Origin of the sequence: Thermosporothrix hazakensis (genome assembly GCF_003253565.1) — a bacterium.
Lineage (GTDB): Bacteria > Chloroflexota > Ktedonobacteria > Ktedonobacterales > Ktedonobacteraceae > Thermosporothrix > Thermosporothrix hazakensis.
Genome location: NZ_QKUF01000004.1, coordinates 229,730 through 287,400, shown reverse-complemented (window position 1 = coordinate 287,400; position 57,671 = coordinate 229,730). Strand labels below are relative to the sequence as shown.

The window sequence follows — 57,671 nt, the reverse complement described above, 5'->3', positions numbered from 1 at the left end:
CTGGCGAATCGTTTTTCGCGCATCGAGATTGAGATTCCGGGACCGGGCGAAACCCTGGTGCTGACGCCGACACGCGTCGAGCTGCCTCCTCTGATTGAGCCACCAGTGCTTTCAGAGAAGAGCGACGTGGTTCCTCTGCCCGTGACGGTGGACCTCCCTGATCCAACAGTTCGGGATCTGTGGGAACGAGCGCGGACGCAAGGCCCACAGCGGCCCTGGACCGTCGTTGAGCTCGGGAAAGCCTATTACGGTGCGTCCTATATGCCGACCTTGCGTTCACGTGTTGAAGTGGCGCTGAAGGGAGCAGCACCGTATTTCAAGCTGCGGACGATGGGGGCACAGATGATTTATCTGCCGCGTCCACAGGAGGAGGTGGAGGAGTTGCACCCGCTAACCATGCTCACACCAGGGGAACTGGTGATTGTGCAGGGAGGCAAAGGAACGCCTCATCTGGGCCTTGTTCTGGCTGGGCCGAGCAATGGACAAGTGGCGCTGGTATCAGATCAGTGGAAAGCCGGTGAGAAGCCGCTACAGATGGTACAATTGGTGCCGGGCATCGAGCGAAAGCAGTGGTTGGTGCTGGAACACAGTGAGATCAAGCAGCAGCTCCAGCAGTGGCACAAAGCGATTGAGCAGGCGTGGGTGGATCTCTTCGTGCTCTGGACGAGACAGCAGGGGCAACCGTTGACGTATGAGCAGCTCTGCCAGCAGACGGCAGATGAGACAGAGCGGCTGGCCTATGGGATCGAGTTGCTGGCGAAAGGGGCACAGCTCTTCAAACGACAAGGGGGACGCTGGTACCCGATTGGGGAAGAGGTGGTGCGAAAGAATGTGGGCTTTGTCCAGCACCTGGAGTTGTTGCAAGCCGGAGCGGGAGCTGCGGTCTGGCTCAATGGGGAGCGCTGGACACTGACAGGGCGGAGCAACTGGAAACTCTTCGAGATTCGCAATCATGACGGAGAGGTGCGTCATGTTCGTGCCAATCTCCTCTCATTGTATCCTTCGGTTGAGGCTTCCTGATTTCTGCCTGGAAGCCTCGTCAGACCGGGGTGAAGCTTGAAGAGAAATGCGTGCTCTCCGGGCGCACAATCTCCTGTTTATTGAGGGAAAGCGCCTCTACTATTCATATGATACGGAGGGGGCACGAAGTATGGAGAGTATGGAGAGTGAGGAGAGTATAAGAGTACAGATAGTATGGAGGATATGAAGTGTCTGGATAATGAGGAGTAAATAGGTGATAGAAAAGCAAAAAGGGTGGGGAGAGTATGAACACTATGGAGAGTACGAGAGTATAGAGAGCAAGGAGGCTTGCATCAGGATAGTAAAGAACTGAAGATAGTAAAGAACTGAAGATAGTAAAGAACTGAGGATAGCATTGTCTCACGCGGCTGGCAGGTTGCGAGAGTTGGCAAGGCAGAAGAGACACTTGTTCCACAGATACATGTTTCACAAATACGGGGAATGTGTTAGTTATCAATCAAAAGGGAGAGAGCTGAAGTGGTCGGGGAGAGAAAATGCGTCTGCTAGCTTATCGCTGCCTGTCTGTCTGGCTTTTAGAATAGAGTTTTTTGGCGCGTACGCGCCATTTTGGACACTCTTTCTTGGCTCTATCCTGCCAGGGGTTGACCTTATTCGTATCCTCTTCTCATTTCACGCAGGTCACGGTTCTGGTCCTTGCAAGAGAACATCACGAGAACGTCTTTAACAAGAGAACGTCACGAAAACGTCTTTAAATAGAGGCGCGCAAGTTGTCATAAAAGAGTGTTGCTTGCGGCCTCCTGTGCCTCCTATGCTTTTTTTGTGAGGGTGGGTCAGGTAGAGGGTAGCTCTGTCCCTTTTAGAATAGTCTGGGTGATAAGGTGTGCCATTTCTTCCGCTGAAATTTTGGCTTCTTCCTGGCTCCATTGGACTGCCGGGCCGAAAATAGCCCAACTGATGATTCGCGCTCTTGTTTCCAGAGGCGCATAGATGCGTTCTGAATGTGCAGCTTTGAGCCAGGCTCCAAGCAGTGATGTGAGTTCCTCATGAGCTGTACGTTCTAGCAGCGGAAGGAGGACAGTGGATGTCTGATATTCATGCTGGTATTTCTGCTCAAAGGTTTGGAGAACGGTCAGCGCTACCAAATGGAGCGATTGATAGTCCCATTGAGGAATAGCTGGAAACGTATCTGTTAGTACCTGACGAAATTGCTCACGTGTAACGGCTTCGACCAGCATATACTTATCGGGAAAATGAAGGTAGAAGGTGCCTCGATTGACATTCGCTCGTTCTGCAATCTCCTGAATGGTTGTCGCAAGAAAACATCTTTCTGCATCCCGTATGGTTTTTGAAGTAAGTTTCTCTCGCACAATTTCCAGGTAAGCATGCTGTAATGTCTGGCGTGTTCGTTGGACACGGCGATCATGATGGCTTTTCTGGCTGACCATACTTTTTACTCCTGTAGGTGTTTCTCAACAATTCCATTGCTATGTTCAATATTCAACAGAAGCACGGGTTTTGCTTATTGTCTGGCGCTCCATTGGACTCTACTATTATAAGCAGCAGATTTTCAAACCTGCAAAGAATGCATCTGTTTCTAGCTCTGGAAAAGGAGAATAAGGAAATGTTGTCAGGTACATCGGATATTGCGAAGCGCTATACCACCGCTCTGGAAGCCATCAATGAGATTGCCTGTACCTACTTTTTTGCTGGTAGATTTAAGGATGCGGTACAGACACTTCGTCTATCCCTGGAATTGACGGAGGCTCAGGAAGTAATGCCTCAGAGCCGCCTCATACTTTTGTTACTGTATGGTAAGGTCTTGCTTGTTGAGCACCTGATTCGGAGGAACAATCCTGAATTGATGTTTTCGGTTATCCAACAGGCGAAGGCGCTGGCCGAAGAGATACAGGTTCCTGAATACATTGCCGATGCTGTGAGCTTACTTGGAGAGGCATGTTGCAATGCGACAACCATGAGTATCCTGGAGAGCGGTAATATGCCATTCGGACGGCAGGACAAATATCATGATGCGCTTGCATATCAGCAAGAAGCATTAAAGCTCCGAGAAACACTGCACGATAGCAAGGGATGTAGCGAATCACATTTTCTTCTCGGATTGATTTATCAGTTCTGGCAACAGAATGAGCTAGCACGAGAGCATTTTGTGACAGCAATCCAGATAGCTGAGGACAACGGACTTGTTTTAGAACAGGCTGAACCGAATCGTCATCTGATGTTTGATGCCAGACTCCAGGGTGATCTGGACCAAGCCTTGCTATATGGGGAACGTGCGCTGTTCTTTCGCGAGACAGGTGGTTTCAAACCTTATCAACCATTAGATCATTTAGCTCTCAGAGACGTCTACAGGCAAAAAGGTGATGCTGAGAAGGCACAGTTCCATGAGCGGCAGGCAATGATTCTCGCTGAAGAAATGGGTGTTGCCGAGCATATGACATTTGTTTCTGCTTCGTCCGAACGTCTGTAACCGCGAAGGAGAAGCCGGATCTAAAAAGGGAGAAGGTTTCAGGAGATATACCGAAGGCTTCTCCTTTTTTAGCGGCGCTGCCCTGATAGTTCGTTGTATCTCCTGCCGTGAAGAAAGGAAAAAAGTTTTAAATGCAACTACTCTGGTATATGAAAGGAACAAGAAAATTAATATTATTTTAACGGCTTCTCCTGCTTTATCTGTTATACTGTTTCTATCTTTGGGAAAAGAGGGTATACAAAGCCTTCTGCATAACAGCTTGAGGCCGCTTGGATTTCTTCTGAGCGGCCTTTTTCTGCTCTACACTGTTGTTTTTAGCTCCCATTGCTATTCAGTGCGTATAGCATGTCTGCTTTTGTGAAAGGGAATTGTTCGCTGAGAGGATACTGCCAGAGAATGAAGGCACATACATGTTCTAATTGTGCTGGCTCATAAACTGGCCTATCTGTTTGCTGTACAACAGCCAGAAAAGCCAGTGCAAACGTGTAAAGTGCTCGGAGTGGCGTTACTTCATCAGAGGACAATTGTTGGAGAATGGTAATGGTGATTTGTTCCGCATTCTGTAACTGAGTGAACGTTTCCTGCTGTTTGTTTTGTTCGTTCATATTCTCACTATCCTTCCATCATAAACCTCCCTGCTTCGCTGTTCCTCTTCTGCTAACACGTTTGGGGGACCGTTCTCGGGACACTGAAATGTAATAGTAGCGAAGGCCAACGTTCTCTTTTTCGGAGAATACAGGCCGTTTTTCTGGCAAAAGAAAAAGAGAAGAAGCCAGAGGGCTCTTCTCTTCTCAAAGGGGAACAGTCTATTTTACGGCAACTTTTGCAGCAAGCCTTCGGCTCGGTCTGCTATTTCCTGAAGCAGAAAATGAATCTCCTCGGAAATGGTGCTTCCCTGTTCCACGCGTTTGAGAATGCGCTGCTCTATGGTTTTGAGCTGTCGACTGATAGTACGTAATCTGCTTTGATCCAGCTGATCTTCACTTTTATTTCGCGATTCTGCAACAATAGAGATCTCACTACCAGAAGAAGAGTGAGAGGCATAAGCTCTACTTTCGATAGAGGCATGTTCAGTAAGGTCCTCTTCTTCTATATCTTCGAACTCTGGCTCTGAAGAGAGGTTATGCAGGGTATATACTTCGGATGTAGCGGTTTGGGTCGCAGATTCGGTTGACACCACTGTTTTCAATTGCTTTTCCTGTTTCAGTGTCTCAATGTAGGCGCGAACCTGAGAACCGCTAATGTCGCCAGCAAGTAAGCTCGCAATGACCTGAGCTCGAATCTCTTTGTCCTCGACCTTCCGCAGCTCCCGTGCTGCTCGTACGGTATCATGGCGGGCCTCGACAAGTGACTGAATATCTGGATCATCTTCTGTGAGTGCAACCAGATCGCGTAATGTGCCGCGCGAGATCTGATAGGCTGCGGCTGCTTCTTCCTGTGTCATGCCAGATTCGAGAAGCCCTTTAAGCAGGTAGCCTTCCTCAAGCGGAGTGAGGTCTTCTCGATAGCGGTTTTCACCAATCAATAGCCAGCGCATATCCCAATCGCTGAGATCCTTCAACAGGATCGGGTACCCTGTAAAGGTACCGACATGTTTTGCCGCTTCTATGCGCCTGTGGCCGTATGCGATCTGGATGCGTTCCGGGTTTGTGGGATTCCGACGACCGATCAACAGCGTGGTAATACCGTGTGCTCGCATATCGTTGCGCAGCTCTTCAAGCTTGTCTTCATCCATTTTCCGCCTTTTTTGAAAGGGGTTAGGGTCTATGAGCTCGAAGGGGATCAGAGGAACAGCGCTGACATCTGTAATGGATGCAGCTTCTTGCTGAATTTTTTCCAGCTTCTCTTTTTCTGCGGAGGAAATAGCAAAGTCTTCTGTGCGTTTTTTCCTTCCAACCTCTCGCCCTGCCAAAAAACTTGGAGCTTTATGTCTTGCCATGTTTACCTACTCCTTTCCAACCTTCTTCTCACGGCGTTCTTTTTTCAATTGCTCGTCTTCATCGATTTTGCGTACGATCTCGGCAACATCTTCCCGCGCTGGACCTCCGATAATTTCCAGCATCTCGTGAAGGAGTCTCCAATAAGATCGGGCTATTGTGCTATCAGGCTTATTAAGCACGATGAGAGAGCGCATACTTAAAGCGGAGGCTACCTGCGCGCTTTGTTTAATTTCCGTATTGAAGACGCGTACTCCCTGTTCCCACTGCCGGATATCCTGGGACATTTCCTGATGAACGTTCCAGTTGCTATGTACCTTATTGAGTTGAATGCCAGCGATCTGGAGATTCTCATTTGCCCGCTCCTGCGCTTGCTCAATGACACCGAGAAGACCGAGCATGCCTTCCATTGGTAGTGTTTCTGGGGTCAGCGGAATACAGACATAATCGGCGGCATTTAATGCGTTTTTGGTCAGGACGCCAATTGAGGGAGGACAATCGATGAAAACATAGTCATAAGCAGGCAGAAGGGGCGCTAATGCATGACGCAGTTGCTCACCCCAATACTCGTGCTTTCCTTTCAGGGTATAATCTGCATCTGATGCCTCAGCAGTAATCGGAATAATATCAGGCCCGCGGCGCGCTTTTTCGATGCGCTCCTGCAAGAGCTCCTGGGCTCTCTTTTCGATTTGGGTCTGAAGCTCCTGGAAGCTAGAGAGAGTATATTTTTCTGCACTGGTTTCCCGTATAGCTTTATCTAGCTGCTCCTGATCTTCAATAGTGTTGGTGAGCGTTTCCAGGGCTTCCCATTGCTCTATGGATACTTGCCCTTGAGTGATCTCCTGAATCGCCTGAACCCGCTGTTCCAGGGATGGAGTGCGAGGATCAAAGATCTGCGCTTCCCCTTCTGCATCGTAGTATGTAGGAAGCACGATTTTCTCAATGGGACGCTTTTCTCGCAACTCCTTTGAGGAATACTTCAGAAGAATGTCATAGATTCCCTCATCAAGCGAATCCCGTAGATATCCCCACACCATACCGAGATGGCCTTGTGGGTCGCAATCTACGCCCACAACTTCGTAGCCTAGCATTGATAGCATCGCAAGGAGGGTAGCGGTAAAAACGGTTTTTCCCACTCCCCCTTTTTCGTTGGCTTCCGCAATGATGATGGCTTTTTTGTCTGCTGTTCTAATCTGCTTCATGGACCTAAGAAGAATAAGAGGATTAAAGAACGGATCTTCTCTTATTCGGACTCCTTTCTCTTCATGTTTTCAACCTCTTCGCTGCTCATCGCTTTGGAAGAGATGTCACCGAAGGTTACCGCATGGGATGATGACAATGTTGAAGTCCCGGCTCTGATTGATGTATGTGAGGCAGCTCTTTCACCCAAGCAGCCTGGTGTCGACCTTATTTTAAGGGTAAGACGCTTCCCGCTGAAATGCTTCTGGACTATTACAATGGTGTGCACCGTCTGGGCTTTTGTTGATCCTCTTCTCGTGGGTTCTCTATAAGTATCAAGGGAGATAACCACAATGTCAAGAGGGGCAATGATGATTTAGGACATGCCAGTCCTTATTTTGAGTATGTCGCGCGTCATTTTCTTCCTACTGCTCTCCAAAAAAAGCGCGCAAATCGTAAGGTACTTGTGGTGGTAACATACTCTCTGTGGGACATTGTTTGCGGAGAATACAGCGTCTATCTCCTTCGAGTTTGGCGCGTACGCGCCAAAGTATTACGCTTATAAATAGATATTAGAAGTATGAATGTATAAAATATGTGACTTACACAGGTAAATTCAAGGTGAATCTGGTTGGGACCGGTCTCCATTTCACGCATGTCGTCAGGCCATACCTCTTACAATTCCTTGATTTTTTGACGGTTGTCTCTTTTTTTGAGCTGATTCTTCGTTCCCTGAAGGGAGATAGATGCGTGGGGAATAGGGTGAGGAGCTTATGACAGATAACGGAGAGATGATAAGTAGGGAAGAGAAATTGATAAGAAGATGATAAGTAAGTAATGGTGAGATGACGGAGAGACAGCGATATGCTGTATGATGTCCACTTGTCAGAAAGCGCTTGCTGGTTGAACGTTTGGGATACTTGTGATATTAAGCACTATCATCTATTGGGAATGTTTGATAGCCAGGGGGTGGTTTCGAAGAGGGTGGTTAAACAAGACGAGCCATATCTTGATAGACATTGGTTTAGTATAGAGAGTATTCAAACAAGCAGAGCAAGTGCTTGATAGCCAGGGGGTTGGTACCAGGGGCGGAGAAGGTAAGCGAAAAAATGGCGCGTACGCGCCATTTCTGTAACTCTCTGGATAGCTGCTATCTATAGCTAGTATCTATATCTGCTGCTTTATGTAGCGATGTTGACAAATGGGTCGGGGCATCTCTGAAAACCCTAATAGGCTGATCCTCACGGATAGAGATATTTGGTCTCCGAGATCCGTGCCCGGGGATTCTGTTTGAACCAATCTGGATCAGGGTAGCCATAAAACACGTTCTTTTCGGGCGGCCACTTCCAGATGTCATAAAGCCGCTTGATAGCGGGAAGAGAACGAAAGTAGTTCCAGTGCCTGCTAATTTGCTCATCAATAGGAGCTAGCTGTTGATCAAGTAAATCATAGAGATCGTCATCCTTGTAAGATGTGATACCCCGATTTCCCCGGATCGTGCGGTAGCGGCTACTGAAATCGACAAGCTGTAGCTCGGTGATACTGAGCTGAACACTCCCTAACCCCATAGGTTTTCCATAACCAAGCTTGTGACGCATATCCGGCTGCAACTGAATCGCATATAGAAGCGCCGCGAATTCGTCCGCTGTCAAATTGGCAAAGTCAATCCGGGCACCGAAATCTGTACCCGTATCTAGTGGTTCAATATACCGATTACGATATCGTGTCTCTTGTGACTTCCCTGATTTGGATAAGACGGGAATCAGGCGATTCTCTGTCAGCAGTTCCTGATTATGGAAGTAAAACTTTCTGCCTGCGATGTAGCGTTCCTGTTCATCCAGGTAGAACGCTTTATGCCGCGGCTTCGGTACGTCCAGCACAATGGTGTAGATGGGATCATGGAACTCAGGTATGTCGTCATATGCCAGAGCATCCCCAATATTGACTTTACCCATAAACACAGCCGATTCTCTCTTCTTGCTATGCATCATCCCGAAGAGACGACATGCAATGCAGAGCGATCTGTTGTGATTGCATGCCTCAAAGCCAGCAGGAAGTGTATTACGGTTGTGTTCCCGGGGGGGACTGAACTTCGTCATACAACCATTACAGACTGTTTCAACAACTGTCCGTAGCAAGCCTTTGATTGATGTGCCCGGGATAATATATTCATCCCACTTGTTCTGTATATGCTGTTGGGGCTCTCGTGGGTCTTGAGATGCTTGATGGGGAATGGATGTGCCAATAAAAATTGGCGTTTCAGCCTTGATATAAAGATAGAGATAACCTGTATACAGCTTCGTCCCCAGGCGCTTATCTGGCACAAGCACATTGTGCCAGACAGGTGTACAGCGCATGGGAGGATGCTTGATATCAAGAGGCACAAAATCAAATGGATTCATTGTCTGACACGCTCCTGACCTTTATCTCTGCTTCTGGAATGGTACGAGGCTCCGAAAGCGATAGGCATAATTGTGACCGGTAGCGGGGTCTACATACTCGCATACAACCAGTTGCATGCGTTCCGCCTCTTTCGTCGCAGGCAATTGCGGATAGCGCAGCAGGCGGGGAATACGAATTTCAGCAAAATCTCCCGGGTGCGCGTTGATTCGCTTTTGCTGCTCATCAATGAGCCTTTTCCCGAGGAGAATATAGGTTCTGTTATAAGCCACTGGTAATGTTCGTTGAGAGGGGTCCTGCAATGCCGGTTTGTATGCTCTATCGCCTGTATAGACACACCGAACTCTATCGTCTTGCTGCTCCCACCGAATCTCTCCCTGAGCATGGAAAATGCGACCCGAGGTATAGGAAGAGAAGTCGAAATCAGGGTCGAAAATGGCAAAGTAGAGCATATCCTGTCTCTCTTCAGGCGTAATGACTTGGTGCGGGTGAGTTTCCATGAGCATCAGCACTGTCTCATCAGGTGGAAGCGGACAGCCCTGAAGGAAGGTGTTGAGAGCTTCCTTCTGGACTGTTCCGGCAAGCAAGATTTCCGTTCCCTCTACTTCCGACGTTGTTTGCATTATCTCTGACTCCTTTGTGCGGATGCTCCCTCTTCTGTAGGGAATGACCATTCCTGCATGCGAGCGATAAAGGCTTCAATGCACTGCTCTTTAAGGCTCCTGAGCGCCTTGTCTTTGAAAACGCGATTGTTGCGCACCCCGTGTTTCTCATGGGGTACTGGCACTTCCAGACGAAGCAGATCATTCTTCTCTGCTCCATAGATAGCCGCCTGCTCATTAAGCCAGTGTCCCAGACCCCATAGTTCATTATCGGGCTCTGATGCTGTGCTTCTCCGAATGGTAGAGAGGACTACCCCTCCCGGATGAAGCTTGTCTGGCTTGTTATAGATGCTGGCTTTGATTTTGCCCTGGCCGCGAGAGCGCCCGGAGCCGATGCGGATAAGTTGATCTTCCAGGTCCTGAATGATCACGAAGAGCATACCCAGTTGCCAGATCTCGAAATTTCGGAGGTGGATATCAGAGAGGAAAATCTGTCCATATGCAACCACGTCCATATCAAACTTCGCGTTCCCACTGACGCCGCCGGTCAGCCTGTCTATGGCAATGCTGTCACGGCGTTCAATCTCTGTCTCCAGCCCTGTGTTCTCTTCGCTTAGATAGGCATCGCCAATTGCAATCCGACTGCTGAAGGCTGTTGAGCCAAAAAGGCGACAGGTAGGGCATGAACGCGCATATACTTCGTGTGACGGCTGCTTATCATCGAGCCGACTACCGCAGGAGATGCGGTAGAGTTGCTCACCATTTTTACCCTGGTTCTCTGTTTTCTGATCACCTGGTCGTGAAAGAGGGTTACAGGCAACCTGCGGATGAATGCTATTCGCGACCTTTTCGATATGGCTGCGAAAAATACCCTTGAGCGAACTTCCCGGGATATACACTTCTTTTTTCCCGTGACGATATGTGATAACTGGAGACATATCTGCGCCGATCACCGTGGCATAGCCTGTTTTAATCAGTAGTGGTCCTTCGGTCTTAATTTCCAGCCGCAGGCGTGCTTCATTGACGAGTGCTTTTAACATCTGCTCATTCCCCCTTCTCGCTTGTGAGTTTAAACAATGACTTGATATGTGCTGCAAGGAAGGCATCCGCATCCGCAACCTGTGTAAGCCCTTCGTCTCGGTGCAGGAGGTAGTGCTGTAAACGACGCATTTTTTCTTTCTGGTCAGCAATATCTAGTTCGAGATAGCGAATCTCAAGGTTTTCAAGGATACAGGCTCCCAGACCACGTGAGCGCAGGCCACCAATGCCGCCAAAGCCGCTGGTAAATTCACCCAGGCCAATGCTGATCAGTTGAAGATCCTGGAATGTGGCGTTCTCTATCACGATTTCAAGCTTGAAAGAGGTGGTAGCCGGAACGACTTCAAAATCATACTTTGCGTTCCTTTTCGCGGTGTCACGATCACGCTCGATCGCGACACCATCACGAATCTGGGGAGGGCCGCTCCAATCATCTTCGGCCAGGTAAAGGTCATTGATGATAATGCGGGCAGCAGCGAAGGGAGAACCGAAAAGCTGGCAGGTGTGGCAGAGATCCTTGCGCTTTTGCTGCATATAGGCTTCCTGATCCCTTCGATTCTTGTCCCGTCGCTCGTTGCGGATATGATTTTGTTGCGCTGTGGGGCAGGTTTCCCCTTCGACGTCGTCAACGGGGAGCCCGCAGGTATGCAATCCGAGCTCTGCTGGCAGAGAGGCGACCAGCTTTTCGGTTGTACTGCGCAACGCGCCTTTGAAGCTGGAACCCGGGATGAATGGCAGGCCGTCCGGTGTCAGAACAACAGGGCTGTCTGAGTTGCTAAGCGTCTCTCTTCCCCCGCCAATATGCAGGCCTGTGCGCATGGTGAGTTGCCCACGAAAAACATAACGATTGCGTAATTGAAAGGCCTGTTGCTGATTGTTTTGCTGCGTCATCTGCGCTTGCCTCCACGTTGGTACATACTCTGTTGGGTCTCTTCTTGCTTCTTCTTGCACTCTATCTGGTACGCCATATAGCCGTTTTCTGCCAGCAGGTGCTGAATGAATTCCTGCGCTATCAGCTTTTTCAACTCTTCTTGCTCTTCCGGAGATAGTTTCCCTTCAGGTGCAATGCTTGATATGGTGTCTACCGTGAGCCGCTGAAGTTTGATTTGCAGCTTTCTGTAAAATCCGGGAACATGAGCCTCCTGCTTCTTCCAGGTCGTGCGGGCTTGCTGATGTTGTAAAAATTTCAGAAGCTCGCTATAGGGGTTGCCAAGCGCGATATTGAGCAGGCCGTTCATTTGCGAACCTGAGAGACTGTTTGCTTCACCAATGCTATGCATAAAGTTGACAGCGTCTCTGTACAGAACATCATCGCTCAGGAGATAGAGACGCTCTAGCAGCTTCTCTGTGATCATGCGCTGTTCTTTCTTCCTAAATCGCTGATAGAATACTCATACTGAATGACCATCTGTCTCACAAACTGCCGAATGAGATGGAGGCGGATCTGTTGCCTGTCGCGTCTATCCTGTTCAGTATTGCCTGTGATGCCGACCTCACGACAGATTTCATCAATAGGCCCGGTCAGTCCATCCTCAAGGAATGCCTTCAGCTTTTCGCCGTATTGTAGCTCTGTAACCCAACCGCTTTGCTTACGGGCAATCTGTTTCTTGATGTAATCCAGCACATCTGTTGATTTTCGGGTTGTTTCTGCGATATTTTCGAGCCCTTTCATTTGTGAGCGATGTCGTTCGCGATTTGCCTGCGAGGTTTGTCCGCTCTGAAGAAAAGCCGAGGCAGCAAGCGTTCCCAGTTCTTTTGACTTTTCATAGAGCTTTTCTGCCTGTATATTGACATGCAGAATAATCTTCATCCGTTTGTTCACGTGTGCCTCCTCTAAACACTAGCAATCAGCCTCTAGATGAAATGGATCGGAGATGCAAACGCGTCCGAAGCCCTCGTTACGGCGTTTCCCGATACCCGTTTGTTCCAGTGTCGCAAGTGCCTGTATCAGCTCTTCATCCAGCGGTGCAGAGCTGGCAAACAGGAATACTGATCCCATCTCGATTGCATATTCGGTGGTGCGTGGCGTTCCCCAGACCTCATACCAGCCGGTGATGCGCTGTACGCCTGTGCTTTGATAGATACACTGAAACTGATGTGCAGGGAGTCCAGTTCGTTCGGCCAGCGCCCGGGGAGTGATTGTTTTCAGATAGCACAAAAATGGATCGCAGAGTATGGCCGGTGAATGCAGCGTGATCGCGAAATAAAAAGGCGCTCTTTGCTGTATGCCCGCCTCCTGTGTGCGTTTCTGAACGGCCTCATTAAAGAGGGTCAGTTTCCGCTTAAATGGCTCTGGCTCCCAGGTTGGTGCTTCTTCAGCCTGAATAGAAACCGCACCCAGACCCCGCGTACGCCCGGTTCCGAGCCGAATAACGTCTTCGGTGCTTGCTTCATTAAGAAACTGCTTGAAGCTGCGTTCAAGCTCAGCAGGAAGCCATAGCTCTCCCCAGAACTGCATAGTTTCGTCAATCACTTCGCGGTTGTATAAGACGCCTTCCTGCGCTGTTCCCCATTCACGATTGATGCCGGTATGGGTTTGGAGCCGCGTCTTGACCTCTGCCTGCTTCCGCTGTCCAGCCTGGTTCCGTCGATAGAAGCCGCTGAAGTGATCCATCGGGTGATTACATCCTTTGCCTGTCTTTTCGTTGATATATGGACAGGTGACATGGCTTCTCAATGGGGTGAGCAGCTCCCGAATGCTGGATGCTTCATTGTTCAACATGGCGAAAATGCCCCAATCCAGCAGGCTATCACGGACGCCATGATATTCTTCATCCTTTTCCTCATCCTCAAGCAGAGGGAAGCCGGAAAAGCGTTTGCAGCTTTGTGCGGTTTTCGGCACCGGCATAATCGGCGATTGGTATTTTTGGAAACGAGGGTGCTGGAAGCTGGCCGGATAAAGATACGGGAATGAAATCCTCTCCTGAAGGAAAAGGGCCGCAAATTCTTCCTCTTGCTCCGGTCGCAACATGCGATGACTGGCCGCAAGCGCTCCTGACAGCGTCATCCCTGGAACATAATGCGTCGTTTTGACTCCCTGGGGAGCGTGGTCAGAGCGAATTGCCAGCGGCGAGAGTGCTGTAACCCGAAGATGGAGCCGCTTCATTAGTGCCCTCCTGCCCCTGGATACGTTTGCAGCACATCGAGATTTTCAAGCCATGCTTCCCAGGCTTCTCGATAGTACGAGCACTTTTCCAGGATCACCCTGTTTATTTCACAGCAGCATTGTCCTTTTCCCACCGATTTATTGGCTCCCAGTTGATCGAGAAGCCGCAGACCGGCCAGCAGGAGCAGTAGCGAATAGGTCGGAGTTGGCTGCCCGGGCTGTGCCAGTTGCTCTACAGGCGTGCAGTTGAGCAGACCCTTGATCTTTCCTTCAAAGGTGAGACTGCGGTTCCCAAACTCACTGGTATAGAGGGCCTCGTTCACGGCAGTTCGTGTAATGCGGTTTATTCTCACCTGGGTTAAGATGCTTCTTTGCATACCTCGTCGTACCTGTTTCTTGATTTCATCTACCTCGCTAATGGCCTGCATATCGTCTGTATCGGCGAGAATGGCGTTTGCAAAGTGCAATGTCCCGGGATAGAGGGGCGTGCCAAATATCCGACCGACAGGTGTGGGAGGGCTGCCGAACTGCTCCAATGCTGCATAGGCGTTATGGGGACTGGCAAGCGGGATATCTGGCAGGTAGAGGCGGCTGAGCTTCTCGCAGCATTCCCGAAGCGCGCCTTTCAATGTGGAGGCAGGCACATACAGATCTCCCTTCCCATTGCGGCTGATCGTACGGTCGATCAGGCTCCCGGAGATACCTGTTCCGAGATGAAATGGGGCAGTGAAGCGAAGGGTATATTCGATGCAAATGAGCATTACCTGATAGTCCCTTTCTAGAAGGCGACAAAGTCATACAATTCGATGAAATCAAGCAGCGGCGTCTGATAAATGGAATGCTTGTCTTTATTTGAGCGCCTGATACTGAACCAGGGAAAGGAAATCTCAACCTGCTTGCGAGGCAATTTGTACAACTCATTGATTTTCTGAACCATGGTCATGATAAAGGTGCGCTCGTGTTCCTGCCAGTTGCGCATGGTCGCCAGCGTTTCAAGCACTGTTATGGTATTGTTCAGTCTTAGAATGGCCTCTCGGAGCTGATGCAGCTTGGTACGACCTAACCTTAGTTTGTTACCCGCTTCCAGCCGTTTGAGCAGCCAGTCCAGCTCGTCGAGCGTGTAGGGACGAAGGGTGGCCTGAAACTTCGTGATGATAGCTTCTTTTGATGAGATCCATTGTTTTTGAGTGCGCTGAAGCTCCTGGTTTCGGCTTTTTTCGTCCATGCTGATATTGCCTGTCACGACCACGAAATTGACCAGTGATGGAGCAATCCTGTAAAGCGCTCCGGCTTTCTTCGCGGCTTTGAGCGTTGCATCAGAGAGCTCGCGCTGCAAGCTGAAGGGGTATTTGATCGGTGCAAGCACAACGCTAACCGAGAGCGTACACTGAAGCGCTTCATTGTCAGGATAGTGCTCTACCAGCTTTGTAGAGAATGTCTTTGCAAGTGTGAACGCGATCTGCATGGCTTTTTCGGCTGGAACGAGGATGATGACATCATCGCCACCCACAAGCAAGACATCGAACGGAAGCTGATTTCGATTCAGAGGCAGATGTACGCTGATCGCATGTCCCAGTGCGGCAAATAGAGCGTCATCGATTGTCTGCGCGAAATCCTGGTACTCTTGAAGCGTTCGCAGCGTTTTGAGCCTTTCACCTATCTGATTACCATCGGCATAGATCAGGCCGATATATTCCTTGTTTTTGGAGAAATCCTGGAACGAATCGAACTTCTTTGGGCGCTGAAGGGTGCGTCCCTGGAGATCGCCTGGCTGGAGATGTTCGAGAATGCGTTCCCACAGTGGCTGATACTCCGAGAAATCGCGAGCCGAATGATGCCTTTTCTGCGTGTTCTCAAGCTGTTTCTTGACGTCCTGATCTTCCTGATGCTTGCCCGTGCAGATCTGGCAGTATCGCCCTTCATCGTCCTCATCATCGGGTTCAGCGAGGACATTCTGTGCATACTCCATGCCACACGAGTCGCAGGTGCTGAAAAAGGGGTGAGAAGGGTAGGCAATCGTATGCAATGTGTCCTCTTGCTGCATCGTGTCCATATGCAGGCTTTCCTTTGCCATGCGTTGCCGGAAACGAAGCAGTTCAAGAAGGTCAGCAATAGCTGTATCCCCGAGATATGCTGTATTCATGATGTCAATGCGAGGATCGTAGTCGGGAAGAGGCTGAATGGCGTAGGTAATGGATGCACCGCCTCTGGTCTCCCGCTGGTAGCATCTCTGGACCTCTTTGCCTAGCGCCTCCGCGGAGCGAGCGTCAACCAGAAAGAGGGCCGAGCCACCATTTGCGTAGATCGTTCGGGCTCCATATTTCTGTGCGATGTGCACCGTCTCCTTGCGGTTCAGCCTGTCCAGAATGGAACTTGCACCGCGAATCTCCTTTAATTTGTTGGTGTTGAAGACGTAGCGTTTGATGTGATCTGTATCGAATGCTATTAGCGCCTGGGTCACCACTTCCTCCCTTTCGCTTGTATGAGGCTCGATGTAATCGTGTTTTTCTAAGTGTAATAGCATTCGTGCAGGAAATGTACCGGAAAGATTACTGAACCCTACAGTGTGAATTCTAGTGTCTTTTGCGAAGAGCTAGAATATGCTTTCTAGTGTTCAGCGAAGTAATCAGCGAATTCTTTCTGCAAAAAGAAATAAGTCAAGCGCTTGCTTGCGGGTAGGTTCCAGACATTTCGACACTCGTCATAGATCCTGGTGGTATGGAAGCTGACGGTTGACTCGGTGATGCAGAGTTTTTGAGCCACCTCGGCAGGAGACAGACCCTGCGCATACGCTCGTAGCACATCACGAGCGCGCTCAGAGAGATTGTCGACGACCTGCTTGCAACGCCAATGCGCTTCTCGTATTTGCTGTATTTGCTGGGTCATGATGGTGCCGGACGATGAAAGATGAGACATGGTGGCAAGCAACGATTGAGAGGCCCGCGTAAATGGCACTTCGATCAGGCGGCGACCATCGTCCGGTGTGCTATGCATCGAGCCTTCTTTGTCTGCTTGCTCTTTGATATGCTCGGGCGTGTAGAGGTGCAAAAGCTTGTCATGAGCATCGAAGTACAGAAGGGCAGTTGAGAACGCGAGGAAGCTCATCAGGCGTCGTCCGCCGGAAATTGAGAAATAGATGATGCGCTGTTGTTGCTTCAGAGAGCGAATGAGTTCGCCAATGGTATCAAGTGCGCCGTTGACCGTTTGATCATCGACCATATCATCGATCAGAGTGTTGTAATGAGCAAGAACCTGTTGTCGAAAATGGATTGTTCGGGTCTGTCCTTCAAAAGTGTAGTGATCACCGACAAATTCGGCATTGAGGCGTTTCAGCGACTGCCGAATTCGGGGAGAAGCCGCCGGGTGGACAACAATCACTTCGTAGATTGGAATACCCTGCCTCAGCAGCAGATCCAACGTGCAGGTGACAATCTGGGGATTCCCTCCCAATGTTGCTACCAGGGTGTGCTTGTAGGGTGTGGTTCCTTTTATCACTGTTTTCTTGCCTCCTTGATCTAATTGTACGATATCATTTTTCAGGAGTAAAGAATATGTTTGACCCTGAATACACAAACAATAACATAATTACTACATGGTCCCTTCCTGCAATCTTGATCGGTGGGCCTCCGAAGGCCGGTAAGTCCGTATTGACCTACAATCTGACACAGGAATTGCGCCGTCTGGATATTCAGCATTATGTCCTTCGTGCAAATCCAGATATTGAGGGCGATTGGTTCTATAACAACACGGACATCAGTACGGTAAACCAGATCGTCGGAGAGGTCAGAGAATATCAGCGCTGGACTGATCCTTTTAGAGATGGCGTCTGTCGCGATATCAGGCGCCGTCACCTGCCTTTGATTGTCGATCTTGGCGGTAGACCCCGGGTTGAAGACAATTGTATTTTTAGCGCCTGCACCCATGCTATCTTGCTCTTGAAAGAAGGAGACGAGCAGGAAACGCAGAAATGGCATGATTTTGTTGCTCTCAATGGCCTGCCGCTGCTGGCAGTACTCTATTCTCAACGAGAGGGAACAGCATCATATACCGAGCAGGATTCCATCATTGCCGGGACGATCACAGGACTGGAGCCGTATGCGAAGCTGTATAACGCGACATTCGATGCCGTACGTGACCGTGTAATACAGCTTTTTAATACGTTTAGTCTTGAAGAGCTGGAAGAGCACCACATGCGTAATGCTCCTTTTGAATATGTGATCAATCCGAAAATCCGGCTCCGTGAGCTGGACAGATATGCTTGTAGTTGGACAACCAATTTGCTCCCCTTGCTGCTTGAACAGGTCCCGAAAGAGGCGGCAATTGCGGTCTATGATCGGGCGACGAACTGGGTGTATGCCGCTCTGGCGCTGCATGCAGGGACTGAGCCATTTGCACAGTTCGATGCATGTATTGGCTGGATCACGCCGCCGGTGTTGCGTGCCGGGGAACTCCAAAAAAAGGATGTCCTTTCAATAGCGACCCATACGACTGTAGATGGTATCTTCCACATCAAAATTCACCCATATCACAACTATCTCGATTATCGGAGAACTGACGAACTCGCTTTCCCAGTGCCACCACCCGAACATGGCATCGTCATCAGTGGGGAGCTTCCGCTCTGGCTCTACACGGCCCTGGCGCGTTTCTATGCTCAATGGGACGTTCCCTGGATTGCGCTTGAGGATGCAAACATTGGGAGATACGTTGTTATTGCCTCTCGGACGGCCTCGCATCCAATCGGAAAAACGCTGCCCAGATTTGCATAATCTACATCTCTATGAGAGTATAATATGTTAGAGTTTGTGTATGTCTCGTGAAGGGTGCTTACGGGCGAAATATACCGTGAAGCGGCTTAATAGAGCTCGTCAGGGCTGCCTTTCCCGAGGCTATGAAAGCAGCCTGGAAGATGCTGAGTAGGTTTTTGCCGCTTGAAAGATGAATGCTTATGCTGCCTGGATGCTAGCCGGAGCCGTTGCATACAATCTTTACTGATGATGACGTCACTGCTTGTTTGGCTGATTGCTTTTCAACTGATCTAGGACACGCTTGTCCTTTTCCCCTCTGAAATATAGCGCTGCATCCGCTTTGCAGACAGTTCGAGAGAGTCTGAGTTTTCTCTGAGCAGCCCTGATTTTCCCCTGTTGTTCATCAAGCATACACGGAGGCGAGGTAGGGGTTGAGTGTATTTTGGTGCGCTCAACCCCGTCCTATGCTCTGTTCAGGTTCAAAGCACGCGAATTCACTGTAAGAGGCGGGAAGCGCAGGTTCTATGCTGAGGAGTATAGCGCCCGTAGAGTTGCCCACAGGCGGCGTCAATCTCTTCCCCGAAAGACTGTCGCACTGTCACGTGGATGCCTGCCGAGCGCAGTTGATGATAGAACCGATCAATGGTCTGCTGATCTGAACGCATGAACTCCATCGGGGCGCCTTGCGCAGGATTATACCGAATCAGGTTGACGTGGTAGCGATTGGCCCGGGTTCCTCGCTCTTTGAGCAGCCTGATAAGCGCTCTGGCATGGTTCGGAGTGTCATTGACGCCCTGTAGCATGATATAGGCGAGATAGACCTTCCGCCGTGTGGTCGCAATATGCTCATCCAGTGTCTGAAGTACGTCGTGAAGAGCGTACGTCTGGTTGAGAGGAACGAGCAAGCTCCGTTGTTCCGGGAAGGGCGAATGCAGGGAAAAGGTGAGATTGACCTGTGGAAATTCCCGGGTTATTCTCCTGATGAGCGGGATCACGCCAATAGTTGAAACGGTAATGCGCCTGGGACTGAGAGCAAACAAGTGAGGGTCCGTCAGGATATGCAGCGCTTGTAGCGTGTGAGGATTTGCCAGAGCCTCACCCATACCCATAAAAGACACGCTATCAATACTGCGTTTTTGAAGGTGGAAGTACAGCACCTGATCGGTGATTTCATCTGCGGTAAGACTTCTTTTCAGGCCGATCGCGCCCGTTGCACAAAAAGCACAGCCGAAATGACAGCCTACCTGAGAGGAAATGCAAAACGATTGCCAGCCTGCCCGATACGTCATCTCTACTGCCTCTACGCGGTTTCCATCGGGCAACTCGAAAAGAAGCTTCCTGGCCTGCTGAGATGGGCTTTCATGCAGCGGACGAAGCATCAGTATGCTTTCGCCGAAAGTGGCGCGGAGTTCATTCCGCAATGCCTTCGGTAGCGCTTCCATACGCGCAAAATCGCCGACTCGCTGCTTGAAAATGGCATGTAAAATCTGTGTGAGGCGATATCCTGGCTGCTTCCTTTCAGCAAGGAAGGATTGGAGCCGTTCATATTTTGTTTGCTTGTTTGCCGAGTGGAATTTCGCCAATTCTGGTTTCGCGATAGTAGAGCGGAAGAATGCCATAGAGAGAACCTCGCTTTCCATACTGTATCTGCCGACTGAGGTTGTTGAGAAGCTGATATCTGTTAGAGGATTCTCCGGTACCTGCCATTGTCCTTTTTCTCCTTTATTGCGTGAAATGAACGAAATTTATGACATAGAAAGACGGTGAAAGCCAGATGTCGGCTTTTGCCGCAGGAAAGGAATTGTGTGAAAGTGAGGCGTCGCGTGAGTCAGTGAGGCAAATGGAAAAGTGTTGTTATGAAGTGAGTGACAACAAACAGCCTGCTAGCCTGATGCTGCTACAGTAGTGCGACCTCTGTAGCAATACGACGCCATTGCACACATAAACGGGCAATGCTCGGCATCTATCTAGTGGCTGCTTATCATCGTCGCTCCTCTACGTCATGTGGGGTTATTGAATAACTATACCATAGAGCAGAAAAAAAGTAAAGCAGGTGGGATAAGTATATGCTTATCCCACATATGCTGGTTTAGCGGCCTGTTCCTGTACCCAATCGACAGCCGTTTGAATGAAGAGGCGGGTGCTTCGTGAGGTTGTTTCCTGGGAGCGTGTTGCCAGACCAATCTTGATCATGCCGGGAGGATTGAGGGGCAACATAACGACGCCATCAAGCTTTTTGGGTACCAGCGTACGCGGCATAATAGTGATACCGAGCCGCTCTCGCACCATTGCCAGGATCGTTGCCTTATCGCGTGCCTGATAGCGGAGCTTGACTTTGTTCGGTTCGATGCCAGCCTTCTTGACATAATTCAGGGTGCATTGCGTCTTTTCCAGCACAAAATTCTCTCCTTGAAGCTCATGGGGAGCGATGGCATTGCGCCTGCTCAGCGGATGGCTTTGAGGCAGAAGGATGCACAATTCGTCGGTGGACAGGAAGGTTTCGTTGACGCCTGTCGCGGGTAGCATCACAAAACCGACATCAATCACGCTGTTCTCGATCCACTCACCAACTTCGTGGAGTGAGCCTTCAAACAGCACAACCTCGATCTCAGGGTACAGGCTCTGGAAACGGGTCAGGATGCTAGTAAGCAGGCCGGGCGCGATAATCGATTCGATGTTTCCAATGCGTACCTTCCCTGTTGATTGGCCTCGTGCTGCCCGGCATTCCTGCTCGATAGCCTCGGCCTGCGCCAGAAGCTCGCGTACATGCGGGAGAATCTTCTTCCCTATATCGGTGAGGGTAACCACGCCTTTCCGGTTACGCTCAAAAATGGTCACACCCAGTTCTCGTTCAAGTGTTGCCAGCGCATGACTTACCGCCGATTGGGTGAGATCGATGGCGAAGGCTGCTTCTGTAAAACTACCAGTTTCGGCCAGTGCAACCACGCTTTGAAGTTGCGAGAAATTCATATGAACACCCTTCATAAAATGAGAAACACTATGATTTGCATTCATTGTACCAGGTGAAGTATACTGCTGACAAGCAAAACGAGAAAGGACAACGAACATGACAAATATCCCTGAAGCATTTCTTGACCTCTTACAAAACAGGACCGTAGCCCATTTTTCCACGATCGGGCCATCGGGCGGGCCGCAGGTAAGCCCGGTCATTTTCGATTGGGATGGAACATATATCTCCCTTACGATGACGAAAGCGCGCCAGAAGTACAGGAATGTGCTGCGTGAGCCGCGCGTCTCGCTCTCGATCGTTGACCCAGGCAACCCATTTCGCTCAATCGAGATCCGTGGACGTGTAGAGCGTATAGAGGATGACCCGGACTTTCGCTTTGCGCATAGCATCTCGCACAAGTACTTCAATATTGATGCGACAATCCAGCCGGGAGAAGAGCGAGCTGTAGTAGTGATCAAGCCAGAGAAGGCATTTGTTTTTCCGCCTGTCGAGAAAAATGACCGCTAGCTCAAGCAGCGAGCCAGGGCCATCAGGACAACGAGCGAAATGGGTGCTATGAGCGCTCAAGAGAGAGAGGCACTGGATGAAGGGCATTGCAGGGTAAGTGCAATCACGGGAATGCTCTGTTGACGCTTTATAGGCCAATCGGGCAGATCAGGATAGTGGGCTTTTGCTTCGGCCCACGCTTGGGGAGAGTCTGCGATAAAGCGTTCTCGTTCGGCTCCCTCAAGCATGGTTGCGATGGCTGGCAAGTGCTCTTCTCCAATCTCAACGGTAACTTCGGGATGAGCCAGAATGTTATAGTACCAGTCGGGATTTTTGGATGAGCCAACATTTGCGCCGATCAAGATGATACGCTCGCCATCCTGTGTATAGGCCAGTGGCGTGATGCGCTTCTGGCCGCTCTTTCGGCCTTTTGTATGAAGCAAGAGAAGCGGTTGCCCCTCGTAATAGCCGCCGACCTTCCCCTTGTTTTGCCGAAACTCTTGAATGATTTCGTGGTTTGTACTGCCGAGGTCACTCATAAAAACGTACATCCTTTCCTCTTTTTTGTAACAAAGATGATAGCGCCTATTCCTGACATCTTCTGTCACCGACTCTGCCTGATTTCCTTCCCATTGTATTCCCCAACAAATGACAATCAGGCAATGTCCTGCTATACTTACCCGATAATCGATGTTGGGGAATATAAACGTTCATTGGGGAAGAAACAGGTATGCCTAAACAGGCTCGCTATAAGTTGGTTGCTCGTGGGGAGCGTTCTGGACGCTATGAGCTCTTTGAACAGGGTGCATTGCTCTATACATTCCAGCACGAAGAGGATGCTGATTGGTTTCGCTGGCTGGATGAGCACATCTCGTTTTCTTTTCGCGGGTTGCAGGGAACGGTGACGTTCTTGAAAGAAGCGCGTGTCAGGGGATCTGCTTACTGGTATGCTTATCGCAGCCAGGATCGCCGCACGGTCAAGAGATATGCAGGCAAAACATCAGATTTGACCTTTGCACGGTTGGAGGCGCTGGCGAAAAGCCTTATCGAAAATGCGATTCATGAACAGCCCCGGACTGAACCGGCTGCACCGCTCCTGAACGCGAAGTTTCTGCCTCCGCACCTGCCCTCACCATTGATTGACAGAGAGAGCCTGCTTCAAAAGCTGGATGCAATTTTAACCAGCCGCCTGACGCTGATTACCGCACCGGCTGGTTTCGGAAAGACGACCATCATCTGTCAGTGGATACAGCGTTCGCCGGGGCTACCTGTCGCCTGGCTTTCGCTCGATACAGATGACAATGATCCGCTCCGTTTCTGGCGCTACCTTATCACTGCTTTGCAAACATTCCATCCCGCGGTTGGCAAGGGTGCACTTGCCAGTCTATCCCCTTTTGAAATGCCTTCATTTGAAGCAATCCTCACGCTTTTGTTAAACGAGATCACGTGCTTTGCCTGTAGTGGCGTGCTCATTCTGGAAGATTACCACCGTATCACATCACCGCTCATTCAAAAAACAATGGGTTTTTTTCTGGAACATCTCCCTGCTTCCCTGCACATCGTCATCGTGAGTCGTAGTGAGCCGCCCCTTGCGCTGGCTAGTTTCCGGGCCAGAGGAGAGCTGTGTGAACTCCATGATCTGCGTTTTTCGCGCCAGGAGATCGCGGCCTTTTTGCATCAGATACCAATCTCTGAGGAAGGATTACGCCTTGTTGAAACGCGTTTAGAGGGGTGGGCCGCTGGCCTGCGCTTGCTGGTGCTCTGGTTTCAGAAGGGTGGGGATGTTGAGCGCCTGGTGCGCTTCGCAGGAGATCAGAGCCCATTCCTGGATTACTTCGTTTCGGAGGTTCTGCTGAAGCAATCAGTGGAGCAGCAGGATTTTCTGCTTCGTACCAGTATGCTTGCTTCCCTGACGGGCTCGCTGTGTGATGCGATCACAGGACGACATGATAGCAAGCACTTTCTGGAAGAACTGGCCTGTACAGGCCTCTTTCTAGAGAAACTTGGACAGCCTGAGTATCGTCCGCCTCTTCTAGAAAGACGGGAAATATCTGAGAGATGGTATCGGTATCACCCCCTCTTTGCGGAAGCAATGCAGGCTGAGGCTCGGCGGCGCCTGGGATTGGAAGAGCAACGCGCGTTGCTCCGCAAAGCGAGCGACTGGTATGAGCAGCAGGGAATGCTTGTAGAGGCTATCGAGACAGCTTTTCAAGCACAGGATATAGACCATGCTGCTGACATGATTGCCCGAATTCTTGATAGGCTTCTTCATCATTTTGTTGATCCCTGGGTGCTACAGCAGGTAGATGGAGGACGTACACTCTGTCGTTGGCTAGAACGACTGCCGGAAGAAATGGCGCGTACGCGCCAAATTTTCTCGCTAGGATATGTTGTCGCGTTACTCTTAGTGTTCGTTATCGCGCCTGTTTCTTCTCAAGGTCTTGAAAATCAGGGTCTTGAAAATCGGGACTTTCTACCCCAGAAATTTGCCGGTCAAGATCTTATCAGTCAAGCTCCTGTCACTCAGCAATTGGCTACCCGAGAACTTGTTACTGAGAGTCCCATTACTCAGGGGCTTATTATCCAGAATCCCGGTTTGCATGAATATAGACGACAAAACTCAGTCACTCAGGAGATTATCACCCCCGGTGGGAAGCGCTTTCCCAATCTACAGGCGCTGCGAATAGAGATTGAAGAGACACTTCAGAGGGCTGAAGCAGGGTTTCGGGCTACCGGTGATACCCTCAATCTCGGAAGAGCGCTCGCCCTGCATGCACTTTTCAGCAGAGAATATGGAGCGCTTGAGCAAGCGATCAAATATGCTGAGCACGCCCTTGCCTGTTTCTCTGAAAGAGAACCAGAGAGCGAATTGGCATGGCAGAATCTCAGTCTGAATATCATTGGCAAAGGCAAGCTGGCGTATGGCTTCTTGCGGGAGGCTCAGGAAATTTTCTTAAAACTCTACGCAGTTTGTGAAGCACAAGGAAATCGAGCGATGTTGCGTGCACAAGCGGTGTTGCTGCATGAGACAATCTATGAACAGGGGAAACTTCGTCAGGTAGCCGAAATGAGCTGGCGATTGCTTGTTGAAGCCCGAGAGGAGAATGATAGTGATGACATTGCGCACGCCTTGCTGTTTCTGGCACGACTGGCATATGAATGGAATGATACAGCGGCAGCGGAAAAGCAGGCTCAGGAAGCTTTGCACCTCGCTCTACGGCTTGAAAACGAGGAATTTCAGGTACAGGCAGAACTCATACTGGCCTGGATTGAGCAGGCTCGGGGAGAGAACGAACGGGCGCAGCATCGTTGCACATGGTTGCTTGCTCGTATCCCGATGAATTCACCCCTTCGTTTGCGTCTGGGTCGGGAAATTGAGATGTGGCTTGCTCGTTTCTCGTTGCTGGCAGGCAATCATGTGATTGTTGAGCAATGGCGGCAGAAGCATCGGCCTGACCTTCCGCGCACATTGTATGAAGAGGAAGCTTTGCTAGCAGCTCGTTTGCTCCTTGTGAAGGGGCAGTCGGAAGAAGCGCTTGCTCTGCTTTCGCGTCTGGCAAATGAAGCGCAACGGATGGAACGTGCTCGCGTCCTTCTGGCTATTCAGGCGGTGCAGGTGCAAGCCCTGTATGTGCATGGTGAGCTGGAAAAGGCAAAGGAAGTGACGCGGGCATTGCTGGAACAGGCGCAGGCTGAAAGGTATCTACGGCTCTTTCTTGATGAAGGTGATGTTCTATTGACGCTTGTTCGAGCATTGTTGCCTCAATTGCAACAACGTGCGCTTGTCAGCTATGCCCGCACCATTCTGGAGGCTGCTCAGAACGCTGGTCGTACAGTACACAATCTGCTCATTGAGCCGTTGAGCCCACAAGAGGAACGAGTGCTTCGTTTGCTGCTGAAGGGATACACAAATCCCGCTATTGCGAATGAGCTGATCATCTCTATCAACACGGTGAAGGCACATCTCAAGAGTCTGTACCGCAAGCTGAATGTCAGTAATCGAACACAGGCATGCGAAGCGGCGCATCGTTTGGATCTTCTCTAAAAATAACCCGGCACACTACCCACCTGGATGATGTTGCTTGCCCTGGTTTGCTTCTATACTCAATGCAGTTGTGGTGAGCGCTTCTGACAACAAGAGGCGCGTAGTAATGAAGAAGCAAAGGAAGAAAAACGATATGGCTCAGGAACAGACTCCCGTATTGATTGTTGGTGGCGGCATTGTTGGTCTCTCCGCCTCGCTTTTTCTCTCATCTCAGGGCATCTCATCAATTCTGGTTGAGCGACACTCTGGGACCTCAATTCATCCCCGAGCTCGCGGCGTCAATGCACGTACGATGGAACTGTATCAGGAACTGGGTATTCGCGAGGCTGTTGAAGCGGCTGGCGCTGAACTGGCTCCAAGCATGGGGATCTTTCAGGGCACATCATTGGTTGAGGTAATTGAAGGCCACCAACGTGGCGGTGAGAAGCCGAAATTTCCCGGAGCGGAGCGCCTGGAAGCCGTAAGCCCGGTGTCAGCAAGTCGCGGTACCCAGGACAAAGTAGAACCTGTTCTACTACAGGCGGCCCGCGAGCGTGGCGGAGATCTCCGTTTTTCTACGGAACTGGTGTCTTTTGTGCAGGATGAGGATGGCGTCACGGCAACGATTCGCAATCGGATTTCTGAAGAGACCTCAACAATACGGGCGGCATATATGATCGCTGCTGATGGCGCGGGGAGCCTGGTTCGACAGATGCTGGGTGCATCGGTCAGCGGGCGTGGCGTGCTTGGCCATTTACTGAATATTCTGTTTGAAGCTGACTTGCGTGAGCTGGTGCGCGGACGGGAATTCAGCATGTGTCGGATTGATCGCCCGGAACTGGTGGGTCTGTTTACCTCGATCAATAACAGTGATCGTTGGGTGTTTCACCTGTGCTATGATCCGACAAAAGGTGAGAAGCCCGAAGATTTCACACATGAGCGCTGTAAGGAATTGTTGCGTATCGCGCTTGGTCTGCCAGATATCGCTATCGAGATCAAGAGTATTCTTCCCTGGGAGTCGGCAATGCGAGTTGCAGATAGTTTCCAGCATGGACGTGTCTTCCTGGCCGGTGACGCAGCCCACCAGATGCCACCCTGGGGCGGACAGGGTGCGAATACAGGCATTGCTGATGTACATAATCTGGCCTGGAAACTGGCCGCAGTGCTGCGAGCACAGGCCGGACCGGAACTGCTCCATACCTATACTGTGGAACGTTACCCCGTTGGCTGGCTTGCCGCTGATGAATCGGCCCAGGCTGCAGACGAAAGAGGCCTGGTGTCGCTGAATGAGCAGCATCCCGGCGTAAAGAATTTCATGCAACGACTTCCCAGAATTCTCGGCTTTGGCTATACCTATGCCTCTCAGGCGATTATCCCCGAAAAGGAGTCAACTCCTGAACAATGGGAGATGCTCGGGTTGGATGGCAGGCCGGGAACGCGAGCTCCTCACCTCTGGGTCCAGTATCAGGGACAGCGTATCTCAACGCTGTATCTGTTCGGCAGGCACTTTGTACTGCTCACAGGGCAGGATGGAGAGGTCTGGCAAAAGGCCGCGGCCTCTGTTTCAAGCCGCCTGGGAGTTGACATCTCCGCTTTTCGGATTGGTTCTGCTGGTGAGTTGCTTGATACGTCAAACCAGTGGCCTGCTCGAGCTGGGATCAGTGAACAGGGAGCACTCCTTGTTCGCCCAGATGGCTTTGTGGCATGGCGAGTGCAGCAACCGCCCGTGAACCCAACCGAAGCACTTGAGCAGGCCATAACACAGGTGCTGTGTCGCTAAAGATATTGGCGCTGGAAGGGTATCCCTTCTCGTTGGTTCGGCCAGGTAGCTTTCTTGCTTGTGTTGAACGTGTAGTATCATGAGTGTCCTATCTGTTTTTGTCTCCCTTGAAAGGCATTCATATGATATCTACGACAGTCGGGCCGCAGCGCTTGTATCTGATGCAGGTTGCAACCATGCTTGCCGGCCCACTGATGTTACCGGTTCCCTGCTACCTGGTGCAGATGGGGACGGGAAAAATATACTGATTGATACCGGTCTGGCTCTCGCTCCTGCTGGAACGGAGATCATACAGGAAGACAGCTTAGGACGAGGCCTCGGCCTGCGATATGGCCAAAGCGTGATTGAACAACTGGCTACGCTTGGTGTTCAGCCTGAGGATGTTGATCTGCTTATCAGCACACACTATGATGAGGATCATGCAGGCAACCTGGGCGCCTTCCCTCGGGCTCAAATCGTGGTACAGCGATTGCTGCATGAGGTTGCTATAGCAGGTCACCCTCGTTTTGAGAAGACCCGCTCCCAATGGGATCAGCCAGCCTCACGGTTTCGGTTTGTTGAGGGGATACAGAACTGCTTCCAGGCCTGGAGTTGATCGAAACCTGCGGCCATGTTCCCGGTCATCAGTCGGTGATCGTTTCGCTTCCGCAAACCGGTCTGGTGCTGCTGGCGATTGATGCGGTTGCGTTGCAGGCGCATTTCACCAGGGAACGACCCGTTGGGCCGACTGATGCTGACGGCGAGCAGACAATTGCCAGTACACTGAAACTCTTTGAGCTGAACCGGAAACGGCTGTTCTCCCTGACTGTGTTCGGGCACGAGCAGGAGCAATGGAATACTCCCAAGCAGCTTCCAGCGTTTTATGACTAAGCCGAGGAATGCAGGATGCGGCAACCGAGGTATGTCGTATCCTGCAAGCCTCTTGTTAGCAGTTCGATAAACGAAGTCGTTTGGCCTGTATCTGTGAAAGTGTGTCCTGATGAATCAGGCGAATACCGGTGCCGGGCACGCCGTGAATGCGTCCGGAATGGAGCAGGAGTGCGATTTCATCAGGTGTCGCGAAACGAGCAGGAAGTTGCCGTTCAGAAATCATCCTTCGTATACTGCTGGCTGCCAGTTGTAGCTTGTGCGCGGCTTCGTAAATAGTACACCACTGAGTGAGCGAATCCATATGCTTTGTTCTCCCAAAAAAGGGTTTCTCTTTCATAAAGAACGCGCATATACTCCGCTTTTTGCTGTGAGCTTTGGAAAGGGTGGCCCCCCCTTCAGAGAGGGTCCACAGCATACGCCCAGGCTTATGAACGAAGCGTCTCGTCAAGCCAATCGAAGACACGCTGGTTGAGCAGCAGGGTTGCTCCCTCATGACAGTGTTCTTCAGCGGCATCCTCTGCTGTGAAGAGCATATACGTTTTCGGGCAGGTCAGAGCGTCGTAGAGTTTCATAGGCTGGCCAGCAAAGAAGTGGTCCTTTTCGGCGTCACAGACCAGGGTGGGACAGGTAATCTGATCCGCGATTCCTTCCAGGGTGTAATGCTGCATTTTCTGGACAAATTCAAAAGGAGAGCTTGCCTGCATCGTCCACATGCCCTGACTGACCGCCCAACGCATATTCAGGCTTGTCTGCATAAGCTGTGTCAAGGCGGTGTTTGCCTCTTCTTCTGTCGCATGAAGCTCTTCTTCCGCTGCTGTGGGGAGAAACGCGAAAAGGCCATCGATAGCAATACAGGCGGCAAGGCGATGCTCGAAAGCGGCTGCGCGTGGTGCCAGATAGCCGCCCAGACTGCGACCTTCAAGCACAAGTCGGGCTGGATCGACACCCGGCAGTGTTAATGCATAGTCTACCACAGGGGTCACGACTTGTTCCCAGTCAGGACGGAAGGGCAGATGTTGCAGGCGAATCATTTCTCCCTGTCCCGGGCCTTCAAAGATGAGACAGTTATAGCCCCGTTGTAATGCGGCTGGAACGGTGCTGAAGTACAATTCCTCGCCAATAGAGTCGTAACCTCCATGTAAGAGCAGCGTTGGGCGTGTTCTGTTCGTGGCATCAGGCCGAAAGAAGTAGCCCGGCAAGGTGGTTCCCTCATACGGAATACGGACGATATCGCAAGGAAATGCGAAAAGCCGGGTTGCCTGCTGAAAACAATGAACGCTCTGCTTATAGGTGTCGAGCGCTTTGGAGGCGTTCTTTTTCTGATCGATATGCAGAAAGAATTCGGCGCAACGGTAATAATTGGAGGCCCGCAGATAGGCGTCGCGTGCACTGACCGTATGACCTCTTTCCAGACAACGATTTGCGATGGAGTGAATCCGTTCTGCGGTTCTATACCATTCACGATACCAGCTTTCAAGATCATCTTCTTGAATCCGTGAGGCCGTCAGGAAGCATTCATTGATATCGGAGCCGCCATAGATGCCCTCGCTAAGTACGCGCAGGAATTCAAACGCTAATGGCGTATCGTGAAACATCAGTTTCATGTGCTTTTCTCCTTATAAGTTAGTGGTAACTAACTAAAACAACGCTAAAAAAGAGCCGCTATAGTTAGTTAGCGGTAACTTTATGGTGAGTATAGCAGTGAGTGGAGTGAGCTGTCAAGGGTTTGGTAGCAGCCAGAAAAAGAAAGATCCAGGGGATGAGTGAGAAAAAACCGAACTCCTCGTCGGGAAATGGGTACTGATGAGCTTCCGCGAATGCTTGCGCCTTCGGTTTCGGTTCAGCTTACCGGCCAGATACTTCATACCGATTTTCCGCAGCGCGCCGAGCGAACCTGCGAGCAGCTCGTGAAAAGCAAGTCCGGGGTTGTGAGCTCAGATTCACCAGAAATGCTACAATATGGTCTATCAAAACTGGACTGCAATTACCTGCTTGTTGCATTTCACTGACAAGATAAGAGAGGAGAGGGTCAGTTTATTTGCTCTATCCAACAATTTGCAGATGCACACTTTATGCAACCGGCCAATATGCGCGATTTCGTTGCCGCCGTCAAGCAGTCGCTGCATGTTGACATGTCCGCTGATATCGGCACCTACATCTGTCAGGATAAGGCAAAGCCATTGGCTTGTCTGCTTTCATAGATGCTGCTATCGCGACAAGGGAAGGATAGAGTGCACTGCCTTCCCTTGTCTTGCTGAACGGGTGCAATGGTTCCCGGAGTAAACCGTAAAAGCTGTAGAGAGCGTTTTGAGATAATGGCTTGCTGTTATCTCTCCCTTGCTGCACAGAAATTGCGTCCATTTCTTATAGCTTTATTGTTGAAAATTGCCACAGAAGTGAAAGAGAAGGAAGTGCTTTTGCGAACGTGATATGGGTTGATGAGAGAGAAGCAAGAAGGGTAAAAGAAGAGGAAATGAAAAGATTATGAATCGAGTGGACCGCTTAACCGCGATTCTTCTCTATTTGCAGGGAGGGAAACGGACCGCGAATGAGATTGCACAACGGTTTGAGATTTCCAGGCGTACCGTGTTACGTGATATTCAGGCGTTGAGCGAGATGGGCATCCCGATTGTAGCGGATCTGGGTGCGACAGGCGGCTATAGCCTGATGCCTGATTACACACTGGCGCCGCTTGCCCTGCGCCTGAATGAAGCACTGCTGCTGCGTATTGCGCTTGCCAGTCTGTCACAGATGGATGGGACTCCTTTCAAACAAGATAGGGCATCTCTGCTTGCCAAAGTGGAAGCGCTGTTCCCGCGCCGAAACAGCGAAGAGCTGGACAGCCTCGTGCAGGTAATGTCACTGGAGCTTCCCGAGCGGCCCTATGCAACCCCGTTCCTTGAACAGCTACTGGAGAGCGCTCGTGAAGAACGCTGGCTTGAAGTGACCTATCGTTCGGTGCGGGGTGTTTCTCAACAGACGATTCTGCCGGTCCAGGTGAGTGTTTCAGCCGGTCTCTGGTACTGCAAGGCATATTCTTGCGAGCGTCAGGAGTTGCGTCACTATCGTGTTGATCGCTTTCTAGAGGTGCGACTTGCCGAAGTGGCTCCCGAAGTGGATCGAGAGAAGCTGACACGCATATACCGTGACCCTTCATTCCCGGAGGTTCGCATTCAGTTAACGTCCAGTGGGGTGTTGAGATTGGAGCGTAATCCATATCTGAGTGCACAGGTTCAGCGATTGGAGAACGGAGAAGGTTTGCTTATCACGCGCTTGAACCCGAAAGAATATGATTGGCTGATTCGGGTTCTACTGCTTCTAGGTACTGATGCGCAGGTGATCGAGCCTGATACATTGCGCCAGCAGGTTGCCCGGGCTGCTGAAGAAATTGTGCGTCATCACTCCCAAAAGTGACATAAGGGTGTCCCCATTCCTCCTGTATACTTTCCTCACACGTTCAAAAGAAAGTTCCTGAGAGAATTGAAAGAGAAGTGTAATATGAGCATTGAACAGATAGATGTGCAGCCGTTGCGTGAACAGCTTCAGGGTAGTGTTTTTGTGCCGGGAGATGATGGCTATGAGCGGGCTTCTCGTGTCTGGGATAGCGATGCGTTTGAGCAGGTTCCAGCAGTTGTGGTGATGCCCGAGACAGTGGCTGATGTGTGCCATGCGGTGCGCTTCGCTCGGCAACATAGGCTTCCGATTGGTGTGCAGGGTGGGGGTCATGGTCATCCCGCTCCGGCAAACGGAGCTCTTCTGATTAATTTCGCTCGCATGACCGAGGTCAAGGTGAATCCAGAGGCGGCGATTGCTAGCGTGTCGGCGGGCGCACTTGCGAAAGATGTGGTTGAGGCGGTGACTCCTTACGGGTTGGCTCCTCTCGGTGGTTTTGCGCCTACGGTCGGAGTGGTGGGCTATATGCTTGGTGGTGGGGTCGGCTGGTTGACGCGACGCTATGGGCCCGGAGCCGCCAGCATTCGTGCTGCCGAAGTAGTGACAGCAGACGGTCACTTGTTGCATGTTGACGAGAACAACCACGCTGAGCTCTTATGGGGCTTGCGCGGTGGGGGTGGCAATTTTGGTATTGTGACCTCGCTTGAAATCGCGCTCTATCCAGTTCGTACGGTTTTTGGTGGGCAGCTAGCCTATCCTATTGAGCTCAGCCGGGAGGTGTTGAATGCGTACCTGAAATGGGTCAAGACAACTCCCACGACTCTGACTTCGGCCCTCCGCATTATGCATTTCCCCGATAGGCCGACGCTTCCTCCGTTGTTGCGTGGTCGCTCAGCTATCGTTGTGATGGCCTGCTATAGTGGTTCAGAAGCTGATCCAGAAACACAAAGAGAGCAAGGCGAGCGCCTGATGCAGCCGCTTCGGGCATTAACGGTTGAGGGTGAGATCAGAACTCCTTTCATTGATACGCTCGCAAGCCTGCCCTTCGCTCAAATTGCGTCTATCGCTCAAGATCCGGTCAAAGCACCTCCCGTGCTTTCTGCCTCTGAAGCGTGTGCATTTGAAGACATGACGCCCGATGTTGTTGAGGCCTTATTACGGGTTGCGGCCCGCCCCGAGTCACAAATGATGGTTGAATTGCGCCATTTCGGCGACGCTCTGGCGGCCTATCCAGAACAGATAATGCCCTTCGGGATGCGCCGAGCAACGCTCTATATGGGGTTCATGGTATCGGCTCCCTCTTCATCTCTCCTCGAAGAGAAGAAGCGGAATTTAGAGATGTTGATGCAGGATTTGCGCCCTCATACAACCGGGGAAGCCATACTCAATCTCGCCGGGACGATCACCCCCGAGAAGATAAATGGCGCGTACGCGCCAAAAGATTATCAGCGTCTCGTTGCTTTGAAGAAACAGTACGACCCGGAGAATGTTTTCCGCTTCAACTATAATATTCAGCCTGCAAGCTAAGAGAACGGGCATGGTTTCGCTCAAGAGCCAGTCGATCCGCTCAAGAAGCCTGTATAGCTACTGAGAAGCGGGAGAGGGCGAGCGTGCGGCCTATCAAGAGCCAGTCGATCTGCTCAAGAGGTTATAGCTACTGAGAAGCGGGAGAGAGCGGGCATGCGGCCTATCAAGAGCCAGTCGATCTGCTCAAGAGGTTATAGCTACTGAGAAGCGGGAGAGGGCGAGCATAGTTTCGCGCAAAAGCCTGTTGACTTGCTTAAGTGCTAAGCGACCCGGTGGCCCGATAACAACAATCGTTTTGCCAGCATATGAAGATCCTGTATCCCTGAATGGGGACGGAAGCTTCGCGTAGCGTGAGGCTTCCGTTTTTTGTCAGTTGCTTCGCGATGTTGTATAATCTCTAAATACGAACTATGAGCGCAAATCGTGCTCATGTTCTAAATTGGTAGGGAAGCCTGCAAACAGAGAAAAACCGGTGAAAGTATGCTGAAACTGTTCTACTCACCTCACATGACCAGTATCGATAACGAGGCAAAGCGCGCTTCCGGGCATGCCGATGTGCCACTTTCGGAGGCGGGACAACAAGCGAGGCAGCTCGGAGAGCACTATGCAGCCGAAAAGCTGTACGTCGTTTTTTGCTCGGACCTTCAGCGCGCCTTGCATACCGCGCAACTGGCTTTTGCTGATCGCGGCGTGCCAATTCTTCCCGATGCCCGGCTACGCGAATACGACTATGGAGATATGACCCGCGACTCGGTTGCTCTGGTTGAAGAGGAGTTCCCATATCGTATGATAGTTCCGTTTCCCAATGGCGAAAGCTTGCAGATGGTCATCGAGCGTGTAGGCGCGTTTCTTCACGATGTTCGCGCCAGGTATGATGGCAAAACGGTTGTTATCATCGGGCTACCAGATACGGGCTGGAATACTGGTGCAGAAGGATAGATCTTGAAACGATTGTCAACACGCCCTGGCTTGAGGTTCCTATCTGGCGCTACGAGATATGAGCAAAGGAGGCTCTATGGCTCGTTTTCATCGTCGGAAACTTCCGGACCATTCTACCCTGTTAGCAGGTCCCGTTCCTCGCGATGAGATCGGCTTTCAGTCGGATCGCCTGCAAATCTGGTACAACCACACCAACAAAGCATGGGCTGATGTACGCCCACATGCCCATCAGGAGAGCGATGAGTGCTTTATTGTGTTACAGGGAAGCATCGTTGTGGAGGTCGAGGGCGAGCGCTTTACGATTGGGCCACGCGAGTTCTGCTGCTTCCCTCGCGGGCTCTATCATCAGGTGATCGAGGTGCACCCGCCGGTTGAAACGCTGATGCTGCGGGCCCCTGCTGGAAACGATAAGATCTATCCGTAGCTGTTCCATGCATCTCTGTGTTGAGATGAACGGAACAGCTATCTCTGTTTTTTAAGCTCCAACTATTTGTCAAGCTCTGACCACCTGGCCTGTTGGTTTGCTCTGGCCGGGGTGGGTCAGATGCTCTACCAGTTGCGCCACGAAAGGACGCGGCAACAGGCGACTAACAATCTGTGACGTCAGAAAGATGCGCCATCCCGGAATAATCAAGCTGCGCCGCCGCTCCAGAGCCCTGAGAGATGCATTCACGATAAACTCGGGTGTGGCTTTTGCTTCAATCCCCCTTCTTGCTCCACCTGCAACGGCGAAGAAATGGGTATCGACCGGACCGGGACAGACTGCCAGCACGTGGATGCCCCGTTTGCGGTATTCTGCCCAGAGTGCCTGGCTGAAGGAAAGCACAAACGCTTTGCTGGCTGCATAGACAGACATGAAAGGAGCAGGCTGAAAGGCGCCCCGCGAGGCGATATTGATAATCGAGCCAGCCCCTCGCCTGAGCATTCCCGGGAGAAAGGCGTGAGAGAGCGCTACAACGGCATTCACATTGACCATCACCTGTTGATGGTCCCGTTCAGGGTCAATCTGCTCAAAGTAATCATACGTTGCAAAGCCCGCGTTATTGATGAGAAGGTCGACCGTCAGTGAGCGGCTCTCAACTGCCTCTTTGATTTGCTGGATTGCCTGATGCTGGCTGAGGTCGGCGGCAAGCACATGTGTCTGAATCTGGTAGCGGCTGCTGAGCTCATGAGCAAGCTCGTTGAGGTGCGTTTCTGAACGGGCCACCAGAATAAGATGCATGCCACGACGAGCCAGTTCGTGGGCGAATGCTTCGCCTATGCCCGATGAGGCCCCTGTAATGAGCGCTGTTTTCCCTTGATACAGATCTGACATGGTGATAAACCCTCTTTCTATCCGAACGTACGGACATTTTTCTGAATAAAAAATTTTATGCTGGAAGAGAAATCGATCCCTGAAAAACAGGATCCTCGGAATACCCTGTTGTAGGCTGTTTTCCCTTCTGTTGGATAACCCAGGAGTATCGATAAGTCGATAGGCCTGAGCCACTCTCTTTTTGATATGTACGATCGTTCGTTCGTTTTTATTGTAAAAGAAATTGCGTTTATTGTCAAGGGGGAAATGGATGGCGGTTCCGGAACATACCAGAACCGCCATTTGGCACAGAACAGAGGGACGAGGACTGTCTTAGAAATGCCCGTTAAGGGTTGTAGTCGTCCCACCGCTTGTCGCCTTGACTGACCAGGTATCCGCACTGGTTGCGTGTGGCGTGCCATTGCCGCTGAACTGGGCCGCAAGGGTCACGTTTGAGCTCGCGGGGAGGGTCTGGCCGGATTTCAGCGTATAGGTATAGGTAATGGTCGAGCCATTGTCCTTGTATGAGCCGCTGATGGTACCCGAGGTCGCGTACAGTCCGCTATATGTCACACCTTGCGTCTTCTGTACCGTAATGGTTACTGTCAGATCGGTGAGTGGTGCGGTATTGTGAAGCTGAACCTGCTCCTCTGTAAACCAGGCGCTCGAACTCGTAACGACGCCTTTTGCCGTCACGTTGCCGGGGCCACTTGTCGGGTTTGGCGTTGGTGTGTTTGTCGGTGACGGAGTTGGTGAGGGCGTCTTTGTTGGTGTCTGCGTTGGCGTGCTTGTCGGAGTCGTATCGTTCAGGTCGCCATACACGATCCCGAAGCCATTCGTACAGGCATAGACGCGCCCGTAGATACGCGGATCACCCGTTACACAGTTGATAATGCCATACTGGTGCTGCTCATCGTTAATGCGCACCCATGACGCGCCGCCATCATCCGAGCGGAAGAGCCCACGTACCCCGTCAATGGTTGCGCTTGTATAGAGCGCCATATAGTCCTTGCCGGGGGCCGCCTTTCCAAACCCGAGTGCATCGGCAGCCGTGATCTTTGCCAGCTTCGTGAACGACTTGCCGCCGTCGGTCGAGTGCCAGATACCGGACTTGCTGCCCGTCAGCCAGATGTCACCTTCATGCCCGGGAACGGCCCTGACCTCTACCGACTCATCGCTTGCAGGAAGCCCCGTCGCGCCACTTGCCGTGAAGGTCGCCCCGCCATCTGCGCTGATCCAGAATTTTCCTTCGCCATAGGCATAGAACACCTTCGGGTTGACGCGATCGGAGCCAACTACAGCATTCTTCGGTACGTTCTTTGAGGCTATCCAGCTATTTCCATTATCGGTCGAATAGGAGACCGCCGCGTCTTTGGGAGCCCAGACAACCGAGCTTGCATCGGCAGCCGCTGCGACCGTGCCGCCGTTGCCTGTGATGCCAGGGATATCTTTGTTTCCGGCAAACCAGTTCTTCCCGCCATCATAGCTAAAGGCGCTGCTGGTCACAGGTGGGTTTGCTTTCGGGTCTCCGTAGCCCACGCGTACCAGAAAATCTGGTTTGAGTTCGGCATAGTCGATAGCCGCATAGGAGCCAGCATAGGGCACAGAATACATGGCATCGGGTGATTTTGTCAGATCGTCGTGACGCCAGCCACTCACATCGGCAACAACACTATAGAGATGCGCGTTGGCCGGCGGGCTGATCAGGCCGGAGACGCTGGTCTCCTCGATGCCCCGGGCCATCGTTTTGATCGCTACTTTGCCACCCGTGTCCCAGGCCGTCAGATTGGTTGTGCCATAGAGTGTCGCGCCGGTTCCGTACATCAGACGGTCTGAGTTGAAGGGGTCAATATTCATGCCCTCAATCATCCAGCCAAGCTTGACAGCAGGCACAGGATCAACGGGGTTCGTGTTGCCAAAATGAAGCCAGGGAGCGTCTGAGATGTCAATGGTATAGTGCAGAGAGCGGCTCGGATAGCTGGCCCATTCCCAGATAGGGGCCCAGGTTTTGCCGCCGTCGGTCGTGCGGAATAACTGTGCGTCAGGCCACCACGAGTTGACGCTTGCCACGACCAGCGTTCCCGGATGCTGCATATCCACCGCCAGCCCGCCATAGCCGAAGTAGTTATTGGAGGTATCGGAGCCGGGAACCGGACTGATTTTGGTCCATGTCGCGGTTTTGGGCTCAAATTTCCAGACATCGCCATGGCTACCGTTGTATGGGCCTTCCCAGTCGCTGTAGGTGATGTAGAGCGTGCCCTGAGCGTCAAGCTTTCCCTGATGTGGCAGATAGCCCGTTGTCGCGTTGGTGGAGGTGTCCCAGGTCGCACCACCAGTACAGGTCACCTTTGTGCCGCTGACGTTACAGGTTGGCTGCCCCGGGACCGCTTCCCAGGTCTTGCCAGCATCGGTTGTACGATAAATATTGGTGGCGCCGCTCCGATTATCGGCCACACCGACATAGATTGTTTGTGTGGGGTTGCCGGGCGTGCTGCTCGCGGGATCAAACGTTACCCAGACAACACCGACCTCGTCCCCCAGATAGGGATCACCGGGCGTATCGACGAAGGGGCCTGTATTGGGAAAATTGCTTACCTGGCTCCAGGTCACGCCCGAGTCGGTACTTTTCCACAGGCCGTGACCGCTGCGTGTACCAAGATAGAGAATGGAATTCTTGTTTGGATCAATCGCCAGACGCTCGCCCATGCCGCGTCCGGGCATGTTCCCGCCGAGCTTGAAGGGAAGCGGCGTCTGCTGAAATGTTTTGCCTCGATCGGTCGAACGCAAGATGACACCGTTTTGATCGGTCCATGAGTTGGTATACGTTCCGGCGGCGATGTAGAGCCGGTTGGGATCTACAGGGTCGGTTGCGATGCTCTCAACGCCAGCCATATTCCACTGATCGGGACCAACCCACGCCAGTAGCTGCGTCCAGCTTCCAGTTGCCGGGTCCCACCGATACGCGCCCCCGATATCGGTGCGGGCGTACAGAAGATCTTTCTCTTTCTGATTGAAGAGCACATTGACGACAAAACCGCCTCCACCACCGGTTACAACCTGCTTCCAGCTATAGGACTGGGAGGCTGCACGGGCTTCAGGAGCGGGCCTGATAAAGAGGATGGGCACAATCAGAAGCGCAAGGGATAGCATCAGGAGGTTCCTTCTGCTCCTGCCTGCAAAATCCGTCATGGAACGCACTCCTTCACAACCTGCAATGAAGCGAGTGACATCATGTCACTCTGCATACGGGACTCTTTTCTTCTTTTCTTTGTACATGATGGTTTTACTGTACGTCAATGAAATGATGAAACTGATGAAAAAGTGAATGTTTTCTCAGCAAAAGATGATGAATCTGGTTTGTTTTTGGTAGAGAAGCCAGGTGCGAGATGGTATCGTGTATATCTTTATGTATTGTTTATGCGTATCTGTCGGTTGACGCTCTCGTATCTGGATGGTATAGTTTCAATGAAATTAAGGTAATTATTCAATGAAACAGGAAAGGAGGGAGTGCCAGCAAAAAAAAGTGTTCACGAAGGGAAACATCAGGGAAGTGTAGATTGTTCTTTACTCGAAGATAAAGGATGAGCTGATGAAAGGATTCTTCAAACCAGTAGCACGATGCATGCTCTTTGTGATGCTTACAGGAATGACCTTCCTGACTGGCCTGACCGTCTTGTCGTCGCAACAGAAAACAGCTCACGCAGCGGAAAATTTTGTGTACCGCTGTGGTACACACTTCTGCCTGGGTGATCGCTACTTCTACTTTGCGGGCGCCAACACCTACGACGTGTTCACCTACGGAGATGGAAGCAGCTCTTCAACACCTGATGATATCGAGAATAAGTATATGGACAAGGCGAAAATAGACGCCCATATGGCCGCACTGCAAAGTGACGGTGTTTCCGTGTTGCGCCTCTGGATGTTCAGTCATGAGACGTGGCATGGTTTCGAGCCGTCAAAAGGCGTCTATAACGAGGCCGAGTTTGCCCTGTTTGACTACATCATTCAATCCGCGAAGGCGCATAATATCCGCTTGCTGCCCACGCTGGAAAACTACTGGACGGCCTACGGCGGTATTGATACGCGTCTACAATGGGAGGGGCTACCCACGGGCGATGCGAACCGCTGGATGTTCTTCAATAAGACCAAATGCCCCGGCTGCTTCACGCAGTATAAGAACTACGTGCACTATGTGCTGAATCGCGTCAATCACTATAGCGGCGTGGCGTATAAAGATGAGCCGACTATTTTTGCCTGGGAGCTGATGAATGAGCCGCGCTATCAGAACGCTACACCAAACGAGAACTCAACTGGAACCACGCTGCGCGCCTGGGTAGATGAGATGGCGTCGTACATCAAGAGCATCGATTCTCACCATATGGTCGGAACCGGGATTGAAGGGCATCAGGCGAAGTATGGCTTCGGCGGGGATGAAGGGAATCCCTTTGTCTACCTGCAACAATCGCCCTTTATTGACTTCACGTCCGCTCACCCCTATCCTACCGAGGAATGGGCACATCTCAGCCTTGATCAGACCAAACAGTTGATCGATGCCTGGGTGAATGATTCGCATAACGTGATTGGAAAGCCCTTCTTCATGGGCGAGTTCAACGTCAAGGGAGTGGATCGCTCGACGTGGTGGCGCGAGATTTACGGGGAATTGGAGCGTCTTGACGTGGCCGGCTCGGCTTTCTGGTGGTATCAGGCGACGAATGTAGACAGCACCTACGGGGTCTCGAAAGGTGCTCCCGAACTGGCCGTATTCCGTCAGCACTCGGCGAACCAGCAGGCCAAGAATGTGCCCATTAACGCAACGCCGACCCCTGGCATCACGCCAACAGTTTCCCCGACCATCACGCCGACTCCTGGCGCAACCTGTAGCGTGCGCTATACGATTGAGAGCCAGTGGCCGGACGGCTTTACCGGGAAAATCAAGATCACAAACAATGGCTCAAGCACCATCAATGGATGGACCCTTGCTTTCAGCTTCGCGGCAGGCCAGAAGGTGCAGCAGGGATGGTCGGCGACCTGGTCACAGAGTGGCGCAAACGTCACCGTTACCAATGCTTCATGGAACGGGACGATTGCGCCTTCTGGTTCGGTTGAAATCGGCTTCAATGGCTCCTGGAAGGGGAGTAACCCTGTTCCTGCAACCTTTACGTTGAATGGCACCGTTTGCCAGTAAAGCATCAGGTATACGTTCGCGGCAGGGAGGATCTATCACGCCTCCCTGCCTGCTTATTGCTCTCCCCGCCAGAGAACTTCTGCTGTCGTGCTGTTGGTGCCCTGCGTAAACGTGAAATGCATCGAGCCATGCTGTTGCGAGTAGGGAATATACACGATGACCTGAACTGGCTGGCCGGTTGTGCCTGTGCCTTGTGTGGGATTCAGGCGGGCACCGAAATCGCAAGAGTCAATCACCCACTGGAATTGAACTGGTGATGGTGTGTTCCACTGAAGATTGAGCGTGCAGCGATAGCCAATTGAATCAGGTTCACAGGCTCCGGGTGTAAGTGTCTGGGGTAAGATAAGCGCCTTTGGAAGCGCAGGCGTTGAAGATATACTGTTATTGGCTTGTGCTTTGACGGCTGTGATTGTTGCTGTGGGTGTGCTTTCTAAAGGTGTAGAGACTATTTGTTTACCGAAAGCATCGCCCTGTTTCGCGATGAGAGAGAACAACAGCACTCCTCCGAGACAGAGCAGGAGCAGCAGCAAACCGCCACCTTTGAGCCAGCCTGTAGAGCGCCTTTTTGAAGATGATGGAGGAGATGGCGGTGCGGGGGGAAGCGTCTGTAGCCATGCTCGTACTGTTTGCGCGTTCTCGGTGTTGCCAAGCTGCTCAAAGGTATTCAGGCTCATTTCACCCAGTTCTCGCGCGTCCTCATGCTGCCCGCGGAGCGCCTGCACATAGGCGTATTGCCAGAGGGCATGGGCATGATGTGCACTTTCCGCACGTTTGAGCATCGAGGCAAAGAGATCCTGCTGTTCTGGCAGTGGTGGCGGCTCTTCAAGAGAGTTGCCGAGCAGGCCAAGAGCATCGGCGTTGGTTTGAAAGAGCTCGCAGAGCTTCTCGCGAAAGTAGGGGGTTGGTGAAAAAAGTCCTCGTTCCCAACGGCTGACCGTTGCGGCATCTGTACCGATGAGCCGAGCAACCTTTGCCTGTGACCACCCTCGTAGTTCACGCGCTCGCTTCAAGCGGTGATTCGGCGTCGTCATGTGCACGTTCCTCCTGAGATCAGGCAAGAATTGTCCAGACATCCTTGTCTGTCCTCTAGCTGTTCAATGTCTGTCGAGAAAGTGTCGTTGCATCTGCAAAAAGGAAATGGCTATAATTGTCCTTACAGCAGTATTCCAATCATAGCATAACCTGAGTCGAATTTCACTATCCATAAAGAAAGTGGGGGAAAAAGAAGTGTAACTGGAAGATGATTTTGTAATGGTCACAGGCACAGCAAGAACAGAGGTGACGGGTACTGGACGCTCGTTGGCAGTACAGTTGCATAACAAGGAGGTTCGGAATGATCTCGCGAAAGATCATTCACAGTGTGACCATGATGGTGATAGCCGGTCTATTGCTTGTTTCCGGCAGCTTCAGTATCTCCTACTGGCACGTTCGACCGGTGCAGGCGGCTCCTCTGGCCGATGATACTTCTCAATATACCGAGCGCTTTCTGACGCTCTACAAGAAGTTGAAAGATCCGGCCAACGGCTACTTCAGCCCCCAGGGTATTCCCTATCACTCCGTTGAAACGCTCATCGTCGAGGCCCCTGACTACGGGCATGAGACCACCTCAGAGGCGTTTAGCTTCTGGATCTGGCTTGAGGCGGTTTATGGCAGGGTCACAGGTGACTGGCAGCCCTTTAACAACGCCTGGGCGACAATGGAGAAATATATCATTCCCTCCACTCAGGATCAGCCAACCAATGGCGGCTACAACGCCAGCAGTCCCGCACAATATGGGCCGGAGTCGCCCGAGATCAGCGACTACCCGGTACAACTGGATTCACAGGTTTCGGTCGGTCAGGACCCCATCGGCAATGAACTGAAGCAGACGTATGGGAACGCCGACGTCTATGGTATGGCCTGGTTGCTTGATGTTGATAACTGGTATGGCTATGGGCGCTGTGGTGATGGCAAGACGACCCCTTCCTATGTCAACTCGTATCAGCGTGGCGCATCGGAATCTGTCTGGGAAACGGTTGTGCACCCTTCCTGTGAAACCTTTACCTGGGGTGGCAACGACGGGCATGGTTTCCTGAGCCTCTTCAATAAACCGGCTTCTGGCGGCAGCTACGCGCAACAGTGGCGCTATACCGATGCTCCTGATGCCGACGCTCGTGCTATCCAGGCTGCTTACTGGGCGTACACCTGGGCAAACAGTCAGGGTAAAGGCAGCGCGGTTGCTTCTACAATCGCAAAAGCTGCAAAAATGGGCGATTTCCTGCGCTATGCGACCTACGACAAATACTTCAAGACATTGGGCTGTCAGAGCGTGAGCTGTCCGGCTGGAAGCGGGAAAAATAGCTCTACCTACCTGCTTGGCTGGTATTATGCCTGGGGTGGCTCGCTGCCTTCTGCCGGAAACTGGGCGTGGCGTATTGGATCCAGTACAGCCCATCAGGGCTACCAGAACCCGCTTGCCGCGTGGGCGCTGAGTAACGTGCAGGCATTGAAGCCGCTTTCACCCACCGCTGCTACCGACTGGTCGACCAGCCTGAAGCGCCAGCTTGAGTTTTATCGCTGGCTGCAATCCAGCGAAGGCGCGATCGCAGGTGGAGCAAGCAATAGCTGGGATGGCCACTATGCCACACCGCCCGCCGGAACGCCGACGTTCTATGGTATGGCGTATGACTGGCAGCCTGTCTATCATGATCCTCCAAGCAACAACTGGTTTGGTTTCCAGGCCTGGTCGCTTGAACGTGTGGCAGAATACTACTATGTGACCGGTGACGCGCAGGCAAAGGCGATTCTGGACAAGTGGGTTGCCTGGGTGAAGTCGGTGACAAAGCTCAATGCTGACGGCTCCTATGCGATCCCCTCAACGCTCAAATGGACCGGTCAGCCCGATACCTGGAATGCTGCGAATCCCGGACAGAACGCCAATCTTCACGTCTCGGTGGTTGATACGACGTCCGATGTTGGAGTGACGGCTGCGCTTGCTCGTACGCTGCTCTTCTACGCGGCAAAAGCGAATGATACCGCCTCGCGCACGCTCGCACAGCAGTTACTTGATCGAATGTGGACCAGCTATGCGGATCCAAAAGGTGTCTCCAATCCTGAAGTGCGCGCCGATTACAACCGCTTTGATGACCCCGTGTATATCCCGAGCGGTTGGACGGGCAAGAACGCTCAGGGGGCGACGCTGGATTCGTCTCTGACCTTCATCTCGCAGCGCCCGCATTATAAGCAGGATCCCGATTGGCCGAAGGTGCAGGCCTATCTGGATGGTGGTGCGGCCCCGACCTTTACCTATCATCGCTTCTGGGCGCAGGCTGATATCGCGATGGCGATGGCAGATGTGGCGCTGCTCTTTGGCGATAACACAACGCCGACACCAACAAACACCCCTACCACAACGCCGACCACGACTCCTACAAGCACGGTCACGCCGTCGCCAACCACGACCGTGACGCCGACACCGACAACGCCACCGAGCGCTGTCTGTAAGGTGAACTATTCCGTGTCGAATCAGTGGCCGGGCGGCTTTACAGCCTCGATCACCATTACGAACACCGGGAAGACGGCTATTAATGGCTGGACGCTCGAGTTCAGTTTCCCGGGAGATCAGAAGGTGCAGCAGGGGTGGAACGCCAAATTCTCGCAGAGCGGGAAGGAGGTGACCGTTACCAATGAAAGCTATAACGGCTCCATCGCGCCGGGAGCTTCGGTGAATCCGGGCTTTAATGGCTCGTGGAGCGGCACGAATACACCTCCAACCTCGTTCACTTTGAATGGTTCTCCTTGTAGCACTTCATGACGCTCGTCATGCATGGGAATACCCCGGGCCTGTTGGTTCCGGGGGTTCCTTTTCTCTTGTTCATGAACGTTCATCTGCTTCTGAGGCGCTCTGATAAAGAGGGTGTCCGTGCATCTTTCCGCGAAAACAGCCCCGCTCTTGCTTTTTATGTGAAGGGATTGAGAATAGAAACGTATAAGGAACAGATAGACCGACTCTATGTACGGGGCACTTGCGGCCTATGGAGCCGGTTCAACGAGAAGATATTGACAGTAGAGAAAGTATATGGTATTACTTTTTCAATGAAACAATGATGAATTTCATTGAAAGAGCGTAGTGAGAGTAGGCGAGGATGAAACAAAAAGCAGGCAGCTCTGTGACAGTGAAAGATATCGCACGTGAGGCTGATGTATCGGTAGGAACGGTCTCAAGGGTGTTCAATAACCACAGCAATGTAACCGATGAGATTCGCGAGCGCGTCTTGCGTGCAGCGGCACGACTCGGCTATACACGCGCCGTTAGTCAGCGGGGCGCAGGCCGTGGGGACAGTAGCGCTTTGAAGGAGATCGGCTTTCTGTATTGCTCCTATCTTGATACCAATGCGGCAACGAATAATCCCTTCTGGTCACATATTCTCGATGGCGTGGAGAACACGGCGCGGCAGCTCAACATGAAAGTAACCTATCGAGCAATCGGAGAACTGACTTCCGATCCCGACGCGCTACTTGAGACGATCAGCAAGATGAAGCTCGGTGGAATCCTGCTGGTTGGCCCTGCCGAGCCGGAGACCGTTCAGCAGATCCAGCGCCTGAATATTCCGCTGGTCCTGGTAGATAACCATGTGACAGGCATTTCGGTTGATTCGGTCCTGTGCGATAACTTCGAGGGAGCTCGGGCTGCTGTTGAGTATTTGATAGAGGAGGGGCACAAAGAGATTGCCTTTATTGGTGGCCCTGTGCTTCCCGGGCCCCGACCCAGAAACCGAATCTATACGCTGGAACGGCGCGCGGCGGGCTATCGTGCGGCCCTCCTGGATGCCGGGATTCCTGTTGATTATGCGCTTTTTGAGGAGAGCGAGCTTCACCCCGATAGCGCCTATGCTGCCTGCAAGCGCTTGCTTGAGCGAGGGGTGCACTTTACCGCCCTCTTCGGAGCAAATGACAATGTCGCGATCGGGGCAATGAAGGCCTTGCGCGAGGCCGGGCTGCGTGTTCCCGAAGATGTTTCATTGATTGGGTTCGATGATATCGACATGGTGGAGCATCTGACCCCGGCGCTGACAACCGTCCATATCGATAAGGAGGCGATGGGCAATGTTGCTGTGAGGCGGCTTCAAGATCGAAGTATGGAACCGAACATGACAGCCATTACCTGCATTGTAGCGGTAAAGCTTGTCAAGCGTGACTCTGTACGTTCCTGTAAGCAATAAGTGTTCTGAAGCGAGATACCTGTCTTCTCGCTTCAACACAGCTCTCATGTTCTACGAAGGAGTGAACAAGCAATGGTATTTTCGATGTCACGACGACGTTTCCTCATGAACAGTGGTAAAGCGGCACTCAGTATGAGCGTTGCCGGTTCAGTGCTTGCTGCTTGTGGCTCGGATGACTCGTCATCTGGTGGTGAGTCGGTCACTTTGACGTATGGTTGGTGGAGTAATGGACCGGTCAAAGACAACGCTATGCTTGCCTGGATCAAGGAGTTCGAGAAGACGCATCCCAACATCAAGATCAAAGCGGAGATCCTTCCCTGGGGCAACTATTGGAGCAAACTTCAGACCACGGTAGCCGGTGGCAACGCCTATGATATTATTGGCATGGCAGGCAGCCAGGCAGCTCCCTACTATGAACAGGAAGCCCTGTATGATCTGAGCACGCTCCCGGGCTATCAGGATGTGGTGAAGGCGCTCAAACCTGAGGCGATGAGTCTTTGTAGCTGGAACGGTAAACAGTTCACCTTGCCTGTGGGGATGTATGTTCCACTGCTCGGGTATAACAAAGACCTGCTGAAAAAGGCCGGTGTCCCCTTCCCTGATCCTGTGAAACCGATGAGCTTTGATGAATTTAAAGCGATTGCGAAGAAGCTTGTCAAGCAAGAGAACGGGAAATATACGCAATACGCCATCAACATCAACAATCTTGACCCGCTCTGGACTATGCTTATCGAATTAGAGGGCGGGCAGGTCTATGACAACCCGGTGAATCCGAAGAAGCTGTTGCTCAACTCTCCTCAGGGGATAAAGGGCCTGGCAGATTGGCAGAGCCTCTATACGGAGCACCTGGCTGTCCCCTTTACTGAACAGGTGAATGGTCCCTGGGGCACAGGTGATATTGATAGCCTGCTGACGGAAAAGGTCGCTTTTGCGCGTGTCGGTGCTTTTACCTTTGCCCAGATCGAGCAGCAGAAGCTACAGGACAAGATCGGAGCAACGCCAATCTTTGGGATCAATGGCAAACAGGTGACATTAGGAAATGCCAATAGCTTCGGTATCTATCAGGGGAGCCAGCACGTCAACGAGGCCTGGGAGTTCATCAAATGGGTGACGCAGACAGAGCCGAACAAGACCTACGCCAAATTGAGCGATGTGCCAACAAACGTCACCGCCTTCAATCAGATGTCCGACTACTTGACACCGAAGCAGTATGTTCCCACGCTGACGGAGGCCGCGAAATATTTCAAGCCAATCGTCATGACTCCTCATCAGAAGCTCCTCGATGAGTACACGAATATCTTACCTGATCTGGCGAGTGGAAAGCTTTCTCCTGAACAGGCTGCGCAACAGATGGAGCAAAAGGGAAATGCGGCCCTCTCTTCGGCCTCATAAGATCTGAGGGAGATGCAGGATGCATTCTCTGCTGTTCCTTGACAAAGGAGTCTTTGTATGGCGATAACCGAGCATGCCAGGGATGCGGTTGCTCTCAAAGCGAAGCGCTCGAAGCAAACCAGGAAGCGCTTTTTTGGAAGGGAGGCTGTCGCTGGCTATCTCTTCATCTCTCCCTGGATTATTGGCTTCTTACTCTTTTACCTGTATCCGCTGCTGAACACGATCTATAACAGCTTTACTCGCTACAAATTGTTTGGCAAGCCGCAATGGATCGGGTTTCAGAACTACGAGCAATTGCTGTTTCATGATCCTGTCTTCGCCGCAACATGCTGGCATATGTTGCTGTATGTGACTGCCTCGACAGTCATCTATATCGTGGGAGGGCTTGCGTTGGCGCTGCTGCTCAGCCGGGCCTTTCCCGGAAACCACTTTTTTCGGACCGTGCTATATCTACCAAGCCTGATGGTCGGGGTCGCGATTGGTTCGATGTTTGTGCAGGTCTTCAATGCGGGCGAGTACGGGCTGTTCAATACGATTCTGGGGCTTTTCGGTATTGCTCCGGTGAACTGGCTCAACAACTATAATAATCCCGAGATCGGGCTTGTGGCGCTCATTTTCGTCAACTTCTGGTTTGTGGGCGGTACGATGTTGATCTTCATTGCGGGTCTGAAGGGAATTTCGCAGACCTATTACGAGGCGGCTCGTATTGACGGCGCGGGGGCCTGGCATCGCTTCCGCTATATTACCCTGCCGCTATTAACGCCCGTCATTCTCTTTAACACAATTATGACGCTGATCGGCCATATTCAGGTCTTCGATACGGCGCTGATTTTTGCCGGTGGTGGTTCTGGCTCTGTCGGTGTAAGCGGCCTGGGAAGCGTGTTGGGCTATCATAACAGCCTCTCGACGTTCCTGACCTACCTGTATCAGCAGGCGTTCGTCTCCCGAAACTATGGTTATGGCTCGGCTCTGGCTGTTGTGATCTTCCTGATAACGCTTGTGCTGACTATCGTTGTGCTGTTGATCTTCCGGCGTTCGGGCAATACTGATCGCTGGTAGGGAAGGAGGAAGAGATGAGCTCACAGGCAGAGACGACACGGCATGCGCTGTATCAGCGGGGGCGCACGTTGCAGCGCCTCAGTATCATTCTGACCTATATCATCCTGGTGGTGGTGGCATTCTGTATTCTGCTGCCGTTTATCTGGCTGCTTTCTGCCTCGTTGAAAAACCAGACGCAATATTATGCCGTGCCGATTCAGTGGATTCCGCAGCCGTTTGTCTGGTCGAACTATGTCGAGGCCTTTACCAGATACAACTTCGGGCGCTATGTGTTGAACAGCGTTCTGTTAGCGATCTATGCGATGGTCGTCAATACGCTTTCGTCATCGCTGGTTGCTTTTGGCTTCGCCCGCTTTCGTTTTCCCGGGCGCACGCTCTGGTTTATCCTGATGTTGTCGACGCTGATGCTGCCATCACAGGTATTAACCATTCCGTTGTACGTGATTTTTCGCAACCTGAAATGGATTGATACCTTCTGGCCGATCATCGTGCCGCAGCTTTTTGGTTCGGCCTTTAACATCTTTCTGTTCCGTCAGTTCTTTATGGAATTGCCGAAGGAGCTTGACGAGGCGGCGCGAATCGATGGCTGTAGCAACCTGCGGATCTGGTGGAATATCATCCTGCCGCAGTCGAAACCGGTCATCATTGTGGTGGCGATCTTCTCGTTTCTGGCGAGCTGGCGTGATGCCTGGAACCCGCTGATTTATTTGAGCAGCCAGAATAACCGAACGATCCCGCTTGGTTTGCTCTACTTCACCGATGGGTACACCTCGGTGTATCCGCAGATGATGGCCGCGACGGTCATTGCGCTGGCGGTTCCGGTGCTGCTTTACGCGATAGGGCAGCGGTACATTGATAGCGGTGTGGCGATCGCTGAAATCAAGTGAGGCTATGAGGATCACATGCATTGTCACGTGATCCTCATATGCAAATCCTCTGAGAAAATAGTCCCCCTCGCTGAGGAAATTGGAGGGCGTGACCGATTCCGGGCCTATTCTTTCCACGGACCGGCGCTGCTGTGTGGGCGCACGCTGGAACCCGTCTTGCTCTCTCTGTTTGCGTGGGGCGTTCAGTTTGCCGATGCAGGAGCGCAAAGAATTGGAAGAGCATTTGCACTGTTTGATGTGCTGCTGAAGCAGAACCGTAATAAACAGAAGTGCAATGAAAAGGAGAGCGACCGGAGGATGTGTCACTCTCCCGAATTACTACAGGAAGCGCCGCTGCTTCTATCGCACCATTGCGAGTAAAGGACACTGGCAGTACGAGCCTGCCCCTGTTCGCGGAGTAGAGCAAGCAGACGGAACAAAGGAGGACGATTTATTCTAGCTGTAGCACGATATTCCTGGAGCTGTCCACCGTCACCGGATATAGCGTGAGTGCCGTGCAGGACGGCATTGAGGGGGCTCCTGTCCTTAAATCGAATTGATAGCTATGCAGAGGACAGAGCACAGTGTGCGAGCCCACAAGGCCATCAGCGAGCGGCCCATTTCTGTGAGGACAATGAGCCTGCGTTGCATAGAGGGTATCGTCACGGGTGCGGAAAATGGCAATCTGCCTTCCGGCTACCACATAGACCCGGCCTTCTCCTGGCGGTATCTGTTCGATTGAACCCAGATGATAGGTCGTTGTGGTGCGTGGAGTAGTCGAAACACCTGAAGAAACGCTAATGGTCATAGGTGCAAGCCTCCTATTCTGTGTATGCGAGCACTTCAGCAAACTGATTCGCGGTCACGGGTCGCTCCGCTTCCTGCCAGGGGTCGCGATAGGCGTCAACCGCTTCCTGAATCGCCTGATCGAGCTGTGTGGCGATGCCTTCAACATCTTCAAGCAGAAGCTGGCGTATCCGTTCGATGCCGATGCGCTCTACAAATGCATAGGTTCGTTCCTGATACCTGGCGTGTTCCCGATAATATTGCATAAAGCGCCCGATAAGCTGAAGGGCCTCATCATGAGTGTTGACAGTGCAGAGAAGGTCGCCTTTGCGTACGCGAGAGCCCGCTGCCCCACCGATATAGATTTCCCACTGGCCGCCCTCGATAGCAACAACGCCGATATCCTTTGTTGTTGATTCTGCACAATTGCGGGGACATCCCGAGACGGCAAGCTTCAGTTTATGGGGCGATTCAATCCCTTGAAAGCGTTGTTCGATTTTGACCCCGAGCGCTGTGCTATCGCCCAGGCCGAAGCGACAAAATTCGCTGCCGACGCAGGTTTTACAGGTCCGGAAGGCTTTTGTGTAGGCATGACCTGAGGGCATTCCGAGTTCGCGCCAGACGGCGGGCAGGTGCTCCTTACGCACGCCTAGCAGATCGATGCGCTGCCCTCCGGTGAGCTTGACCATCGGCACCTGATACTTTTCTGCGACATCCGCGATCCGACGAAGTTCTTGCGGAGAGGTGATGCCTCCATAGATACGCGGTACGACGCTGAACGTGCCATTGTTCTGGATATTGGCGTGTACACGGTCATTGATAAAGCGGGCATCTCGTTCATCCTCGTACTCCTTCCCCCAGATAATTTTGAGTAGCGAAGCCAGCCCGGCCTTGCTCTGTGGGTCCTCCTTACCATTGGCGAGCGCCTTGAAGACTGCGGAGACGCTACGTAATTGCTGTTCCTTGATTGCCTGCACCAGTTCTGGCTTGCGCAGGGGAACACCCGGCACGTAGTAGTGAATCGAGGGGTCTTCAATCAACTCGCTGCCTGCGGCAAGCTCCAGCAGTACCTGCACCTGTCCCTTGCAGGAGCCACAACCGGTACCGGCCCGCGTTGCTGCCGTGAGCATAGGAAGGCTGCGCTTGCCCGCCTTAACCGCCGCGATAATCGTGCCTTTCGTCACACCGTTGCAGTTACAGATCTGGGCATCGTCCGGCAGCTCGGCCAGCTCCTGAGCGGGGTCAAGAGAAAGCCCGGAATTGAGTGCCCCGAGGTTGAAGAGGGATATGAGCAACTCGGCGCGATTCTCGGGAAGCGGCTGTTTACGCTCAAAGTAATGTTGCAGGCGAGCCGCACCCGAGCAGTCGCCCAGTAGAATTGCATTTTCTAAACGATTCTCCCGGATGAGTATCTTTTTGTAGATACCCTTCTCAGGCTCAGCATACGAGAGAACCTCGTCTTTGGCGCGTACGCGCCAATCTTCCCCCAGAACAAGAAGTTCGATATCCATGACCTTTAGTCTGGTTGAGAGGCTTGAGCCCTTATAAAGCATGTGAGTGAGAATGTTTGGCGAAGTGCTGTGAAGTGTGTCAGTAGATATGTTAGCAGATGTGTTAGAGAGTGTGTTAGCAGATATGTTAGCAGGTGTGTGTGATGGTGTGTCAGTAGATGTGCTGGTAAGCGTGTTAGCAGATGTGTGAGCAAGAGTGTGTGCATGTGTCAGACGCTCAGCAAGGACGCGAGCCTGCTCCCAGAGAGGTGCGACAATCCCATACGTCTTGCCTCGATGCTGTGCACATTCACCTATCGCAAAGATAGCAGGATCGGACGTGGCAAGCGTATCATCAACGAGAATCCCGCGCTCGACGGTTAATCCGGCCTGTATCGCAAGCTCGGTATTGGGCCGAATTCCGGTTGAGATCACCAGCATATCGCCATCGAGCGTCGAGCCGTCGCGAAACGCCAGGCCGGTGAAGTGTTGCTCACCGAGGGCTGCGATGGTATGTCGTTCCAGGTGGACATGCAGGCCTAGCCGCTGTAACGTGGTCAGCAATATCGCGCTAGCCGACTCATCGAGTTGCGCGTTCATGAGGACCGGAGAAGCATGCACTATATGGACTTCTAATCCACGAGCCAACAGTCCCCGGGCCGTTTCTAGCCCGAGCAGTCCACCACCAAGTACGATTGCTCTCCGAGCACCTGCCGCGAAATCAAGCATGGTGCGACAATCGTCAAGCGTACGAAAGACAAAGATGCCGGGTTTGAATTGGGAGGGAGCGGCATAGAGATTGTCCAGTGGCGGAATGAAAGGGCGGCTTCCCGTTGCAAGAACCAATTGGTCGTAATGTGCCTCATATCCCTGATCTGAACGGACAACGCGACGAACCGGATCAATCATGGTGACGCGCTGTCCGGTGAGCAACTGAATCCCGTTTGCGCTATACCAGTCAAGCGGCTGAATGGAAATGGTGTCGAAGGTATCGACTCCGGCCAGCACATGGGAAAGGAGGATGCGATTATAATTGCCATATGGCTCTTCACCGAACATGGTAATGCTATAGAAATCGTTGCCGTGTCGCCTGACAAGCTCCTCGACAAAGCGCGCTCCAACCATTCCATTGCCAATGACTACAAGCTTCTGCGTCATTGAGGTAGCCTCTCCTTTCTACTCTTCTTTATCTGGTACATCTTTTGCCAGGCCATTGCATGCATCCGCCCTCCTGGATTATCTCCTTTCAGCGTGGTGGAAATAGCAACAGTTCTACCGGTCGAGCGGTTGACAGTGTATATCTTTCAGTGAATTTGTACAAAAAACTGTTCTGTTATAAGGTACCACGAGGAATAGAGAGGAAAAACAGCTAAATTATCTCAATTACAGAACCCGTGATTTGTGCAATCTGTACAGTACTGCAACAGAGACGGCTTCTTATGCGGGAGTGTATCACCGTGATTCGTGAAGCAGGGATGCCGCCCGGAGTAAGTCCACCTGCCCCATCTACAATACTGTTCAGAATGTGGTGGGTCATCTGTTCCGCTGTGCAGGGCTTGCCGTCCTGGAACCACTCAAGGGCAGCACCCAGAATTGACCTGCCCTGAGTAGTCACTCTGATCCTCTATATCCTGAATTGTAGGAACGAGAGTGCCTGATATGAGTGTTTATGTGCTTTTTCTCTGGTTACTCTCTTTTCCTGTTTTTGTGAGGAATGTCAGCAAAATGAGCAAAGAGAAGCGCTATTTTCTTCTGTCTGAGATAAGAAAACAATTGCTTAAGGAATATGCGTTCAGAATTGGAAAATATGTGTGTTTAGAGCAGATGTCGATCAAGACATTGTGGCATTATGACGCATCGGGCTCTGTGACCTGTCAGCATCAATGGAACAAGTAGCTATCGCTTCTATGAGGCAAAGCAATTAAGCGACCTTGCTTGTATTGTGGGCCTGAAAGATTGTGGCGGGATGAGATTGCCGGGTTGCTCCGTCTGCATGATCCATCTGAAATCAAAGAGCTACTGCAACAACTGAGCTGGTATGGCTACAAGCATCATGGCGTGGTTCCATCAGCTTGAGTAGCCTGCAATGAGCGTATCTCTGATGTCGTGCTGAGCCGATTACGATGCTCGGTCCCCGTCAGCCGTTTGATTCTAGGCGCAAACTGGTGATGTTGCGAAGGCCCTGGTATGAGGAGCGCTTTATTACAGCGCTTGGAAGCTAACATACAGAAACTCTGGCGGGAAAGAGAACACCGCCAGAGCCCTGTTTTCAGGCAGGAGATTCTTGTTCCTCCTCGACAATGACACGCTCATCCACTTCCTCAGTTGGGGGCTCCTTTGGCCGATGAGCCGGGGTAAGCAGCGGCTGCAAAATCCAACGCATCGAGAGCCCCTGCACCAGCAAGGTGAAGAGCACCACGGCATAACAGGAGACCAGCAAGACATCACGCCTCGGGAAATCTAGCGGCAATGATTGCACCAGGGCCAGCGACAGCGCGCCACGCAAGCCGCTCCAGAAGATGATGAAGAGCCACGACCGTGGGAGCGGCTGGTGTGTGCAGCGGGAGGTGTTGCGGCGAGGGAATGCAACCCAGTTACGCACTGTCAGAACGCCAACCAGGATCAGACGCGCAAGCAAGACAAAGCCAATTGCCAGGAGTGCTATGATCCAGCTTGGGAGGCCGACACTCGTTGTGGGAAGAAATGCCTGTGGGTTGAGTTGTACTCCGACCAACAGGAAGATCAGCGCATTGGCAAGAAAGGCTATCATCGTCCAGAAGCTGTCAATTGCGGCTTTTGTGCGCTGCGAAAGTGCAACCCGCTGGCCGTAGTTTCCGAGCAACAGGGCAGTAACAATAACCGCGATAATACCGGAACCATGCAGCTCATCGGCAAGTAGATAGGTGCCGTAGGCCGTTACGACAGTGATCGTTGTTTCCAGCAGGGCATCATCGAGCCTCCTGAGAAGCTGGCTGATGCCAAAACCAACAAGCAAACCAACAAGCAGGCCTACCCCTGCTTCCAGCGCAAAGGTGCCGATACTGCTGAACCAGGCCACACCACCGCTTTTCCCCTGAACCGTGAGCAGTGCTACAGCAAGAAACGTCTGATAGAGCGAGCCAGCAACGCCATCATTGAACAGACTCTCGCCCTCAATGATGTTTGATAGGCGCTCGTTCACATGAAGCTGTCGAAAGAGCCCCAGAACAGCTACCGGATCCGTTGGTGAGAGTGCCGCTGCCAGTAGAAGCGCGACAATCCAGTCAAGCCCATCAAAGAAGTGAAAGGTAACGGCCAGGATACCCAGCGAGAGCAGCAGTCCGGGACCGGCGAGAAAAAAGATGGCACGCCAGTTCTCGCGCAACAACGAAAGCTTCACGCTCCATGCGCCCTCAAAGAGAAGGGGAGGAAGTAAGACAAAAAGCACAAGATCAGGATCTAAGCGTAGATCGGGAATCCAGCCACTCAGGCCAAGTCCAACCCCTGCGACTACCAGACCCAGGGTATAGGGAACCGAGAGCTTGCGGGTAATGGCGATCACGAGGCTTGCGATCACCAGCAGGAGCACGAGTTCACGCATCAATACCGGGATATCCATAATAGCGGCCTTTCCTGTGGAATAGTAATGAATTACACGTTTTCTGCCTTCCTGTGCAGGAAGGAGAGCCGACCAGACTTCCCGGCACGCCTGTCTATTTTGAGCGTTTTTCTGATTTTCTTGAGCGAATATTGAGGTAGCTCTATTCAGTGTACCTGAAATGGCCAAAACTGGCAAGAGGAAAGACGGAAGAGGGCAAGCCACCTTTGCAGCTTCAAAGGTGGCCTTGATCTATTGCTGAACGTCGGGGTTCAGCAGGTGAAGCGGTTTTCCTTCTACAAATGCCTGCACCTGATCGAAGGCCGCACCAAAGAGCAGCTCATAGCTGTCCTTCTCAACATAGCCGAGATGCGGCGTACAGAGCGCGTTGGGCAGTGAGAGAAGTGGATCATGAGGGGCAGGTTCTTTCTCATAGACATCAACGGCAGCGAAACCCGGACGCCCGGCCTGAAGTGCTCTCAACAACGCTCCATGCTCTATCAGGCCTGCGCGGCTGGTATTCACGAGTAGCGCAGTTGGCTTCATCAGGGCAAGGTCCGTCGCCGTGACGATACCGCGTGTGCCCTCGGTCAGCTTCAGGTGCAGGCTGAGGACATCGGCCTCTTGAAAGAGTGCCTCTTTACCGGCTGCTGTCTCGAAGCCGTCGCGCTGTGCCCTGCTGAGCGAGCCTTCGCGGCCCCAGATCAGGACTCGCATCCCAAATGCTCGCCCATAGCTGGCAACCAGACTGCCGATATTGCCGTAGCCAAAAATGCCAAGTGTACGCCCGTGAAGCCCGATTCCAAGCGTTGTCTGCCATTTTCCTGCTTTGAGCGCATTGATTTCCTGTGGCAGGCGACGCATTGCGGCGAGAATCAGACCCCATGTCAGCTCAGCGGTTGCGTAGGGTGAGCCACCTCCGGCAGTAACTGCGATGCCGTGGCGGGTGCAGGCTGCGAGATCGATGTGAGCGGCTCCGCGTCCCGTCTGGCTGATAAGGCGTAAGCGTGGCAGGCGTACAAGCAGTGGCTCTGTAATCGGCGTGCGCTCCCGAATCAGTACAAGGGCTTCGGCGTCCTGAAAGCGCTCCGCCAGAGTCTCGATATCTGTTACCGTATCATGGTAGATTTTGACATCATGGCCCTGAAGCTTCTGAAAGCAGTCCAGATGCCGTACTGCGTCCTGATAATCATCGGGAATGACAATCTTCAATGAATGTGTTCCTCGTTTCTTTCTAAGATTGCTTGTTTGTTCTATTGTAGCGTACTCTCAACTGAACGGTTCCGGCCAGCTCCAAGCCCTGCCAGAAGTAATACGATAGAGATCCCGAAAAGCGTGTAGAGCGGCACAAGCCAGCCATTTGTAAGGTCATGCAGTGCGCCAAATAGCGTCGGGCCGATGGCTGCCAGCAAATAGCCGAGCGATTGGGCAAGGCCGGAGAGGCTGGCCGCGGTTGGTGTGGTGGTTGTGCGCAAAATGAAGAAGAGCAGAGCCAGCGTGAGGCAGCCCCCCAGGCTCAGGCCGAGCAGGATAGAGCAGAGCAGAAGCCATGAACCTGTGGTGGTCGCAAAGCCGATAAATGCAAGTGCGGCCGGAGCGACAATGATAACCACAAGGGCGCGTTGATCGGCGTAACGAGCTGCAATAATCGGCACAATAAAGCCAGCGGGTAGGGCCATCAGTTGCAGCAGCGAGAGCATCAGCCCGGCATCGGTAGCGCTAAGCCCTTTATCATGAAGGAGAGCAGGCAACCAGGAGATCGTGACATAGTAGAGGAGTGATTGCAGGCCCATAAAGAGCGTCACCTTCCACACAAGTGGAGAGCGCAGAAGCAGCCCGAAAGGAACAGACGGCGTCTCTGTGAGCTCAGGCTTGTTTGCGTCACGAATACGCGTGAGCCAGAGAAGCGCTGCTATAGCCGCCGGAAGTGCCCAGAACGCGAGAGCTCCATTCCAGCCAAGCCAGCGCGAGAGGGGGACGCTGGTCCCAGAGGCAAGCGCGGCACCGATAGACATAACGGTTGTATAGATTCCGGTAAGCAAGCTGGCCTGCCGTGGGAAGTCCCGTTTGATAAAACCGGGAAGCAACACGTTTCCGGCAGTAATCGCAAGGCCAAGTATGGCAGTTCCAAGAAATAGAAAAGGTATGGCGGGAATAAAGCGCAGAGCAACCCCGATCGTCAGAATAACCAGGCTGAGAAACAGGACGCGTTCAAGTCCCCAAAGCTGCGCCAGACGCGGCGCGAATGGCGAGAAGAAGGCAAAGGCAAGTAGCGGTAAGGTCGTCAGCAGGCCTACCAGGCTGCTCGAAAGTCCTGTATACACTCGAATTTGTTCGATGAGTGGGCCGACGCCGTTG

Annotated in this window: 47 protein-coding genes (2 of these 47 running past the window's edge); 20 read left to right on the top strand and 27 right to left on the bottom strand. The window is 52.1% G+C overall.

The genetic code is table 11. From position 1 onward, the window contains the following. Positions 1-1,020: the end of an MBL fold metallo-hydrolase gene (locus tag EI42_RS09395; protein WP_111321177.1), read on the top strand. 1,293 nt of this gene lie to the left of the window's left edge; the window shows 1,020 of its 2,313 coding nt (coding positions 1,294-2,313); its start codon lies beyond the left edge, outside the window; its stop codon occupies positions 1,018-1,020. 791 nt (positions 1,021-1,811) lie between these two features. Here the strand turns inward: EI42_RS09395 and EI42_RS09390 are convergent. Continuing rightward, the gene (locus EI42_RS09390; protein ID WP_111321175.1) at positions 1,812-2,426 is read right to left on the bottom strand and encodes a TetR/AcrR family transcriptional regulator; all 615 of its coding nucleotides are present in this window, start codon (positions 2,424-2,426) and stop codon (positions 1,812-1,814) included. Positions 2,427-2,602: 176 nt separating this feature from the next. Here EI42_RS09390 and EI42_RS09385 point away from each other — a divergent pair, with 176 nt between their 5' ends. After that, positions 2,603-3,466: a tetratricopeptide repeat protein gene (locus tag EI42_RS09385; RefSeq protein ID WP_170142497.1), complete on the top strand. Its 864-nt coding sequence runs from the start codon at positions 2,603-2,605 to the stop codon at positions 3,464-3,466. A 314-nt stretch (positions 3,467-3,780) separates the two neighbouring features. On the opposite strand, the gene EI42_RS09380 is transcribed toward EI42_RS09385, so the two are convergent. From EI42_RS09380 to EI42_RS09315, 13 genes are all read right to left on the bottom strand, one after another. After that, positions 3,781-4,071: a hypothetical protein gene (locus EI42_RS09380; protein ID WP_111321171.1), complete on the bottom strand. Its 291-nt coding sequence runs from the start codon at positions 4,069-4,071 to the stop codon at positions 3,781-3,783. Between the two features lie 206 nt (positions 4,072-4,277). Continuing rightward, on the bottom strand, positions 4,278-5,405 hold the full coding sequence (locus tag EI42_RS09375) for a ParB/RepB/Spo0J family partition protein (RefSeq protein ID WP_111321169.1): 1,128 nt from the start codon (positions 5,403-5,405) through the stop codon (positions 4,278-4,280). A gap of 6 nt (positions 5,406-5,411) precedes the next feature. Next, complete coding sequence (locus EI42_RS09370; RefSeq protein ID WP_111321167.1) at positions 5,412-6,605, bottom strand: ParA family protein; 1,194 nt, start codon at positions 6,603-6,605, stop codon at positions 5,412-5,414. A 1,218-nt stretch (positions 6,606-7,823) separates the two neighbouring features. Then, positions 7,824-8,984 carry an RAMP superfamily CRISPR-associated protein gene (locus tag EI42_RS09360; RefSeq protein WP_111321163.1) on the bottom strand — a complete coding sequence of 387 codons (1,161 nt, stop codon included), beginning with the start codon at positions 8,982-8,984 and terminating at the stop codon, positions 7,824-7,826. A 21-nt stretch (positions 8,985-9,005) separates the two neighbouring features. Continuing rightward, positions 9,006-9,605, bottom strand: a complete 600-nt coding sequence (csx19, locus tag EI42_RS09355; RefSeq protein ID WP_111321161.1) for a type III-D CRISPR-associated protein Csx19 — start codon at positions 9,603-9,605, stop codon at positions 9,006-9,008. After that, a complete protein-coding gene (gene csx7 / locus EI42_RS09350; protein ID WP_170142495.1) occupies positions 9,605-10,624 on the bottom strand; it encodes a type III CRISPR-associated RAMP protein Csx7 in 1,020 nt (339 codons plus the stop codon). The genes csx19 and csx7 (EI42_RS09350) overlap by 1 nt, the downstream gene beginning before the upstream one ends. 4 nt (positions 10,625-10,628) lie before the next feature. Continuing rightward, complete coding sequence (csx7, locus tag EI42_RS09345; RefSeq protein ID WP_111321158.1) at positions 10,629-11,513, bottom strand: type III CRISPR-associated RAMP protein Csx7; 885 nt, start codon at positions 11,511-11,513, stop codon at positions 10,629-10,631. Then, a complete protein-coding gene (locus tag EI42_RS09340; protein ID WP_111321156.1) occupies positions 11,510-11,977 on the bottom strand; it encodes a hypothetical protein in 468 nt (155 codons plus the stop codon). Before EI42_RS09340 ends, csx7 (EI42_RS09345) begins: the two co-directional genes overlap by 4 nt. Further along, the gene (locus EI42_RS09335; RefSeq protein WP_137686295.1) at positions 11,974-12,444 is read right to left on the bottom strand and encodes a hypothetical protein; all 471 of its coding nucleotides are present in this window, start codon (positions 12,442-12,444) and stop codon (positions 11,974-11,976) included. The genes EI42_RS09340 and EI42_RS09335 overlap by 4 nt, the downstream gene beginning before the upstream one ends. Positions 12,445-12,462: 18 nt before the next feature. Continuing rightward, a complete protein-coding gene (gene csx10, locus EI42_RS09330) occupies positions 12,463-13,728 on the bottom strand; it encodes a type III-D CRISPR-associated RAMP protein Csx10 (RefSeq protein WP_111321152.1) in 1,266 nt (421 codons plus the stop codon). Beyond that, entirely contained in the window at positions 13,728-14,489 is a 762-nt protein-coding gene (locus tag EI42_RS09325; protein WP_111321150.1) for an RAMP superfamily CRISPR-associated protein, read from the bottom strand. Before EI42_RS09325 ends, csx10 begins: the two co-directional genes overlap by 1 nt. Positions 14,490-14,506: 17 nt before the next feature. Then, entirely contained in the window at positions 14,507-16,189 is a 1,683-nt protein-coding gene (locus EI42_RS09320; RefSeq protein WP_111321148.1) for a Cas10/Cmr2 second palm domain-containing protein, read from the bottom strand. Between the two features lie 146 nt (positions 16,190-16,335). After that, complete coding sequence (locus EI42_RS09315; protein ID WP_170142494.1) at positions 16,336-17,223, bottom strand: CRISPR-associated ring nuclease; 888 nt, start codon at positions 17,221-17,223, stop codon at positions 16,336-16,338. Positions 17,224-17,279: 56 nt separating this feature from the next. On the opposite strand from EI42_RS09315, the gene EI42_RS09310 reads away from it, so the two are divergent. Continuing rightward, positions 17,280-18,494 (top strand): CRISPR-associated protein Csx3, encoded by a 1,215-nt coding sequence (locus EI42_RS09310; RefSeq protein WP_170142493.1) that lies wholly within the window; start codon positions 17,280-17,282, stop codon positions 18,492-18,494. 473 nt (positions 18,495-18,967) lie between these two features. Here the strand turns inward: EI42_RS09310 and EI42_RS09305 are convergent, their stop codons facing one another. Together EI42_RS09305 and EI42_RS09300 are read right to left on the bottom strand one after the other, a co-directional pair. Continuing rightward, complete coding sequence (locus EI42_RS09305; RefSeq protein ID WP_111321144.1) at positions 18,968-20,092, bottom strand: Cfr family 23S rRNA (adenine(2503)-C(8))-methyltransferase; 1,125 nt, start codon at positions 20,090-20,092, stop codon at positions 18,968-18,970. A gap of 451 nt (positions 20,093-20,543) precedes the next feature. After that, entirely contained in the window at positions 20,544-21,443 is a 900-nt protein-coding gene (locus EI42_RS09300) for a LysR family transcriptional regulator (RefSeq protein ID WP_111321205.1), read from the bottom strand. Positions 21,444-21,540: 97 nt separating this feature from the next. Here EI42_RS09300 and EI42_RS09295 point away from each other — a divergent pair, with 97 nt between their 5' ends. Further along, positions 21,541-21,951, top strand: a complete 411-nt coding sequence (locus tag EI42_RS09295) for a PPOX class F420-dependent oxidoreductase (protein ID WP_111321142.1) — start codon at positions 21,541-21,543, stop codon at positions 21,949-21,951. Between the two features lie 56 nt (positions 21,952-22,007). Here EI42_RS09295 and EI42_RS09290 read toward each other — a convergent pair whose 3' ends face one another. Next, the gene (locus EI42_RS09290) at positions 22,008-22,469 is read right to left on the bottom strand and encodes a nitroreductase family deazaflavin-dependent oxidoreductase (protein WP_170142492.1); all 462 of its coding nucleotides are present in this window, start codon (positions 22,467-22,469) and stop codon (positions 22,008-22,010) included. Between the two features lie 191 nt (positions 22,470-22,660). On the opposite strand from EI42_RS09290, the gene EI42_RS09285 reads away from it, so the two are divergent. From EI42_RS09285 to EI42_RS33825, 4 genes are all read left to right on the top strand, one after another. Then, positions 22,661-25,975 carry a winged helix-turn-helix domain-containing protein gene (locus EI42_RS09285; RefSeq protein WP_111321138.1) on the top strand — a complete coding sequence of 1,105 codons (3,315 nt, stop codon included), beginning with the start codon at positions 22,661-22,663 and terminating at the stop codon, positions 25,973-25,975. A gap of 133 nt (positions 25,976-26,108) precedes the next feature. Then, entirely contained in the window at positions 26,109-27,734 is a 1,626-nt protein-coding gene (locus EI42_RS09280) for an FAD-dependent monooxygenase (protein ID WP_170142491.1), read from the top strand. Between the two features lie 79 nt (positions 27,735-27,813). Beyond that, positions 27,814-28,329, top strand: coding sequence for an MBL fold metallo-hydrolase (locus tag EI42_RS33830; RefSeq protein WP_246046455.1), 516 nt, complete (start codon positions 27,814-27,816; stop codon positions 28,327-28,329). Then, on the top strand, positions 28,326-28,604 hold the full coding sequence (locus tag EI42_RS33825; protein WP_246046453.1) for an MBL fold metallo-hydrolase: 279 nt from the start codon (positions 28,326-28,328) through the stop codon (positions 28,602-28,604). The genes EI42_RS33830 and EI42_RS33825 overlap by 4 nt, the downstream gene beginning before the upstream one ends. 55 nt (positions 28,605-28,659) lie before the next feature. Here the strand turns inward: EI42_RS33825 and EI42_RS09270 are convergent, their stop codons facing one another. Both EI42_RS09270 and EI42_RS09265 read right to left on the bottom strand, forming a co-directional pair. After that, the gene (locus EI42_RS09270) at positions 28,660-28,905 is read right to left on the bottom strand and encodes a hypothetical protein (RefSeq protein WP_111321135.1); all 246 of its coding nucleotides are present in this window, start codon (positions 28,903-28,905) and stop codon (positions 28,660-28,662) included. A 124-nt stretch (positions 28,906-29,029) separates the two neighbouring features. Continuing rightward, a complete protein-coding gene (locus EI42_RS09265; protein WP_111321133.1) occupies positions 29,030-30,208 on the bottom strand; it encodes an alpha/beta hydrolase family protein in 1,179 nt (392 codons plus the stop codon). Positions 30,209-30,367: 159 nt separating this feature from the next. Here EI42_RS09265 and EI42_RS09260 point away from each other — a divergent pair, with 159 nt between their 5' ends. From EI42_RS09260 to EI42_RS09240, 6 genes are all read left to right on the top strand, one after another. Continuing rightward, entirely contained in the window at positions 30,368-30,613 is a 246-nt protein-coding gene (locus EI42_RS09260) for a hypothetical protein (protein WP_137686294.1), read from the top strand. Between the two features lie 63 nt (positions 30,614-30,676). Beyond that, entirely contained in the window at positions 30,677-30,805 is a 129-nt protein-coding gene (locus EI42_RS34290) for a hypothetical protein (RefSeq protein WP_281279006.1), read from the top strand. Between the two features lie 283 nt (positions 30,806-31,088). Next, positions 31,089-32,018: a helix-turn-helix transcriptional regulator gene (locus EI42_RS09255; RefSeq protein WP_111321129.1), complete on the top strand. Its 930-nt coding sequence runs from the start codon at positions 31,089-31,091 to the stop codon at positions 32,016-32,018. An 84-nt stretch (positions 32,019-32,102) separates the two neighbouring features. Further along, the gene (locus EI42_RS09250) at positions 32,103-33,524 is read left to right on the top strand and encodes an FAD-binding oxidoreductase (RefSeq protein ID WP_111321203.1); all 1,422 of its coding nucleotides are present in this window, start codon (positions 32,103-32,105) and stop codon (positions 33,522-33,524) included. A gap of 480 nt (positions 33,525-34,004) precedes the next feature. Beyond that, positions 34,005-34,463, top strand: coding sequence for a histidine phosphatase family protein (locus EI42_RS09245; RefSeq protein WP_111321127.1), 459 nt, complete (start codon positions 34,005-34,007; stop codon positions 34,461-34,463). Positions 34,464-34,539: 76 nt separating this feature from the next. Further along, the gene (locus tag EI42_RS09240; RefSeq protein WP_170142490.1) at positions 34,540-34,887 is read left to right on the top strand and encodes a cupin domain-containing protein; all 348 of its coding nucleotides are present in this window, start codon (positions 34,540-34,542) and stop codon (positions 34,885-34,887) included. Between the two features lie 69 nt (positions 34,888-34,956). Here the strand turns inward: EI42_RS09240 and EI42_RS09235 are convergent, their stop codons facing one another. Both EI42_RS09235 and EI42_RS09230 read right to left on the bottom strand, forming a co-directional pair. Further along, positions 34,957-35,778, bottom strand: a complete 822-nt coding sequence (locus EI42_RS09235) for an SDR family NAD(P)-dependent oxidoreductase (RefSeq protein WP_111321123.1) — start codon at positions 35,776-35,778, stop codon at positions 34,957-34,959. Between the two features lie 312 nt (positions 35,779-36,090). After that, positions 36,091-38,946 carry a xyloglucanase gene (locus tag EI42_RS09230; protein ID WP_111321121.1) on the bottom strand — a complete coding sequence of 952 codons (2,856 nt, stop codon included), beginning with the start codon at positions 38,944-38,946 and terminating at the stop codon, positions 36,091-36,093. 400 nt (positions 38,947-39,346) lie between these two features. Here EI42_RS09230 and EI42_RS33165 point away from each other — a divergent pair, with 400 nt between their 5' ends. After that, positions 39,347-40,942 carry a cellulose binding domain-containing protein gene (locus EI42_RS33165; protein ID WP_211326097.1) on the top strand — a complete coding sequence of 532 codons (1,596 nt, stop codon included), beginning with the start codon at positions 39,347-39,349 and terminating at the stop codon, positions 40,940-40,942. 53 nt (positions 40,943-40,995) lie between these two features. Here EI42_RS33165 and EI42_RS09220 read toward each other — a convergent pair whose 3' ends face one another. After that, a complete protein-coding gene (locus EI42_RS09220) occupies positions 40,996-41,973 on the bottom strand; it encodes a helix-turn-helix domain-containing protein (RefSeq protein ID WP_170142489.1) in 978 nt (325 codons plus the stop codon). Between the two features lie 302 nt (positions 41,974-42,275). Between EI42_RS09220 and EI42_RS09215 the strand changes: the two genes are divergently transcribed. The 5 genes from EI42_RS09215 (at position 42,276) to EI42_RS09190 (ending at position 49,481) form a co-directional block, all read left to right on the top strand. Beyond that, complete coding sequence (locus EI42_RS09215; RefSeq protein ID WP_111321117.1) at positions 42,276-44,735, top strand: glycoside hydrolase family 48 protein; 2,460 nt, start codon at positions 42,276-42,278, stop codon at positions 44,733-44,735. 355 nt (positions 44,736-45,090) lie between these two features. Continuing rightward, positions 45,091-46,143, top strand: a complete 1,053-nt coding sequence (locus EI42_RS09205; protein WP_246046451.1) for a LacI family DNA-binding transcriptional regulator — start codon at positions 45,091-45,093, stop codon at positions 46,141-46,143. An 84-nt stretch (positions 46,144-46,227) separates the two neighbouring features. After that, complete coding sequence (locus tag EI42_RS09200) at positions 46,228-47,535, top strand: ABC transporter substrate-binding protein (RefSeq protein WP_211326096.1); 1,308 nt, start codon at positions 46,228-46,230, stop codon at positions 47,533-47,535. Positions 47,536-47,592: 57 nt separating this feature from the next. Then, complete coding sequence (locus EI42_RS09195; protein ID WP_111321109.1) at positions 47,593-48,594, top strand: carbohydrate ABC transporter permease; 1,002 nt, start codon at positions 47,593-47,595, stop codon at positions 48,592-48,594. A 14-nt stretch (positions 48,595-48,608) separates the two neighbouring features. Further along, positions 48,609-49,481 carry a carbohydrate ABC transporter permease gene (locus EI42_RS09190; RefSeq protein ID WP_111321107.1) on the top strand — a complete coding sequence of 291 codons (873 nt, stop codon included), beginning with the start codon at positions 48,609-48,611 and terminating at the stop codon, positions 49,479-49,481. Positions 49,482-49,911: 430 nt separating this feature from the next. Here EI42_RS09190 and EI42_RS09180 read toward each other — a convergent pair whose 3' ends face one another. The 5 genes from EI42_RS09180 to EI42_RS09155 all read right to left on the bottom strand — a co-directional run. Further along, positions 49,912-50,268, bottom strand: a complete 357-nt coding sequence (locus tag EI42_RS09180) for a Rieske (2Fe-2S) protein (protein ID WP_111321104.1) — start codon at positions 50,266-50,268, stop codon at positions 49,912-49,914. Between the two features lie 13 nt (positions 50,269-50,281). Then, complete coding sequence (locus EI42_RS09175) at positions 50,282-52,894, bottom strand: FAD-dependent oxidoreductase (RefSeq protein WP_111321102.1); 2,613 nt, start codon at positions 52,892-52,894, stop codon at positions 50,282-50,284. A 1,111-nt stretch (positions 52,895-54,005) separates the two neighbouring features. Beyond that, positions 54,006-55,334: a cation:proton antiporter gene (locus tag EI42_RS09165; RefSeq protein WP_111321098.1), complete on the bottom strand. Its 1,329-nt coding sequence runs from the start codon at positions 55,332-55,334 to the stop codon at positions 54,006-54,008. 231 nt (positions 55,335-55,565) lie between these two features. Next, the gene (locus EI42_RS09160; protein ID WP_111321096.1) at positions 55,566-56,525 is read right to left on the bottom strand and encodes a D-2-hydroxyacid dehydrogenase family protein; all 960 of its coding nucleotides are present in this window, start codon (positions 56,523-56,525) and stop codon (positions 55,566-55,568) included. A 41-nt stretch (positions 56,526-56,566) separates the two neighbouring features. Next, positions 56,567-57,671, bottom strand: partial view of a CynX/NimT family MFS transporter gene (locus EI42_RS09155; protein WP_211326095.1) — the 3' portion only. 122 nt of this gene lie beyond the right edge of the window; the window shows 1,105 of its 1,227 coding nt (coding positions 123-1,227); its start codon lies beyond the right edge, outside the window; it ends in the stop codon at positions 56,567-56,569.

Excerpts from the sequence above, each read along its gene's own strand:
- EI42_RS09390 (WP_111321175.1), bottom strand. The coding sequence starts at position 2,426 with ATGGTCAGCCAGAAAAGCCATCATGATCGCCGTGTCCAACGAACACGC.
- EI42_RS09385 (WP_170142497.1), top strand. The coding sequence starts at position 2,603 with ATGTTGTCAGGTACATCGGATATTGCGAAGCGCTATACCACCGCTCTG.
- EI42_RS09380 (WP_111321171.1), bottom strand. The coding sequence starts at position 4,071 with ATGAACGAACAAAACAAACAGCAGGAAACGTTCACTCAGTTACAGAAT.
- EI42_RS09375 (WP_111321169.1), bottom strand. The coding sequence starts at position 5,405 with ATGGCAAGACATAAAGCTCCAAGTTTTTTGGCAGGGCGAGAGGTTGGA.
- EI42_RS09370 (WP_111321167.1), bottom strand. The coding sequence starts at position 6,605 with ATGAAGCAGATTAGAACAGCAGACAAAAAAGCCATCATCATTGCGGAA.
- EI42_RS09360 (WP_111321163.1), bottom strand. The coding sequence starts at position 8,984 with ATGAATCCATTTGATTTTGTGCCTCTTGATATCAAGCATCCTCCCATG.
- csx19 (WP_111321161.1), bottom strand. The coding sequence starts at position 9,605 with ATGCAAACAACGTCGGAAGTAGAGGGAACGGAAATCTTGCTTGCCGGA.
- csx7 (WP_170142495.1), bottom strand. The coding sequence starts at position 10,624 with ATGTTAAAAGCACTCGTCAATGAAGCACGCCTGCGGCTGGAAATTAAG.
- csx7 (WP_111321158.1), bottom strand. The coding sequence starts at position 11,513 with ATGACGCAGCAAAACAATCAGCAACAGGCCTTTCAATTACGCAATCGT.
- EI42_RS09340 (WP_111321156.1), bottom strand. The coding sequence starts at position 11,977 with ATGATCACAGAGAAGCTGCTAGAGCGTCTCTATCTCCTGAGCGATGAT.
- csx10 (WP_111321152.1), bottom strand. The coding sequence starts at position 13,728 with ATGAAGCGGCTCCATCTTCGGGTTACAGCACTCTCGCCGCTGGCAATT.
- EI42_RS09325 (WP_111321150.1), bottom strand. The coding sequence starts at position 14,489 with ATGCTCATTTGCATCGAATATACCCTTCGCTTCACTGCCCCATTTCAT.
- EI42_RS09310 (WP_170142493.1), top strand. The coding sequence starts at position 17,280 with ATGTTTGACCCTGAATACACAAACAATAACATAATTACTACATGGTCC.
- EI42_RS09305 (WP_111321144.1), bottom strand. The coding sequence starts at position 20,092 with ATGGCATTCTTCCGCTCTACTATCGCGAAACCAGAATTGGCGAAATTC.
- EI42_RS09300 (WP_111321205.1), bottom strand. The coding sequence starts at position 21,443 with ATGAATTTCTCGCAACTTCAAAGCGTGGTTGCACTGGCCGAAACTGGT.
- EI42_RS09295 (WP_111321142.1), top strand. The coding sequence starts at position 21,541 with ATGACAAATATCCCTGAAGCATTTCTTGACCTCTTACAAAACAGGACC.
- EI42_RS09290 (WP_170142492.1), bottom strand. The coding sequence starts at position 22,469 with ATGAGTGACCTCGGCAGTACAAACCACGAAATCATTCAAGAGTTTCGG.
- EI42_RS09285 (WP_111321138.1), top strand. The coding sequence starts at position 22,661 with ATGCCTAAACAGGCTCGCTATAAGTTGGTTGCTCGTGGGGAGCGTTCT.
- EI42_RS09280 (WP_170142491.1), top strand. The coding sequence starts at position 26,109 with ATGGCTCAGGAACAGACTCCCGTATTGATTGTTGGTGGCGGCATTGTT.
- EI42_RS33830 (WP_246046455.1), top strand. The coding sequence starts at position 27,814 with ATGAGTGTCCTATCTGTTTTTGTCTCCCTTGAAAGGCATTCATATGAT.
- EI42_RS09270 (WP_111321135.1), bottom strand. The coding sequence starts at position 28,905 with ATGGATTCGCTCACTCAGTGGTGTACTATTTACGAAGCCGCGCACAAG.
- EI42_RS09265 (WP_111321133.1), bottom strand. The coding sequence starts at position 30,208 with ATGAAACTGATGTTTCACGATACGCCATTAGCGTTTGAATTCCTGCGC.
- EI42_RS34290 (WP_281279006.1), top strand. The coding sequence starts at position 30,677 with ATGCAACCGGCCAATATGCGCGATTTCGTTGCCGCCGTCAAGCAGTCG.
- EI42_RS09255 (WP_111321129.1), top strand. The coding sequence starts at position 31,089 with ATGAATCGAGTGGACCGCTTAACCGCGATTCTTCTCTATTTGCAGGGA.
- EI42_RS09250 (WP_111321203.1), top strand. The coding sequence starts at position 32,103 with ATGAGCATTGAACAGATAGATGTGCAGCCGTTGCGTGAACAGCTTCAG.
- EI42_RS09245 (WP_111321127.1), top strand. The coding sequence starts at position 34,005 with ATGCTGAAACTGTTCTACTCACCTCACATGACCAGTATCGATAACGAG.
- EI42_RS09240 (WP_170142490.1), top strand. The coding sequence starts at position 34,540 with ATGGCTCGTTTTCATCGTCGGAAACTTCCGGACCATTCTACCCTGTTA.
- EI42_RS09235 (WP_111321123.1), bottom strand. The coding sequence starts at position 35,778 with ATGTCAGATCTGTATCAAGGGAAAACAGCGCTCATTACAGGGGCCTCA.
- EI42_RS09230 (WP_111321121.1), bottom strand. The coding sequence starts at position 38,946 with ATGACGGATTTTGCAGGCAGGAGCAGAAGGAACCTCCTGATGCTATCC.
- EI42_RS33165 (WP_211326097.1), top strand. The coding sequence starts at position 39,347 with ATGAAAGGATTCTTCAAACCAGTAGCACGATGCATGCTCTTTGTGATG.
- EI42_RS09220 (WP_170142489.1), bottom strand. The coding sequence starts at position 41,973 with ATGACGACGCCGAATCACCGCTTGAAGCGAGCGCGTGAACTACGAGGG.
- EI42_RS09215 (WP_111321117.1), top strand. The coding sequence starts at position 42,276 with ATGATCTCGCGAAAGATCATTCACAGTGTGACCATGATGGTGATAGCC.
- EI42_RS09200 (WP_211326096.1), top strand. The coding sequence starts at position 46,228 with ATGTCACGACGACGTTTCCTCATGAACAGTGGTAAAGCGGCACTCAGT.
- EI42_RS09195 (WP_111321109.1), top strand. The coding sequence starts at position 47,593 with ATGGCGATAACCGAGCATGCCAGGGATGCGGTTGCTCTCAAAGCGAAG.
- EI42_RS09190 (WP_111321107.1), top strand. The coding sequence starts at position 48,609 with ATGAGCTCACAGGCAGAGACGACACGGCATGCGCTGTATCAGCGGGGG.
- EI42_RS09180 (WP_111321104.1), bottom strand. The coding sequence starts at position 50,268 with ATGACCATTAGCGTTTCTTCAGGTGTTTCGACTACTCCACGCACCACA.
- EI42_RS09175 (WP_111321102.1), bottom strand. The coding sequence starts at position 52,894 with ATGACGCAGAAGCTTGTAGTCATTGGCAATGGAATGGTTGGAGCGCGC.
- EI42_RS09165 (WP_111321098.1), bottom strand. The coding sequence starts at position 55,334 with ATGGATATCCCGGTATTGATGCGTGAACTCGTGCTCCTGCTGGTGATC.